The 44,131-nt window shown below is 68.3% G+C and carries 46 protein-coding genes (1 of these 46 cut by a window edge); 21 read left to right on the forward strand and 25 right to left on the reverse strand.

Annotation, left to right across the window (positions count from 1 at the left end):
- From AAEX57_RS00490 to AAEX57_RS00505, 4 genes are all read right to left on the reverse strand, one after another.
- Positions 1 to 105, reverse strand: partial view of a sensor histidine kinase gene (locus AAEX57_RS00490; RefSeq protein ID WP_342090368.1) — the 5' end (the start) only. It extends 1,242 nt beyond the left edge of the window; 105 of the gene's 1,347 nt are visible here — the first part of the coding sequence; the start codon lies at positions 103 to 105; the stop codon falls past the left edge of the window.
- 169 nt (positions 106 to 274) lie between these two features.
- Entirely contained in the window at positions 275 to 961 is a 687-nt protein-coding gene (locus tag AAEX57_RS00495; RefSeq protein ID WP_342090272.1) for a response regulator transcription factor, read from the reverse strand.
- A gap of 55 nt (positions 962 to 1,016) precedes the next feature.
- On the reverse strand, positions 1,017 to 2,222 hold the full coding sequence (locus AAEX57_RS00500; RefSeq protein ID WP_342090273.1) for an MFS transporter: 1,206 nt from the start codon (positions 2,220 to 2,222) through the stop codon (positions 1,017 to 1,019).
- The gene (locus AAEX57_RS00505) at positions 2,219 to 3,781 is read right to left on the reverse strand and encodes a hypothetical protein (RefSeq protein WP_342090274.1); all 1,563 of its coding nucleotides are present in this window, start codon (positions 3,779 to 3,781) and stop codon (positions 2,219 to 2,221) included. The genes AAEX57_RS00500 and AAEX57_RS00505 overlap by 4 nt, the downstream gene beginning before the upstream one ends.
- A 91-nt stretch (positions 3,782 to 3,872) precedes the next feature.
- Here AAEX57_RS00505 and AAEX57_RS00510 point away from each other — a divergent pair, with 91 nt between their 5' ends.
- Entirely contained in the window at positions 3,873 to 4,247 is a 375-nt protein-coding gene (locus AAEX57_RS00510; protein WP_342090275.1) for a hypothetical protein, read from the forward strand.
- A gap of 81 nt (positions 4,248 to 4,328) precedes the next feature.
- Here AAEX57_RS00510 and deoC read toward each other — a convergent pair whose 3' ends face one another.
- The 6 genes from deoC to AAEX57_RS00540 all read right to left on the reverse strand — a co-directional run bounded on the left by deoC (position 4,329) and on the right by AAEX57_RS00540 (position 9,566).
- The gene (deoC, locus tag AAEX57_RS00515) at positions 4,329 to 4,997 is read right to left on the reverse strand and encodes a deoxyribose-phosphate aldolase (protein ID WP_342090276.1); all 669 of its coding nucleotides are present in this window, start codon (positions 4,995 to 4,997) and stop codon (positions 4,329 to 4,331) included.
- 11 nt (positions 4,998 to 5,008) lie between these two features.
- Positions 5,009 to 5,968, reverse strand: a complete 960-nt coding sequence (locus tag AAEX57_RS00520) for a sugar-binding transcriptional regulator (RefSeq protein WP_342090277.1) — start codon at positions 5,966 to 5,968, stop codon at positions 5,009 to 5,011.
- Positions 5,969 to 5,971: 3 nt separating this feature from the next.
- Positions 5,972 to 7,012: a galactitol-1-phosphate 5-dehydrogenase gene (locus AAEX57_RS00525; protein WP_342090278.1), complete on the reverse strand. Its 1,041-nt coding sequence runs from the start codon at positions 7,010 to 7,012 to the stop codon at positions 5,972 to 5,974.
- A 27-nt stretch (positions 7,013 to 7,039) separates the two neighbouring features.
- On the reverse strand, positions 7,040 to 8,590 hold the full coding sequence (locus AAEX57_RS00530; protein WP_342090279.1) for an FGGY-family carbohydrate kinase: 1,551 nt from the start codon (positions 8,588 to 8,590) through the stop codon (positions 7,040 to 7,042).
- Between the two features lie 152 nt (positions 8,591 to 8,742).
- Positions 8,743 to 9,198, reverse strand: coding sequence for a low molecular weight protein-tyrosine-phosphatase (locus AAEX57_RS00535; RefSeq protein ID WP_342090280.1), 456 nt, complete (start codon positions 9,196 to 9,198; stop codon positions 8,743 to 8,745).
- Positions 9,195 to 9,566: a phage holin family protein gene (locus tag AAEX57_RS00540; RefSeq protein WP_342090281.1), complete on the reverse strand. Its 372-nt coding sequence runs from the start codon at positions 9,564 to 9,566 to the stop codon at positions 9,195 to 9,197. Before AAEX57_RS00540 ends, AAEX57_RS00535 begins: the two co-directional genes overlap by 4 nt.
- 427 nt (positions 9,567 to 9,993) lie before the next feature.
- On the opposite strand from AAEX57_RS00540, the gene argF reads away from it, so the two are divergent.
- Positions 9,994 to 11,013, forward strand: a complete 1,020-nt coding sequence (gene argF / locus AAEX57_RS00545) for an ornithine carbamoyltransferase (RefSeq protein WP_446721041.1) — start codon at positions 9,994 to 9,996, stop codon at positions 11,011 to 11,013.
- Positions 11,014 to 11,093: 80 nt separating this feature from the next.
- Here argF and AAEX57_RS00550 read toward each other — a convergent pair whose 3' ends face one another.
- Positions 11,094 to 11,816, reverse strand: coding sequence for an AIM24 family protein (locus tag AAEX57_RS00550; RefSeq protein WP_342097728.1), 723 nt, complete (start codon positions 11,814 to 11,816; stop codon positions 11,094 to 11,096).
- Between the two features lie 358 nt (positions 11,817 to 12,174).
- Between AAEX57_RS00550 and AAEX57_RS00555 the strand changes: the two genes are divergently transcribed.
- From AAEX57_RS00555 to AAEX57_RS00565, 3 genes are all read left to right on the forward strand, one after another.
- The gene (locus AAEX57_RS00555; protein WP_342090283.1) at positions 12,175 to 12,738 is read left to right on the forward strand and encodes a mismatch-specific DNA-glycosylase; all 564 of its coding nucleotides are present in this window, start codon (positions 12,175 to 12,177) and stop codon (positions 12,736 to 12,738) included.
- Between the two features lie 80 nt (positions 12,739 to 12,818).
- Positions 12,819 to 13,346, forward strand: coding sequence for a SigE family RNA polymerase sigma factor (locus AAEX57_RS00560; RefSeq protein ID WP_342090284.1), 528 nt, complete (start codon positions 12,819 to 12,821; stop codon positions 13,344 to 13,346).
- Positions 13,343 to 14,455 carry a hypothetical protein gene (locus tag AAEX57_RS00565; RefSeq protein ID WP_342090285.1) on the forward strand — a complete coding sequence of 371 codons (1,113 nt, stop codon included), beginning with the start codon at positions 13,343 to 13,345 and terminating at the stop codon, positions 14,453 to 14,455. Before AAEX57_RS00560 ends, AAEX57_RS00565 begins: the two co-directional genes overlap by 4 nt.
- Before the next feature lie 17 nt (positions 14,456 to 14,472).
- Here the strand turns inward: AAEX57_RS00565 and AAEX57_RS00570 are convergent, their stop codons facing one another.
- Both AAEX57_RS00570 and AAEX57_RS00575 read right to left on the reverse strand, forming a co-directional pair.
- Positions 14,473 to 15,648, reverse strand: a complete 1,176-nt coding sequence (locus AAEX57_RS00570; protein WP_342090286.1) for a MalY/PatB family protein — start codon at positions 15,646 to 15,648, stop codon at positions 14,473 to 14,475.
- Positions 15,649 to 15,811: 163 nt separating this feature from the next.
- Positions 15,812 to 16,018: a cold-shock protein gene (locus AAEX57_RS00575; protein ID WP_342090287.1), complete on the reverse strand. Its 207-nt coding sequence runs from the start codon at positions 16,016 to 16,018 to the stop codon at positions 15,812 to 15,814.
- A gap of 460 nt (positions 16,019 to 16,478) precedes the next feature.
- On the opposite strand from AAEX57_RS00575, the gene AAEX57_RS00580 reads away from it, so the two are divergent.
- Genes AAEX57_RS00580 through AAEX57_RS00590 form a run of 3 tightly spaced genes read left to right on the forward strand, consistent with a single transcriptional unit; the run spans position 16,479 to position 20,531 of the window.
- Complete coding sequence (locus AAEX57_RS00580; protein WP_342090288.1) at positions 16,479 to 19,835, forward strand: GH92 family glycosyl hydrolase; 3,357 nt, start codon at positions 16,479 to 16,481, stop codon at positions 19,833 to 19,835.
- Positions 19,836 to 19,878: 43 nt separating this feature from the next.
- Entirely contained in the window at positions 19,879 to 20,139 is a 261-nt protein-coding gene (locus tag AAEX57_RS00585) for a type II toxin-antitoxin system VapB family antitoxin (protein WP_342090289.1), read from the forward strand.
- Positions 20,136 to 20,531, forward strand: a complete 396-nt coding sequence (locus tag AAEX57_RS00590; protein WP_342090290.1) for a type II toxin-antitoxin system VapC family toxin — start codon at positions 20,136 to 20,138, stop codon at positions 20,529 to 20,531. Before AAEX57_RS00585 ends, AAEX57_RS00590 begins: the two co-directional genes overlap by 4 nt.
- A 150-nt stretch (positions 20,532 to 20,681) precedes the next feature.
- Here AAEX57_RS00590 and AAEX57_RS00595 read toward each other — a convergent pair whose 3' ends face one another.
- Entirely contained in the window at positions 20,682 to 22,742 is a 2,061-nt protein-coding gene (locus AAEX57_RS00595; RefSeq protein WP_342090291.1) for a bifunctional metallophosphatase/5'-nucleotidase, read from the reverse strand.
- A 272-nt stretch (positions 22,743 to 23,014) separates the two neighbouring features.
- Here AAEX57_RS00595 and AAEX57_RS00605 point away from each other — a divergent pair, with 272 nt between their 5' ends.
- Positions 23,015 to 23,380, forward strand: coding sequence for a DivIVA domain-containing protein (locus AAEX57_RS00605; protein WP_446721042.1), 366 nt, complete (start codon positions 23,015 to 23,017; stop codon positions 23,378 to 23,380).
- A gap of 9 nt (positions 23,381 to 23,389) precedes the next feature.
- On the opposite strand, the gene AAEX57_RS00610 is transcribed toward AAEX57_RS00605, so the two are convergent.
- Positions 23,390 to 23,854: a cyclophilin-like fold protein gene (locus AAEX57_RS00610; RefSeq protein ID WP_342090292.1), complete on the reverse strand. Its 465-nt coding sequence runs from the start codon at positions 23,852 to 23,854 to the stop codon at positions 23,390 to 23,392.
- A gap of 142 nt (positions 23,855 to 23,996) precedes the next feature.
- Here AAEX57_RS00610 and AAEX57_RS00615 point away from each other — a divergent pair, with 142 nt between their 5' ends.
- The 4 genes from AAEX57_RS00615 to AAEX57_RS00630 all read left to right on the forward strand — a co-directional run bounded on the left by AAEX57_RS00615 (position 23,997) and on the right by AAEX57_RS00630 (position 26,541).
- Entirely contained in the window at positions 23,997 to 24,629 is a 633-nt protein-coding gene (locus tag AAEX57_RS00615) for a peptidyl-tRNA hydrolase (RefSeq protein ID WP_342090371.1), read from the forward strand.
- A gap of 220 nt (positions 24,630 to 24,849) precedes the next feature.
- The gene (locus AAEX57_RS00620; RefSeq protein ID WP_342090293.1) at positions 24,850 to 24,972 is read left to right on the forward strand and encodes a hypothetical protein; all 123 of its coding nucleotides are present in this window, start codon (positions 24,850 to 24,852) and stop codon (positions 24,970 to 24,972) included.
- Between the two features lie 240 nt (positions 24,973 to 25,212).
- Complete coding sequence (locus AAEX57_RS00625) at positions 25,213 to 26,268, forward strand: YeeE/YedE family protein (RefSeq protein WP_342090294.1); 1,056 nt, start codon at positions 25,213 to 25,215, stop codon at positions 26,266 to 26,268.
- A 42-nt stretch (positions 26,269 to 26,310) separates the two neighbouring features.
- Entirely contained in the window at positions 26,311 to 26,541 is a 231-nt protein-coding gene (locus AAEX57_RS00630; protein ID WP_342090295.1) for a sulfurtransferase TusA family protein, read from the forward strand.
- Between the two features lie 82 nt (positions 26,542 to 26,623).
- Here the strand turns inward: AAEX57_RS00630 and AAEX57_RS00635 are convergent, their stop codons facing one another.
- The 4 genes from AAEX57_RS00635 to AAEX57_RS00650 form a co-directional block, all read right to left on the reverse strand.
- Complete coding sequence (locus AAEX57_RS00635; protein WP_342090296.1) at positions 26,624 to 27,223, reverse strand: HAD-IA family hydrolase; 600 nt, start codon at positions 27,221 to 27,223, stop codon at positions 26,624 to 26,626.
- A gap of 44 nt (positions 27,224 to 27,267) precedes the next feature.
- The gene (locus AAEX57_RS00640; protein ID WP_342090297.1) at positions 27,268 to 28,545 is read right to left on the reverse strand and encodes a TIGR04053 family radical SAM/SPASM domain-containing protein; all 1,278 of its coding nucleotides are present in this window, start codon (positions 28,543 to 28,545) and stop codon (positions 27,268 to 27,270) included.
- On the reverse strand, positions 28,542 to 30,002 hold the full coding sequence (gene hemG / locus AAEX57_RS00645) for a protoporphyrinogen oxidase (protein ID WP_342090298.1): 1,461 nt from the start codon (positions 30,000 to 30,002) through the stop codon (positions 28,542 to 28,544). Before hemG ends, AAEX57_RS00640 begins: the two co-directional genes overlap by 4 nt.
- A gap of 112 nt (positions 30,003 to 30,114) precedes the next feature.
- Positions 30,115 to 30,777: a response regulator transcription factor gene (locus AAEX57_RS00650; RefSeq protein WP_342090299.1), complete on the reverse strand. Its 663-nt coding sequence runs from the start codon at positions 30,775 to 30,777 to the stop codon at positions 30,115 to 30,117.
- A gap of 174 nt (positions 30,778 to 30,951) precedes the next feature.
- Here AAEX57_RS00650 and alr point away from each other — a divergent pair, with 174 nt between their 5' ends.
- Positions 30,952 to 32,082, forward strand: coding sequence for an alanine racemase (gene alr, locus AAEX57_RS00655; RefSeq protein WP_342090300.1), 1,131 nt, complete (start codon positions 30,952 to 30,954; stop codon positions 32,080 to 32,082).
- Between the two features lie 2 nt (positions 32,083 to 32,084).
- Here alr and AAEX57_RS00660 read toward each other — a convergent pair whose 3' ends face one another.
- On the reverse strand, positions 32,085 to 32,759 hold the full coding sequence (locus tag AAEX57_RS00660) for an EcsC family protein (RefSeq protein WP_342090301.1): 675 nt from the start codon (positions 32,757 to 32,759) through the stop codon (positions 32,085 to 32,087).
- 212 nt (positions 32,760 to 32,971) lie between these two features.
- Between AAEX57_RS00660 and AAEX57_RS00665 the strand changes: the two genes are divergently transcribed.
- Genes AAEX57_RS00665 through AAEX57_RS00675 form a run of 3 tightly spaced genes read left to right on the forward strand, consistent with a single transcriptional unit; the run spans position 32,972 to position 35,893 of the window.
- Positions 32,972 to 34,258, forward strand: a complete 1,287-nt coding sequence (locus tag AAEX57_RS00665) for a citrate synthase (protein ID WP_342090302.1) — start codon at positions 32,972 to 32,974, stop codon at positions 34,256 to 34,258.
- Positions 34,259 to 34,296: 38 nt separating this feature from the next.
- Positions 34,297 to 35,037, forward strand: a complete 741-nt coding sequence (gene aat, locus AAEX57_RS00670) for a leucyl/phenylalanyl-tRNA--protein transferase (protein ID WP_342090303.1) — start codon at positions 34,297 to 34,299, stop codon at positions 35,035 to 35,037.
- Positions 35,030 to 35,893, forward strand: coding sequence for an Fpg/Nei family DNA glycosylase (locus tag AAEX57_RS00675; RefSeq protein ID WP_342090304.1), 864 nt, complete (start codon positions 35,030 to 35,032; stop codon positions 35,891 to 35,893). The genes aat and AAEX57_RS00675 overlap by 8 nt, the downstream gene beginning before the upstream one ends.
- A 1-nt stretch (position 35,894) precedes the next feature.
- Here AAEX57_RS00675 and AAEX57_RS00680 read toward each other — a convergent pair whose 3' ends face one another.
- Positions 35,895 to 36,572, reverse strand: coding sequence for a hypothetical protein (locus AAEX57_RS00680; RefSeq protein ID WP_342090305.1), 678 nt, complete (start codon positions 36,570 to 36,572; stop codon positions 35,895 to 35,897).
- Between the two features lie 155 nt (positions 36,573 to 36,727).
- Here AAEX57_RS00680 and pheA point away from each other — a divergent pair, with 155 nt between their 5' ends.
- Positions 36,728 to 37,648 carry a prephenate dehydratase gene (gene pheA / locus AAEX57_RS00685; RefSeq protein WP_342090306.1) on the forward strand — a complete coding sequence of 307 codons (921 nt, stop codon included), beginning with the start codon at positions 36,728 to 36,730 and terminating at the stop codon, positions 37,646 to 37,648.
- On the forward strand, positions 37,648 to 38,091 hold the full coding sequence (locus AAEX57_RS00690; protein ID WP_342090307.1) for an SRPBCC family protein: 444 nt from the start codon (positions 37,648 to 37,650) through the stop codon (positions 38,089 to 38,091). The genes pheA and AAEX57_RS00690 overlap by 1 nt, the downstream gene beginning before the upstream one ends.
- Before the next feature lie 219 nt (positions 38,092 to 38,310).
- On the opposite strand, the gene AAEX57_RS00695 is transcribed toward AAEX57_RS00690, so the two are convergent.
- Positions 38,311 to 39,306 (reverse strand): CPBP family intramembrane glutamic endopeptidase, encoded by a 996-nt coding sequence (locus AAEX57_RS00695; RefSeq protein ID WP_342090308.1) that lies wholly within the window; start codon positions 39,304 to 39,306, stop codon positions 38,311 to 38,313.
- A gap of 132 nt (positions 39,307 to 39,438) precedes the next feature.
- Here AAEX57_RS00695 and AAEX57_RS00700 point away from each other — a divergent pair, with 132 nt between their 5' ends.
- Entirely contained in the window at positions 39,439 to 40,629 is a 1,191-nt protein-coding gene (locus tag AAEX57_RS00700; protein ID WP_342090309.1) for a sensor histidine kinase, read from the forward strand.
- The gene (locus AAEX57_RS00705; RefSeq protein ID WP_342090310.1) at positions 40,611 to 41,282 is read left to right on the forward strand and encodes a response regulator transcription factor; all 672 of its coding nucleotides are present in this window, start codon (positions 40,611 to 40,613) and stop codon (positions 41,280 to 41,282) included. Before AAEX57_RS00700 ends, AAEX57_RS00705 begins: the two co-directional genes overlap by 19 nt.
- 39 nt (positions 41,283 to 41,321) lie before the next feature.
- Here AAEX57_RS00705 and AAEX57_RS00710 read toward each other — a convergent pair whose 3' ends face one another.
- The 3 genes from AAEX57_RS00710 to AAEX57_RS00720 are packed head-to-tail and all read right to left on the reverse strand — an operon-like array spanning position 41,322 to position 44,052.
- Positions 41,322 to 42,302 (reverse strand): aldo/keto reductase, encoded by a 981-nt coding sequence (locus tag AAEX57_RS00710; protein WP_342090311.1) that lies wholly within the window; start codon positions 42,300 to 42,302, stop codon positions 41,322 to 41,324.
- 44 nt (positions 42,303 to 42,346) lie between these two features.
- Complete coding sequence (locus tag AAEX57_RS00715; protein WP_342090312.1) at positions 42,347 to 43,186, reverse strand: Cof-type HAD-IIB family hydrolase; 840 nt, start codon at positions 43,184 to 43,186, stop codon at positions 42,347 to 42,349.
- Positions 43,183 to 44,052 carry a PRD domain-containing protein gene (locus AAEX57_RS00720; protein WP_342090313.1) on the reverse strand — a complete coding sequence of 290 codons (870 nt, stop codon included), beginning with the start codon at positions 44,050 to 44,052 and terminating at the stop codon, positions 43,183 to 43,185. The genes AAEX57_RS00715 and AAEX57_RS00720 overlap by 4 nt, the downstream gene beginning before the upstream one ends.
- Positions 44,053 to 44,131: the final 79 nt, after the last annotated feature.

A 44,131-nucleotide genomic window follows, 5' to 3' on the forward strand; every position in this document is an offset into this window, starting at 1 on the left:
CTCGATCTGCGCGGCGGAGAAGGAGGCGACGTCGATGAGTTCGTTGTCCAGCTGGTTGTACAGGCTGAACCTGGTCATCCAGTAGGCACCCGTGGACACCAGCATCACCGCGATGCTCACCGCGAGCACGGACAGCCACACCAACCGTCGGCTCAGCGACGCGCGGCGCGTCGTCCCGTTCCCCCAGGGGAGGAGCCGAGCCGCGTGGTCAAGGGGATTCACGATGAGGTGCCTGTCAGGAAGTGATGGGTCGCCGGGAGTTCACCCCGGCGGATCACGGCGGGGTTTCACGCAGCACGTAGCCGATGCCGCGCACCGTGTGGATCAGGCGCGATTCGCCCTCCGTCTCGGTCTTGCGACGCAGGTAGCCGATGTAGACCTCAAGGGAGTTGGCGGTGGTGGGGAAGTCGAAACCCCAGACCTCGTTCAACAGCCAGCCGCGCTCCAGCACCCGTCGGGGATGCTCCATGAAGACCTGCAGCAGGGCGAACTCGGTACGGGTCAGGCTGATCTTGCGCCCGCCACGGGAGACCTCGCGGGTCTGGGTGTCCAGGATCAGGTCGTCGAAGACCAGCGTCTCGCTGCCAGCCTCCCGCTCCGGGCGGGACCGCCGGGTCAGTGCCCGCACCCGGGCGAGCAATTCGTCCAGCGCGAAGGGCTTGACCATGTAGTCGTCGGCGCCGGCATCCAGCCCGTCCACCCGGTCACCGACGGCGTCGCGGGCGGTGAGGATCAGGATCGGCACGTCATTGCCGGTCTGGCGCAGCATCCGGGTGGTCTCCAGGCCATCCAGCCGGGGCATCATCACGTCCATGATCACGGCCTCGGCCTTGATCGCGGAGAGCTTGGCCAGCGCCTCCAGACCGTCGGCGGCGGTACTCACCTCATACCCGCTGTACTGCATGGAACGGGCCAAGGAGTCGCGGACTGCCTGGTCGTCGTCAACCACGAGGATGTGCATGAGGCATAGCTTGCCACCTCCCACCGACAATTCTCGACCGGAGGGTCGCCGGGTCTCAGTAACGCGTTGCTGGGCGACGCGTTCCCAGCGCGACGGCCAGCAACGCAAGGCCCACCAGCGACGCCGTCAGGGCCGTCACCCCCGGCCAGGCCCAGCCGCTCCACGCCCAGCCGGCCGCGGTCCCGGCCAGCGAACTGCCCAGGTAGTAGGCGAACAGGTAGAGCGACGCGGCCTGCCCGGTGCCCAGCCCGTGCTGGACCGCATTGGCGGCCACCCAGCCGCTGGCCACCCCGTGCGCGGCGAAGAAGCCGACGGTGATCAGCGACAGGCCCAGCACCACCAGCCACAACGGCCGGGCGGCGCTGACCGCGATCCCCGCCAGGTGGATCGCCAAGCCACCCAGGGCCACGGTTGCCATCCCATGCTCCTCGGCGGCCCGGCCCGCCCGGGCGGAACTCCAGGAGCCGAAGGCGTAGACCAGGAAGACCATGCCGGCCATTCCCACCGAGAGGTGGTACGGCGCCGACTCCAACCGGAAGCCCATCGCATTGAAGCAGGCGACGAAGGCCCCCATCCCGCAGCCGGAGAGCGTCATCAACGCCAGTTGCACCCGGTTGCGCAGCAGGGCGATGGTCTTGGCGGTCAGCCGCGACGGGTGCAGCGGCTGCGACGTGAAGTTGCGGCTGGGCGGTAGCAGGATCCGCACCGCAAGGGCGCAGGCCAGGGCCATCAGACCGATTCCGCCGATCGCCCACCGCCAGCCGAAGATCTCGGCCAGGGCCCCGCTGACCAGCCGGCCCGACATACCGCCCAGCGCCGTGCCGCCGATGTACAGACCGGTGGCTCTCCCCGCCGCTCCCGCGTCGATCTCCTCCCGGAGGTAGGCGACCGCAACCGCAGGCAGGCCAGCGACACAGGCGCCGAGCAGCGCCCGCAGGGCGAGCAGCAGCGGCCAGCTGGGGCTCAGGGCGGTCGCCAGGGTGACCAGGCTGCAGGCAAAGAGGCTGGTCAGCATCACCTTGGTGCGGCCGATCGCGTCGGAGATCGGGCCGAGGAAGAGCAGCGCAATGCCAAGCGTCACGGTGCTGGCGGAGACGCTCAGCGCCGTCTCGGCCGGGGTGATCCCGAAGACCGTGCCCAGCGTCGGCAGCAGCGGCTGGGTGCAGTAGAGGGTGGCGAAGGTCACCAGCCCGGCCAGGAAGAGCGCGACGGTGGTCCGCCGGTAGCCGCTCTCCCCGGGCCGGTGGCCGGTGCTGGTCACTTCTGGCGTGACGCGTCCTCGTCCACGGCTGCCTCGACGGGCTCGGCCATCGGGGGTGCGTCTGCCTCGGGCACGGTCTCGGCGACGATCGCCTCGGTCCCAACCGCGGTCGTGGAGTCGGCGTTGGTCTCAACCACGGTCCCCGAGCTTGTCGAGGGGTCATCCGCAAGCGCGTCCGTGCCGATCCCTTCCGCGAAGGCCGCATCCGGGGTGCTGGTCTCCACCGGGCCCGACGGCAGCCCGCCGAAGGCCTCCAGCAAGGGCTGCGCGGGTTCGGTCTCGGGGGCCTCGACGGGCTCGGCCATCGTGGTCCCGTCGGCTTCGGGCTGGGGCTCAGCCATGGTCCCCGAGCTTGTCGAGGGGTTCTCCTCAGATTCGGCCTCGATGGCAGCAGCCTCGGCGGCGGCAACCGCGGCCAAGCGCTCGGCCTCGGCCTTCTCCGCGGCCACGCGCTCGGCCTCCTGCTCGGCCGCGCGGCGCTCGGCCTCGGCCTTCTCCGCGGCCACGCGCTCGGCCTCGGCCTTCTCCGCGGCCACGCGCTCGGCCTCGGCCTTCTCCGCGGCCACGCGCTCGGCCTCCGCCTTCTCGTCGGCGATCCGCTGCTTCTCCGCATCGCGTTCGGCCCGGGCCTTCTCCTCGGCCTCGATCCGTTCGGCCTCCACGCGTCGCTGCTCGGCCAGCTCGGCCTGGCGGGCCTCGCGCGCTGCCGCAAGCTGGCGCTCCTTCTCGGCCTGCTCCTCGGCAGCCTTGCGCTCCGCCTCGCGTCGCGCCTCGGCCTCCGCGCGGGCCGCTTCGCGTTCGGCGGCCAGGAATCCCTCATGGCGCTCCAGCTCGGCCTTGCTGGATTCATGGCGCACCACGATCGCGGTGCCCTCCTTGGTCAGCCAGTGGATTCGCTGCTGGCCCTCGACGACGGTGCGTCCGCTGACCGGGTCGATCACCAGGCAGGTGCCCTCGTCGATCGAGACGACGGTGGTCACCTCGCCCTTCTCCAACGCGGCCAGCCCGGAACCCAGCCCGGCGACGTCCCCATGCACGTCGACGGCGGGGCCGATCAACCCCAGCCCCTCGCGCATCTCGAACTCTTCCAGACCCTCGCCCCACACCTCGGGGACGATCTGGCGGCCCCGGAACTTCCAGCCGCCCACGATGGCCCGCTTGCCCACCACCATTGCGCCGGCGGAGAAGCCCAGATAGGGCACCCCGCGACGCACCAGCTTGGCGATCAGATCCCGGTGCGGACGCAGCGCATCCAGGTAGCCGGGGGTCCAGCCGCCGGCCACCACCAGAGCTGCGAGTTCCTCGGGTGCCTCGGGCCAGGCCGTGGTGTTCTGCGACGCATCCGGCTCGTCATCCAGCCAGACCGGCACGATCTCCGCCTCCGGCCAGCGCGCGCTGATCGGATCCGCGTACCCGGCCAGTGCGTCGCCCACCTCCTCCTGGGTACCCAGCAGGGCGATCGCAATCCGGGTGCCACGCTTCTTTGCGGACTCGACGAACTGGTCGTGGACGCTGTCTAGGGTGTCGGCGGGGCCGCCTCCGACGAGGTACATGGTCATGCAGCCAGACTAGTCAGCGCTCTGGCTTGGGGGAACCTGAGCTGACCCCGCTCACTCCTAACCTGTCCTCGACGCCCGCGAAAGGAAGCCCATGCCCCAGCCTGCCGATGCCCTGCACACGTCCCGCGCGAACCTGGTGGTCAAGCCCAGCAACCTCCTGGAGACGGTGTTGGCCTGGCAGCCGCTGCAGCTGCTCACGGGCATCTACGGAACCATCAGCCTGGGCGGTCACCTGTATGTCACGCCCACCGAACTCACCTTCATCCCGCACGCGGTCAACGCGTCGCACACCGAGCTGCACATCCCGCTGGGTGACATCACGGATCTGCGGACGCAGCAGAAGCTGATCGCCGCGTTGCTGATCGTCACCACCGTCACGGGCGAGGAGCTCCGGCTGGTCAGCTGGAAGCGTGACGAGGTCATCTCCGCGGTGCACCAGGCACGCGGCACCACGCCGGCGACCTGATCCTGTTTCCCGGGCAGCCGGTTCTCTCAGCGACTCAGGCCAGGGATTCCAGTTCATCCAGAATCCGAGGTGCTGCCGACTTCAGCCTTGGGTCAGTGAGTCCAAGACGGTGGCGGAGGCAGACAGACCCAGCCGGGTGGCGCCTGCGGCAACCATGGCCAACGCGGTCCGGCCGTCCCGGATGCCACCGGATGCCTTGACACCTAGCCGTGGTGACACCGTCTTGGCCATCAGCTCCACCGCATGCACGCTGGCGCCTCCAGCTGGGTGGAAGCCGGTGCTGGTCTTGACGAAGTCCGCACCCGCGTCCTCTGCCGCTTGGCATACGCGCACGATGGTGTCGTCGTCCAGGGCAGCCGACTCGATGATCACCTTCAGCACCACTGGGGCCGGGACAGCCTCGCGCACGGTACGGATCTCCGCCTCGACCAGATTGAAGTGACCCTCGAGAGCGTGCCGCAAGTTGATCACCATGTCGATCTCGTCGGCTCCCGCTCGCGCGGCCTGTCCCGCCTCGTATGCCTTTGTCTCAGCCGAGTGGGCCCCGGAAGGGAAGCCGCACACCACCGCCAGCTTGAGACCGTTCGGCACAGCGATTGGGAGGTGGCTCGGGGAAAGGCACACGGAGTAGGTGCCCAGCGCCGCAGCCTCATCGATAAGCAGACGGATCTGTTCGAGTGTCGCCTCGGGCTTCAGCAGGGTGTGGTCGATCATCCGGGCGAGTTCGGGGCGAGTGGGGAAGCTGGTCATGTCTGTTCCTTTCATTGGGCTGGCACCGCATCATCGAGCAACGTCGTGGCTGTCCGCTGGTCAGTTACCAGCACGGTGCAGATTTTCTGATTGAGGGTGGCGCGGGCAATGGCGACTTTCTCGGGGCCTGCGCACACCCCGATCGAGATCGGGATTGCACGAATATCGGCAAGGTCGAGGCCGATGGTGCGGGACTGCAGGTCCTCGTCTACTGGTTCGCCGTGGCAGTTGAGGAATCTGGCCAGCACGTCGCCCACGGCCCCGCGTTCCCGGAGTCGATCAATCTGCTGGGCGGTGAGGCATCCTGACTGCACCAGAACGGATTCTCGAGTGGCGGCTCCCAGCGAGAACACGATCGCTTCGGCTGTGCGTGCGAGCTCCAGAACTCCCCTGATGGCCGGTTCGCGACGCAGTGCAGGTGCCAGCGCTAGGGAATCGATGATCGCTGGGGCCGGAAGGAAGACCGGGGTACCGTTCGACTGCCGGGCCAATCGGGTGATGACCGAGGCCGGGTCGCCCCACCCCGGGTGGCTCAGGCCGCCGTTGGCCTGAACCACTGTTGCCCGCTCGGTCCACATTGAGGGAACTTGTTCAGCCAGTGCGGTCATCGTGTAGCCCCAGGACGCCGCGACGATCCGAGGACCGGGTGAGAGGTCGGCCAGCGCATCCGCAGCTGCTCCCGCAACCAGACGCAGGTTGTCCTCGTGCTGGGCAGCCCCGGGCACAACGATGCTGGCCTGCAGTGCGAAGCGTTCCACCATGGCCTCCTCCAAGTCGTGACAGCGGGCCCGGGGGTGAACTATTCGGATCTGCACGACGCCGCGACGCTTGGCCTCGGCGAGCAGTCGCCCCACCTGCCAGCGAGTCAAGTGAAGTCGCAGGGCCACCTCCTGCTGAGTCAGGTCTCGCTCGTGGTAGAGCTCAGCCGCCCGTAGCAGGAGGTGGTCGTACTTGTCATCGCGTCGCGACATTGCTCAGATCGCGCCGTTGGGGAGGAAGAGGACCTTCGACGAGATAACGCTGCGTTCGGCCATCTGCTTGATCAGCACCGGCACCTGGTCCAGGGGCTCCTGATGGGTGATCATGAACTCCCACCGCAGATTCCCGCGGGCCATCTGATCTAGCGACGTGGTCCACTCGGCGCCCGGGAAGGGGGCAGAGAAGGAGTTCCACGAGCCGCAGATGTTGATCTCCAAGCGCATCAGCCGCGCCCAGGAAGCGTCACTTATGGTGATGTCCTTGTTGGGGATTCCGATGAGCACCACGTCGCCATGCCGCGCGGCCATTCCGACCGCTTGGTCCACCACGGTCGGTACCCCGGAGGTCTCGATCACGACATCGAACCCGTTGTCCATCAAGGGTTCCAGTTCTTCTCGGGTGATGGGAGCATGGTCGGCCCCGGCCTGCCGGGCGAGTTCTGCCTTCTCGGGGGCCACGTCGACGGCGACGATCTCGCCGGCGCCCATGATTCGGGCCCACTGCACAGCGAACAGGCCAATCGGGCCGCCACCGCCCAACACCGCCACCCGGTGTCCGGCCCGCAGCTGCGTCCGCCAGATGGCGTGCAGTGCGATGGCTGCGGGGTCCACCATCGCCGCGGCGCGCGGGTCCAGACCGGCGGGAACTTTCAGCAACAGGTGCGCGGGGCCAGCCACATACTCGGCGTAGGCGCCGTGCCGACGCGATCCGTAGTAGTCGTAGTTCTCACACAGGCTGAACTGGCCCTGCGCACACGGCGGGCAGTCGAAGCAGGGCAGCATCGGAGGAACCGTCACCAGGTCCCCAACGGCCAGGTCGGTGACGCCCGAGCCCACCTCCTCGATCCATGCACTGAACTCGTGACCACAGATCAAGGGCAGCTTGTGCGGGCCCTTTTTGAACATCCGGGCCAGGTCGGACCCGCACACGCCGCAGGCAGCGACCTTCATCAGCACCTCGCCCTTGCCGGGAGAGGGCACCTCCATCTGCTCGATGCGGATGTCGTCCACCGCGTGCATCATGGCGACTTTCATCATTCTGGGCATACTCTTCTCTCTGCTCGGTCAGGCTTCTTCGAGGTGGCGGGTCATGTCGCGCATCAGCTCGCGCATTGCGTCGTAGGTCTTCAGATAGGCGTGGTAATTGTGCTGGTAGGCCTCGTGGGCCGCCGCATCTGGCTCAATCACCGCAACTGTGTGGACCATCTCCCGGGCGGCGGCAGGCAGATCGGGGTAGACACCGGCGCCAACGGCGGCCATCATGGCGGAGCCCAGAACCGGGCCTTCCCGGACATCGGTGAAGGTCATCGGCACATTGGTCACGTCGGCGTGCATCTGCATCCACAGCCGGGACTTGGCCGGGCCGCCCGAGACGACGACGCTCTCCGGCGGGTAACCATTGGTGCGCATCACGTCGAAGATGCTCTGGGTGCCGAAGCAGACGCCCTCCATGATCGCTCGGAACATGTGCCCCTCGGTGTGGCCCAGGCTGAGCCCCCAGAACATCCCTCGAGAACGAGCATCGGAGTAGGGGGCGCGATTGCCCTGGAAATGGTCCAGGAGGATCAAGCCATCGGAGCCGATCGGTACTTGGCCAGCCAGTTCGTCGAGCACCTGGTAGGGGTCTCGGCCCTCCGCAGCCGCCCGTGCGCTGGCAATCGGTGCGAGTGTGTTCTTGAACCAGGCGACGACACTGCCGGTGGAGGACTGGCCGCTCTCGACGGTGTATTCACCTTGGATCACCGCGTCGGTGAAGGAACCCCAGATCCCTTGGGCGTGCACCGGTGTCTTCGACTGCCCGATCATCACGTGGCTGGAGCCGGTGATCAGCGCCATCTTCCCGGGCTCGACGACTCCGAGGCCGATCGCGCCGGCGTAAGCGTCAATCGCGCCCTCGGCCACCGGTGTCCCGGGTTTGAGGCCCAGTTCGTGGGCTATCTGGGGGCGCAGGCCGCCAACCACCTCGCCGATCGGCAGCAAGTTCTTGGGGAACTTGTCCAACACTCCCTCGGCGCCTGCCTTCTGGTACAGACCCACTGGCCAGCCCCCGGTGTCACCGTCGTAGAAGTACTTGCCAGCTGCGTGGTTGAGCGACATTGCCCACTCTCCGGTGAGCTTGTTCACCAGCCAGTCCGTACAGTCGCAGATCACCGCGGCCCGGTCAAAGACCTCGGGCTCATTCCTGGCGATCCACATGGTCTTGGGCGCGCCCCATTCAGCGGACACCGGGCCAAAGCCCGAGTACTTCAAAGCCTCGTCGCCGGTAGCGGCCAGAGCGTCCGCCTCGGCTGCGGCACGGACATCCATCCAGAGCAGGGCGGGGCGCAGGTGCCGGTCGTCAGCGTCCATCGCGACCACCGTTGCTGCTGTGGAGTCGACACCGATTCCGACGATGTCTTCGGGAACGACCTTGCCGGCTGTCATGGCCCCGCGCACCGCCTCGATGATGCAGCGCCACCACTCGTCGGGATCCTGCTCGGCGCGGCCAGGGCGGGGGAAAGCCGTTCGCCACTCGGTGGCGAAGACAGCGATTTGCCTACCCGCTGGGTCGAAGATCCCGGCTCGTGCACCGCCGGTGCCCATGTCGATGCCGAGGAGAAGTTGTTGTGCGCTCATGCTTTCCACCTCACGAAATCAGCGTTGATCACGCGACTGTTGTGGCGGCTTTGCCACCCGTCCAGAGTGCGGCGGAGCAGCGGCGGGTCACAACGGCCCAGCTGGTTTTGCTCAAGTGAGCAGCGTGGGCGCGTTGAGGCGCGGCCCGAGGTCTATTTCACTTCAAGCTCGTCCAGGATTCTGGGCACGGCCCGCTCGATCGCGGCCATCGTGGCGTGGAAGCCGTCCATTCCGCCGTACCACGGGTCGGGCAGCCCGTCGCCGGCCGAGGCCTCGGGGTCGTATTCACTGAACAGGTGCAGATTCTCGGCCTCGGGCACCAGGCGTCGCATCCGGTCGACGTGGTACTGCTCGGCGGCCACCACCAGATCCGCCTCCCGGATCTCCCGGGCGGTGATCTGGTGCGCCCGGTGGTTCGACGTGTCATGGCCTGCCGCCTTCAACACCCGCACCGCGCGTGGATCGATCGGGGCGCCGTGTTCCTCGTCGCTGACGCCGGCGGAGGTGATCTCCACCTCCAGCCCACGCTCCGCGGCCTGGGCGCGAGCCACGCGTTCGGCCATCGGTGAGCGGCAGATGTTGCCGTGGCAGACCATGATCACCTTCATCGCTCGTCCCCCTTCAGCACGCCGCCGACCAGTGCACTGACCACGCTGATCACCATGGAGCCGATCAACGCCGGCATCCAGCCGGTGACCCGCCAGGGCTGGCCCAGTTGCGTCGCGGCCCAGCTGGTGAGCATCAGCATGCCCGCGTTCACCACCCACAGGAAGAGGCCCAGGGTGAGGATCACCAGCGGGAAGGAGAGCAACTTCAGGATCGGCTTCACCAAGGTGTTCAGCACGCCGAAGATCACGGCCACCACCACGATCACCAGCGCCCGCTGCGGAAGCGAGCCGCCCTGCATGACGATTCCCGGAACCAGGAAGGTGGCCAGCGCCAGTGCGGCGGCATTGGCAAGCAGTCGAGTAAGCATGCCTTCAGCCTGCCACGCTCAGCCCGGGCTGGTCCGTCGTCGCAGACAGGCCCGCACCAAACGCGTCCACCTGGTCACGAACGGCGCGACGCCGGTTGCCCGCGCCGCGCGAGGCACCCCGCGCCGATCTTGGTTCGTCACGCCCGAAATGCCGGGCGCGACCAACACCGCCGGGCGCGCCGTGCACGATGCGGCGCGACGTGACGCCCGCCCATCCATCCTGTGCCGGTGCTGCGGTCGAGGCCAGGTGCCCGCGTCCGATTGACCCCCATGGGACCGGCTGGGCGGCGGATTCCGAGAATCGACCTCCAGATTCGGGCCAGGGAGTGGGGTGCCCGCTCAGGACCTGAGGTCGGGCCAAAGTCTGGCGGTCGATTCTCGGAATCGGATCGATTGAGGTGCGGGCTGCCTGAGAGAATGGCCCCTCATGGACGCACGCAAGGGAGCACAGATGAGCCTCAAGGGCCGCAACTTCATCAAGGAAGCCGATTTCACGCCCGACGAATGGCTGGAACTACTGGATCTGGCCGCCGAGCTGAAGGCCGCCAAGAAGGCTGGTGCCGAGACCAAGCGCCTGCAGGGCAGGAACATCGCGTTGATCTTCGAGAAGACCTCCACCCGCACCCGCTGCTCCTTCGAGGTGGCGGCCTTTGACCAGGGTGCGCACACCACGTACCTGGACCCCAGCGGTTCCCAAATCGGCCACAAGGAATCCATGGCCGACACCGCCCGCGTGCTGGGCCGGATGTTCGACGGCATCGAGTACCGCGGCTTCGGCACCGAGGGCGTGCAGATCCTGGCCGACCAGGCCGGCGTGCCCGTTTGGAATGGGCTGACCAACGAATGGCACCCCACCCAGATGCTCGCCGACCAGCTCACCATGCGTGAGCACTGCGCCAAGCCGCTCAACCAGATGACCCACGCCTACCTTGGTGACGCCCGCTACAACATGGGCAATTCCTGTCTGGTCTCCGGCGCCATCGTCGGGATGGACATCCGGATCGTCGCCCCCCAGGAATTCCAGCCGGAGGCCTGGGTGGTGGAGATCGCCCAGACGATCGCCAAGACCACCGGCGCCACGATCACCATCACCGACGACGTCACCGCCGGGGTGAAGGGCTGTGATTTCATCTCCACCGACGTCTGGGTCAGCATGGGCGAGCCCAAGGAGGTCTGGCAGGAGCGGATTGCGGCACTCAAGCCCTACCAGGTCAACGCCGAGGTGATGGCAGCCACCGGCAACCCCGACTGCAAGTTCCTGCACTGCCTGCCCGCCTTCCACGACCGCAACACCACCGTGGGGGAGGACATCTTCCAGGCCACCGGAATGGATGCGCTGGAGGTGACCGACGAGGTCTTCGAGGGCCCGGCCTCGGTGGTCTTCGACCAGGCCGAGAACCGGATGCACACCATCAAGGCAGTGATGGTGGCGACGCTGGGTTCCTGATCGGAGCCCGGCCCGGGCACTGCCCACACAGACGGGGCCGGGCGAGGAATCCTCACCCGGCCCTTCGCCCCTCTTGCGGATCAGTTGAACAGGTTGCCGATCGCGCCGCCGACGCCGTCGCCACCGCCGTTGGGGGTGGCGACCACATTCTCGCAAGGCTGCACCACCACGTGGCCCTGGCCGCGGAAGGCCATCTGCAGCATCTCGCCGGTGCCGCCGCGCACCATCGACTTCAGACCGCCGGTGTCCATCTTGATGTCCATCTGCACGCCGCCGGTCCACATCACCACGGCCTGCGCGTCGGCAAAGGTGGGGGCCTGGGAGACGTCCAGCGCCACCGGCTCACCCTTGGTGGTGATCGCCACGAAGCCGGTGCCCTGCAGCACCACATTGAACAGGCCGCCGGTCATCATGGCCCCGCGGGCCTGGATCCGGTGGACGTCCCACTGGATCGACTGGCTGAAGCCCAGGATGTTGCCGCCGTTCACGCTGATGGTGTCGTTCTCCAGGTAGATCACCTGAATCTCGGAGGCCTCGTCGGCCAGGAAGAGCTCGCCGTTGCCGACGCACTCCATCAGCGGGACGCCCTCACCGGTCGCGGCCTGCTTCAGCAGCTTGCCCAGACCGCCCGAGCCCTTGTTGGTGAAGTTGATCTGGCCCTGGTAGGCCACCATCGAGCCGGTGCGCGCCCAGACCGGCCCAAAGCCCATGTTCACCTTGAGCAGCTTCTTGTTCTGCAGGCTGAACTGGTGCTCGGAGTTCTTCTCGGCGTAGTCGTTGAACAGGGGTCCGTACAGGGGCATGGCGTCACCTTCGTCGTCGATTCCTGCCACGAGGGTAGGGGATGCCCGGACCACGCCGAGCCTCATTCACCGGTTCGTTCCCCAGCATTCGCCAGGGCGTCGGCTGGCGTGGCTGTCGCCGGTTTCCGAGAACTGACCTCCAGAATCGCCCTCGATGCGCGCCTCGCCGCCCACGCCCGTTCTCGGGGTGCGATCTGGAGGTGGATTCTCGGAAAGCAGTACTGCCGTCTACTCAAAGGGTGTGCCACAAACTGCATCCTGATCCTGACCCAATGCCATATGTGCACCGGGTGGCAATCTCGATGCGGTTTGTGGCGCAGACCGAGTGGGTAGACCAGACTTCTGGCAGGCTGCCGTCATGGGATTCACCGCTGCCGAGTTGCAGCGCTTCGCCGGGCGGGCGGTGCCCGACCTGCTGCCCGATCCGCTGCGGCTGCTGGTCTGCGGGATCAACCCGTCGCTGTGGACGGCGGCCACCGGGGCCCATTTCGCGCGGCCCGGCAACCGCTTCTATCCGGCGCTGGCAAGGGCGGGGATCATCTCCCACCCCTTCGACGCCGCCGACGGCTACCGACCGGAAGACCTGGCCGAACTGCACCGGCTGGGGATCGGCAACACCAATCTGGTGGCCCGGGCCACCGCGCGGGCCGACGAACTGAGCCGCGACGAACTCCGGGCCGGCGCCACCAGGCTGGCATCCCTGGTGGCCGAACACCACCCGGCAGTGGTCGCGGTGCTGGGCGTCACCGCCTTCCGGCAGGCCTTCGCCCAGCCGAAGGCCCAGCTGGGCGAGCAGCCGCAAGACCTGGCCGGCGCCCGGCTCTTCGTGCTGCCGAACCCGTCGGGCCTGAACGCCCACGAGACGATCGACAGCCTGGCCGCCCAGTACGCCGAGGCCGCTCGGGCGGCAGGTCTGCCGTGATCTCCCGGCCCCGGGCCAGCCGGTTCGAAGGAGAATCGGCCGGGGTGCAACGAAAGGCGGCTCCCGCGCGTGGTGAAGGTGTGACAGTCTTCCCCGTACTCCCGGACACCCGTCCGAGTTTCGACGACTGGCTGGCACTGCGCGGATCGAGCCTGCTCTCCTTCGCCTGGATGGTCACCCGCCACCAGGAGGATGCCAAGGACGCGCTGCAGGATGCCCTTGCCGGGCTCTATCCACGGTGGCACCGCTTCGAGGATGTCGATGCGGCGGAGGCCTACCTCAAGCGCAGCATCGTGAATGCGTCGGTGAGCAACTGGCGCAAGACCGGCAAGCGGTTGGTGCCGGTGGCCGATCCGGGGCTGCTGCAACCGTCGGTGCCGGACTTTGCCGACGCGGTGGACGAGGCCGACCTGGCCTGGCAGCTGTGCGAGCATCTGCCCGTCCAGCAACGCGCCGCGGTGGTGCTGCGTTTCCGGGAGGACTACTCCTTTGCGGACATTGCCCGCACGCTGGAGATTCCGGAGGCCACCGCGCGCTCCCATGTGCACCGCGCGCTCGCGCGGCTGCGTACCCTGCTCAAGGCCCAGGAAGGAGGCGACGAGAGATGAACGACTGGCAGGATGACGACTTCGGTCGGGAGGAAGACCTCTTCCGGCAGGCACTGGCCCGGCATGCCAAGGACCTGGCCGACGAACCCGTCGCCTACGAGGGCCCGCGCGAGCGGCGACGGGTCTCAACCCCGGCCCGCTGGCTGGCCGTCGCGGCGACCGTCAGCTTGATTGGGGGGTCCGGCTATTGGTACCTGACCAGGCAGAATGTCGCGATGCCCGGACCCTCGGCGTCCAGCGCGATCCCGTCGATGCCCACGGCGTCACCCTCGGCGAGCAGGAGCACGGCCAGCAACACACCCTCCCCGAGCACCGGCAAGAGCCCGTCCCAGCGGCCCAGTGTCACGGTTCCCACCCACGTGCCGAGTGCGACACCGTCGACCACGGCATCCGGCCCGACCACGACCGCCCCCAGCCCGGCATCGAGCTCGACACCCACCGCCAGCATGACGCCCAGCGCCAGTGCAGTGCCCTCCCGGGGCACGGCCGCCCCGTCCACCGGCCCCACTGGCCCCACTGGTCCGAAGGCGCCAACCACCACCGCGACCGCCGCCGCGCCGTCGGCCACGCCCAGCGAGACCGAACTGGGCGACTACAACCCCAATGATCCGACGCCCGCCCCGGCGGACCGGATCGGGATCGGCACGCCGGTCACCTTCGCCGGCTGGGGCCCCTATGTGCTGGGCGCCTCCCAGACGGAACTGACCAGGCGCAAGCTGGTCGTCCCCGAGACCGAGCTGTGCGAGGGCTCGGTGGGTGCGATCACCGCGCACAAGACCGTCGGCCTGCATGCCACCGACTTCGGCGGTTCCGGCCTGTACAGCCTGGTGATCTCCAACCCGATGGTGAAGACGGACAAGGGTGCCGGGGCGGGGATGACCATGGCGCAGGTGGCCAAGCTGTACGGCGGCCAGTTTGCCTACGAGCCCAAGGCGTCGGAGTACGGCAAGCCGATCACCATGGCCCGAGCCCGGCAGGGCAACCACGAGATCATCTTCGTCGCGGTGAACTCGCAGCAGGAATACGTCTCCGCGACGCCGAAGTCCATCGTGGACCACCTGGTGGTGCGCAGCTATGCGGACTACCTCCCCTACCAGGACGCCTGCTGAGGGTTGGCGCCAACCCGTCAGCGGGATTCGACGGCGGTCCGGAGCCGCTGCATCCCGTGCTCCAGGATCGCGCTGGTGGTGGCCAGGTTCATCCGGGTGAAGCCGACGCCAGGGGCCCCGAAGGCGGCGCCGGAATTCATCCAGATCTTGCCGCGCTCCTTCAACCACTCGGCCACGTCGCCGTCGATCCCCAGCCCGCGCCAGTCCAACCAGGCGAAGTAGGTGCCGTCGGCGGGGGTGTAGCCCACCTCTGACAGGTTCTCCTCCAGCCAGCCCTTCAGCCGGTGGGAGTTCTGGGAGATCTGGGCGACGGCGCCGTCCAGCCAGTCATCGCAGCTGGTGTAGGCGGCGATGTTGGCCTCGATCCCCAGCGTGGTGGCCCCGTAGATGTGGCCGTGCGGGGCGGTGCGGGCAAAGTGCCGGGCATTCTGCTCCGTGTGCAGGGTGAGGGTGGCGCAGGGCAGCCCGGGCAGGGTGAAGGTCTTGGACGCCGAGGTCACCGTGATGCACCGGCTGGCGGCCAGCTCGCTGGCCTCGCTGAAGGCCAGGTGCGGCACACCGGGCATGGTCAGCGGGGCGTGGATCTCGTCGCTGATCACCCAGGCGTCATGGCGGGCGGCCAGCTCGGCCAGTGCGTGCATCTCGTCGGCGGTGAAGACCTTGCCGACGGGATTGAAGGGCTGGCAGAAGATGATGCTGCGGGCACCGGCGGCGAAGGCGCGCTCGATCCCCGCCAGGTCAAGGGCCCAGCGCTCCGCCACCGTCGCGGCCCGGGGGGCTTCCAGCAGCGGAACCTCCACCAGCTCGCGATCGATCATGCCGGGGATGCTGAGGAAGGGCATGTAGCTGGGCGTGGGCACCACGACGGGTGCCCCGGCTGGCGCAAAGGTCTCGATGGCGAGTTCGACGCCGGCCAGGACGTCACGGATCACCGTGGTCCAGTCCGGGTTGATGGTCATGTTGAGCCGGCGCGACGCGAAGGCGGCGAAGGCCTCCGGCACCCGGCGATCCACCTGGGCGTAGCCAAAGGCCTCATTGGCCACGCAGCGCTGCACCGCCTCCAGGATCGCGGGAGCGGTGGGAAAATCCGCTTCGGCGATCCACATCGGCAGGATGCTGGCGTCGAAGCGGTTCCACTTCTGGCTGCCCCGCGCGCGAAGGGCCTGGGGGGTCAGGGACTCGAAGTCGGTCATGGGTCGATCCTGCCGCACCGCGGCAAACCGACCTGACGCTGACCAGCTGGTAGAACAAACACCGGTGGACGGGAACCATCCACCGTCCGCGGGGCCCTTCCAGCGCCGCACGCAGAACCGCCCGCCCTGCCAAGGCAGGACGGGCGGTTCCGGAAAGGTGGGGTCAGCCGATCACGCGGATGTCGGCGGCCTGGGCGCCCTTGGGGCCCTGGACAACCTCGAACTCAACGCGGTCGTTCTCATTCAGGGTCTTGAAGCCCGAGCCCTGAATGGCGCTGAAGTGCGCGAACACGTCGGCCGAGCCGTCCTCGGGAGCAATGAAGCCGAAGCCCTTTTCGGCGTTGAACCACTTCACGATGCCAGTAGTCATGTCATTCCTGCTTTCTGGTGCTGAACGAACCGACTTTCGGTGCGTTCCTAGCTGTGATGCTTTGTGAACCATCCAGAAAACAGTTTTGGCACGGACTCCCTGCAGGGAGTTCAAGGCCGAAAACCGCTTGTCATGCGAGGTACAGAACTTCAACAACTGACAACCACACTACACGGCGGGAGTGGCACGCCAAATCGGTCTGACCGTGGTTGTTTGCCCAGCTCGGGCAATACCACCCCTACGGGTGGTCTACAGGGGGATTTGAACGTACAAGGCCCGCTGCGGGCAGGTGCGAATCTTCAGGAACGGAGCTCGCTGAGGCGGTGTGACGTCCCTGCCCGCGGGTGGGCCGAGGCGAGGCCGCTCAGGCCAATCTGAGGGTGGCGGTGGTTCTGCAGGGACGTCATCGGAGCCGTGACTACGCTGGCTGCACACCCCGGAAAGCAGTACAGGAGAGCCGATGCCCGAGACCACCGCCACCGCCGGCCCGGCGCTGGGCCCCGTCCTCAGCCCCGCCTCCGGCCCGGACCGCCCGATGGCCTCGATGGCGGGCGTCGGGCTGTGTGAAGGCGCCGTCTGGCACTTCCGGCAACAGCGCGCGGGGGGCGCCACGCGGATCGCCGACGGTTTCCAGGTGCCGCCGGGCAGTTGCTATGAGCTGGCGGTCTTCCCGGATCTGGAGCACGACCCCACCTCCGATGCCTCGCCGGATCCCAACTTCGGCGGCTGCTCGCTGGCCGTCGAGTTCGTCACCGAGGACGGCCTCGTGACCCTGCGTGACCAGCACGAACACCCGATCGACGGCAGTCGCCAGTGCCTGGTTGCCGACAACTGGAACCTGCTGCGACTGAACCTGGAACCGCTGGCCGGCCGGCGGGTGACCGAGGTGCGGTTGGCCTGCCTCGAAGGGCTGGACGGCTCCGGTTGGCTGCAGGTCTTCGGCCCGCGCCCGCTGCCCGTCGAGGAGCCCGACGTGGTGGATCGGGTGCGCACCAGCCGCGGCACGCATTCCGCCTTCTACTATTCCCGCGGCAATGCGCTGCCGTTGACCTGCCTGCCGCAGGGCTTCAACTTCCTGGTGCCGTTGACCGAGAGCCGGGATCGCAACTGGCTCTACGGCTACCACCGCGACGGCGGCCCTCGCCCCCGGCTGCAGGCCCTGGCCTTCAGCCACCAGCCCAGCCCGTGGATCGCCGACCGCTCCGCCTTCCAGATCATGCCGTGGCAGGGCAGCGTCACCGCGTCGCCGAGCCAGCGCGCCCGCGCCTTCAGCCACGACGAGGAGATCGACCGCCCGCACTACTACCGGGTGGATCTGGAGGGTGGCATCCGGGCCGAGATGACCCCCACGTCGCGCGCGGGAGTCTTCAAGTTCAGCTTTGCCGGACCCGGGCGTCGGGGCGTTGTGTTGGACCAGCCCTTCAGCGGCAGCATGACCACCGAGACCCTGCCCGACGGTCGGGTGGCCTTCCGTGCGGCCATCGCCCCGGCCGAGGGCTGGACCGCCGGCCTGCACCGGCCCAGCCCGCCCGCCTATGTCTACGGCGAGACCAGCGTTCCGGCCAGCGTCCACCCCGCCCGGGAACGTCGCAGCCCGCTGGAAGGCCTGAGCATCAAGGGAAAGCGGCTGGACAAGAGCTGGTTCGGCAAGCTCACCATCCCGCTGCCCCGGCCCCAGGCCGCGATCCTGGAGGCCGAGGCCGCGGTCTTCGAGGTGCGCGCCGCGATGAGCTTCATCGGTGTCGAGCAGGCCAAGCGCAACTTGGAGATGGAGGTCGGGGGAGCCAGCTTCGACGAGATCGCGGGCCGCGCCCAGGCCACCTGGCGGGAACTGCTGAACCGGTTGGAGATCGACGGCGGCACCCTGGATCAGCGGATCACCGCTTGGAGCAACCTGGCCTGCCTCTATTCCTGGCCCAATGACCACCACGAGAACATCGGCTCGGCCGAGGAGCCGCGCTGGGCCTATGCGTCGCCCTTCCGCCCCGCCGGCCAGCACAGCCCGGAGCGGACCGGCTGCCAGGTCGTCGACGGCCAGTTGGGCGTGAACAACGGCTACTGGGACACCTTCCGAACCTGCTGGCCGCTGTACTCGCTGCTCACGCCGGACAAGGCCCCCGAACTGCTCTCCGGCATCCTGCAGCAGTACCGCGGCGGGGGCTGGATGGCGCGCTGGTCGGCCCCCGGCTACGTCGACTGCATGCCCGGCACCAGCTCCGACGCGATCTTCGCCGACGCCTCGCTGCAGGGCACCCTGAGCCTGCACGACCAGGACGAGCTGACCGCCTATGACTCGGCCTTGCGCAATGCCACCGGGCCGTCGGACTCGCTGCTGACCGGCCGCAAGGGGATCGGCAAGGGGCGCTTCGTGGGCTGGATTGACACCGACACGGAGGAGGGGCTGGCCTGGACCATGGACAATGCCTCCTGCGACGCCGCGATCTCGCTCTGGTCCGGACGCCTGGCCGCCCGCGCCCGGGCGGAACTGGACGGGGCCCGTTACGGGGCCCCGACAGGCTCGGCCGCCGTGGTTGCGTCGGTGCCCAACGACACCACGATCCCCGAGCAGAACCCCGCCACGGCCCCCGAGCTTGTCGAGGGGCACCCCCTTGCCTCCCGGTTGGCGGAATTCGAGGCCAATGAGGCCTGGTTTGCCAATCGCGGGCTGGCGCACGCCCAGATGTTCGACGAGCGGATCGGCTTCTACCAGGGTCGCAAGCCCGACGGGAGTTTCCGCGTCGAGCCGGAGCATTTCGACCCGACCCACTGGGGCCATGACTACACCGAGACCAATGCCTGGGGCCAGGCCTTCCACGCCCCGCACGACGGCGCGCTGCTGGCGTCGCTGCTGGGCGGGGAGCAGGCGCTGGGCGCCAAGCTGGACGAGATGCTGGCCACCCCGGCGGTCACCCGCCCGTCGATGTGGGGCAGCTACACCTACAACACGCAGGAGATGAACGAGGCGCAGGCCGACGGGATCGGGCAGCTGGCGATCAGCAACCAGCCGGCGCACCACATCCCCTTCATGTACCTCTTTGCCGGACAGCCACACAAGACGCAGTGGCTCACCCGGGAGCTGCTGGACAAGAAGTTCGTCGGCTCGGAGATCGGCCAGGGCTACCCGGGCGACGAGGACAATGGCGAGATGAGCGGCTACTGGCTGTTGTTGGCAATGGGTCTCTACCCGCTCTTCGTCGGCGGGGGAGAGCTGGCGATCACGGCACCGTTGTTTGCCAAGCTGGCCTGGAATCGTGCCGACGGCACCCGATTGGAGATCCGCGCCACCGGGATCGAGCACCGCTACATCCAGAGCCTGCGGGTCAACGGCGAGCTGTGGAATGCGGTCACCATCCCCGCCGAACTGGTCCGCGGCGACGCGCTGCTGGAATTCGTGCTGGGCCCCGAGCCGACCAGCTGGGGCGCCGGCACCCGGCCATGGAGCGCGTCCACGGCCACCGGGCAGCCCCGGCGCTGGCAACCCGACCGCACCCCCGAGGCCCACTATGCCGGGCCTCGCTGCTCGGTGGACGACCGCGGTGAAGCCATCGCGGACTTGGCCGGGGGCGACGTGCTGGAGTTCACCTGGGATGCGGAGTTCACCCCGCTCTATGCCACGCTGACCAGCCCGGATGCTGCGGCTCCGGCGCTACGCGTCGAGACCCGGCGCGATGGTCAGTGGACGGATGTGGGGATTGCCACCCGCGCCACTCGGCATCCCGACCAGACCGCGGCCTATCTGCTGGGTGACAGCCCGGTCGACGGTTTCCGGCTGGTCGCCACGGGGCCCTGCCGCCTCAGCCAGGTGGAGGTCTACTGACGCGTCATCCAGTGGTACCCGACGTAGGTGCTAAGGTACCTTCATGGCGATCAACATCAAGAACGAGCGCGTGATCGAATTGGCCCAGCAGGCGTCCCGCTTGACAGGGAACACCCAGACGGGGGTGATCGAGCAAGCCCTGCGCGAGCTGATCTCTCGCGAACAACGGGCTTCCCCAACCACCCGGATGAATCTTGTCTGGCAGACGCTGGAGATTGTTGATGCTCGGCTTGGGCAGGCGGAGCGTGACGCGATGCAACGCGCCATGGATGAGATGTACGACGAGGAGGGGCTGCCGGCATGATCATCGATACCTCGGCACTCATTGCCGTCCTGCGGGGTGAACCGGAACGGCGTCACTTTCTGGAACTGATGGATCGGGCGGAGCGGTTATGGATTGGCGCTCCCACGCTGGTGGAGCTGGGGATGGTGGTCGACGGCATCCACGATCCTGTCGTCACCAGGGCTCTCGACACGTTGTTGGACCAGCTCGGGGTTGAGGTACTCCCTTTTGACGCGGCTCAGGCGCGAGTTGCCCGGGAGGCCTTCCGGGATTTTGGGAAGGGGTCCGGACACCCTGCCCAGTTGAACTTCGGTGACTGCCTCACCTATGCCGCGGCGAAGGCGTCGGGCGAGCCCCTGCTCTACAAGGGAAATGACTTCCCGCACACTGACCTGCGAACCGTCAACGACTGATGCGGGCACGGGGCGGGGGGGGGGGGGGGGGGGGGGGGGGGGGGGGGGGGGGTGGGGGGGGGGGGGGGGGGGGGGGGGGGGGGGGGGGGGGATGGGTTGTCCCGGGAACCCGTGTGTTTCCTGTTTCCGATTCCGTCAGCGGAGATTGCTTCAGGCGATGGTCACCGGGATGCTGACCGTCGTGTCGGAGCCGGCGGCCTTCAGGGTCAGTACGGCGGCGCCCTTGGCAATCGACGCGGGCACAGTCACCGTGATGGTGGCCTTGCCGTCGGTCACGGACGCGGTGCCCACCGGAACGTCGCCAATGCTGGCGGTCAGCGACGTGTTGGCCACGGCCCCGGTGGAGCGCATGTCCAGGGTGTCCAGCTGGAAGGCACCCTGCGGTGCACCGACGGTGAAGCTGGTCGCCTGACCGGCGGTCAGCGTGGTCGGGGTCGGGCTCACCGAGACGGCACCGCGGGCGAAGCTGGGCGAGACGGTCTTCTGCGCGGTCAGCCACTCCACCCAGGCGGCCAGATCGCTGGCGCCGGTGTCGCGGGTGTTCTGACCCTGCGCCAGCACGCGGAAGTTGTCGCCGCCGGTGATCAGGAAGTTGCCGGAGCCGACGGTGTACAGCTTGGCCGCGTCGATCGGCTTGCCGTTGACCGCGATCGAGGTGATCCGGTCACCGGCGGGGCGGGACTCGTCATAGGTGTAGGTCACGTTCTTGGAGAGCCCGAGTTGCAGGTACGGCCGGCTGGGGGTGCTGCCGTCGGCATTGGTCTGCCACTGCTGCTCCAGCATGGTCTTGACCTGGGCGCCGGTGATCTGGGTGGTCATCAGCGTATTGGCGAAGGGCAGGATGGCCGCGGCGTTGGCATAGCTGATCTCGCCGGCCGGCAGGTCGGCGCGGGTGCCACCGGGGTTCTGCACGCCGATGAAGTCCTGGTCTCCCTTGCTCAGGGTGTCGTAGAACATCTGCGCCACCATGTTGCTCATCGAGCTCTCGACGGCGCGGTTGTCCGGGCTGCCGTCGGCCTTCAGACCGCGCGAGACGGCACCGGTGGAGGTGGCGATCACCCGGGAGCCGATGATCTTGGCCTGGGCCAGGGCGTCGGTGGTGATCTGCTGCACCGCGGCAACCCGCGGGTAGGCCGCCACCAGGGCGGGCACCTCGCTGCTGGGCTTGACCTTCAGGTTCTCGGCCTCCGAGGAGCAGACGGTTCCACGCAGGCCTGGATCCTTCACCGCACCCTTGCCCTTGCCCTTGTTGTTTCCGGGACGCATCGGCTGGGTGTTGTCCAGGGTGAGCTGAACCTGCCCGACAGCCGCACCGTAGCTGCCGGACTCGATCACCGGGCGGGTCTTTTCCGTGCCGGGGACGGGGGCCTGCCAGGCGTAGCTCTGGTGGGTGTGGGCGGTCAGGATCGCGGCGACCTTGGGTGAGGTCTCGTTGACGATGCTGGCGAAGGGCTTGCTGGCCAGCGCGTCGCTCAGCGTCTTGGGCTCGCTGACCGCGGCACCCTCGTGGTAGCTGGCCACCACGACGTCGGCCTCACCATTGGCCGCATCGCCATCGGTCAGCGCCTCGGTCTGGGCATTGACCGCGGCCACCGGATCACCCAGGTCAACGGTCTTGAAGACCTCGGTGCCCACCAGGCTCTTCAAGTCTCCGGTCACGGCACCGACGACGGCAATCTTCAGCCCGTCGCGTTCCACGATGGTGTAGGGCTTCACCGCCGGGGTGGTGGTGCCCTTCTGGTACAGATTGGCGGCCAGGTAGGGGAAGTTCGCGCGGGTCTGGATCCGGCCGGCGAAATCGGCCCAGCCGCGGTCGAACTCGTGGTTGCCGGCCGCGGAGGCATCCAGATCCATCGCATTCAGCACGTCCAGCGTCGGATTGTCGTCCTGCACCGCCGACGGGAAGAGCGAGGCGCCAACATTGTCGCCGGAGCTGATCACCAGCGAGTTCTGCTCGCCGGCCGCCTGCCGGGCGGCCTCGACGGTGCCGAAGAAGGCCACCGTGTCCGGGCTGGAGGTGGCGAGTCGACCGTGGAAGTCATTGAAGGCCAGCAGCGTCAGCTTGCTGGTCTCCTGCTGGCACGCCACCGCCTGGTTGGGCTTCGGCTTGGGGCCGGGCTTGCCAGCGTCGGCGGCACCGGCACCGCCGGCGACGAGGGCGAGCGTGGCAAGTGAGGTGACGGCGGCACGCGCCAGACCGGACTTGATCATGGGTACTCCTTGGTGGGGGATCACGAGGATCACGGGTGGTGCACCGGCCGCGAGCAGGGGCGACCCAAAGACATCGTGAATTGTCCGCGCGGTGCATCCCCGAGCCCGGTTGGGCGCATGCACCAATCAGCTTTGTGCCATCGCCGCGCGACGCGCAAGAGGCTGACGCCATGTTTGCGAAGAGTTCATCGCGCGGGCCACCTACCTGTGGGTACCCGAAAGGCCGCTCGCGTCTGGCCCACATGGTGCGGACCAGCGGTTACCCTCGCATCATGGCTGTCACCTTGGAAGAAGTCGACTCCGTGCGGTTTCGGATGAGCCGTCGCCCCGGCGAGGGCTACGAGCCCAGCGCCGTCGACGACTTCCTCGACCAGGTGCGGCAGCGGATGTCCGACGGCCAGTCGATCGCGGACCTGGTGCACGCCGTCCGCTTCCCGATCGCGCGCAACGGGTACAACGCGCACGACGTCGATGAATTCCTGGATCGGCTGGAGGGGCATCACAATCCGGACGGGCACGGAGCCGCCGAGCCGGCCACGGACACCTCCCCGTCGAGCAGCCTGACGTCGACCACCCCCATGATCGAACCGCTGCCCGAGGAGCCCGGCTTGTTCGGCAAGCTCTTCGGCCGACGCTGAACGGCCCCGTCAGCCCCGGGCTGCGCGCACGGTGAAGTCGGTCTTCTGGGCGGCGAAGGGATCGACGTCGTCCACCAGCCGGCCCAGCGGGAAGAGCCCTTGGAAGGGCGGCGCCTCGCCGTAGAAGACGACGATCACGCCATTGGGCTCGAACCAGGCCAGATCGCCCACCTGGGGCTCATAGCCATCGGGCATCCCGGCGGTGGACAGCGGCTCGCGCAGGGTGGCGATCTTCTCCGCGCCGTTGAAATCGCTGAAGTCCAGATCCTGTGGCAGCTGCTTGAACAGGTCGCTGGCCGCCCGGCTGTCATTCAGCTCGGCCCGGATCTGCCGGTCGGCGCGGGTGAACACGATCTCCATGGTGGGCTCCACTTCTGACGGACGAGCTGGGGTCGTCGGGGCGTGGGCGGTACCGGCCTGGGCCACCCAGACCGCACCGGTGGTCAGCGCCAGGGCCACGCCACGCAGGAACATGGCACCAGTCTGCGTCGCTTCGGGCGCGATGACCAGCCCTGGGCGGCCGACCGTACAGTTGGGTGCCATGGAATCCCTGCCCGCTGATCCCGCCATCGCCTCCCCGATCGACGGGCACCTGGACCACGACATCCCTTGGGCGATGCAGTTTGCCGTCCGCTACGACAAGACCCGCCCGGCCAGCCACATCGACACCTGCGAGGCGGTCGCCAGGGCCGCCGTCGGCCTGATCTCCTCCACCGAGGCCCGGGCGGGTGAGTGGCGGGAGGCGGTGGACTTCTGGCGCGACGGCCGGATCCGCAAGCTGGTGCGCCGGGCCCGGGGTGCCGTGCGCTGGGATGAGGTGCAGGCCGTCCCCGGCGTCACCGTGCAGCAGGGCGGCGACGACGAGGAGGGGGTGGCGGGCGCCCGGGCCTTCGTGCCGGCGCCGGTCCGACCGCTGGATCCGATCCTGAAGAAGCTGCAGGTGGAGGGCACCGAATTACCCGACCTGCACCCCAGCCGCACCGTGGATGCGCTGGTCACGGTGGGGATCAGCCCGAACATCACCATGACCACCGGCAAGGCCGCCGCCCAGTGCGCGCACGCCGCCCAGCTGGCCTGGGAGGCAATGGACGAGCCCACCCGCCAGACCTGGGCAGCCGACGGGCACCGGCTGCGGGTGGAGGTGATTGACGAGGCCCGCTGGGCCACCGACCCCGGCCGGGTGCAGGTGGTGGACGCCGGCTTCACCGAACTGGACGGCCCGACGGAGACCACCCGCGCCTGGTGGTGAGGCAACCGAGCAGGCCCGGCCCAGCGTAGAGGCTGGCAATTCCGACGGTCCCCTGGGCACTTGCGGGTTCCGACGTCCTTGGGCTGAATCCGTCTGGTCCGCCAGAATTGCACCCTCGGCGTCCAGAAATCTCACCAGATGGTGATCATCGGGGAATAGTCCGGCCTCTGGCAGGGTTGTGCCCCACAAGAGAAGGTCTCGACACACGAAGGACATCATCGTGGGCAACCTGCGTCAGCTACGCACCATCCGCACCGCCGTCAGCGGCCTGCCGATGGACGCCTGCCGCATGTGCGCCTGTCACCCGCTGTGTCGCTGCCCCGAGCGCCCCGCCTGTCACTGACACCGCGCTCTGCTGTCTCGGCTCGCTGACCTTCCGCGACGCCTGACGCCCCGCCACTGAAGGCCCCGGCAGTCTCGGGGCGGTTCGGGCACCTGAATCCCCCCTCGACAAGCTCGGGGATCGTGCTCGGGTGCTGCGTCGGGCTCGGAGCATGCTCGCATTGCTGCTCCGGGCTCGGGGATTCTCGCCACCCCTCCAACACGCCACCGCTTTACTTACCCCCAGAAGAAGGACACTCCCATGGTCTACACCGGCCTGCTGCTAGGCATCATCTTTGGTTTCGTGCTGCAACGCGGGCGATTCTGCGTCACCGGAGCCTTCCGTGACGTCTGGATTGCCCACAAGACGCGTTGGCTGGTTGCCTTCCTGATCACCATCGCCGTCCAGGCCGTCGGCGTCACCGCGCTGCAGAGCGCCGGGCTGATCACGCTGAACTTCAGCCACCTGCCCTGGCTTGCGGTGATCGTCGGATCGCTGGTCTTCGGCATCTCGATCGTCGCCGCCGGCGGGTGCGCGACGGGTACCTGGTACCGCGCCGGTGAGGGCCTGGTCGGCTCCTGGATCGCGCTGGTCGGCTATGCCGTCGCCGCCGCGATGATGAAGTACGGCGCCCTCAAGCCCATCAACGATGCGGTGCGCGATGTCACCGTCCCGGTCACCACCATCCACGGCGCGCTGGGCATCTCCGCCTGGGTCCTGGTGGCCCTGCTGGTGGCTGGCGTCGGCTACGCCGCCTGGCGAGACCTGAGCCGCAGCAAGCCGATGGCCGCGCTGCCCGCCCAGAAGACCGGCCTGTCCCACGTGCTCTTCGAGAAGCGCTGGCACCCCTTCGTCACCGCCGTCGTGATCGGCCTGATCGCGATTGCCGCCTACCCGCTGAGCTTCGCTGCCGGCCGCAAGTCCGGCCTGGGCATCACCACCCCGTCGGCCAACCTGACCTCCTACCTGGTCACCGGCAACGGCCAGCGCGTCGACTGGGGCGTGCTGCTGGTGCTGGGCATCCTGGCCGGCTCCTTCATCGCCGCCAAGGCGTCGGGAGAGTTCAAGGTTCGGGTGCCCGACGCGACGGTGGTCAAGCGCTCCGTCCTGGGCGGTCTCGGCATGGGCGTCGGTGCGGCCTGGGCCGGCGGCTGCACCATCGGCAACTCGATGGTGGAAAGCTCCCAGTTCACCGTGCAGGGCTGGCTGGCCTTCCTGTTCACCCTGCTCGGCGTCGGGATCGGCGCCCGGATCTTCCTGCCCACCAAGCGCCCGGCGCCGGCCACCCGGCCGGCCCCCGTCGCCGTCCCCGCCTGACCCAGCAAACTCGCAAGAACCGAATCCACAAGGAGAAATGACATGGCCAAGCACATTCTGGAAACCGCCGGCGAGGTTTGCCCCTTCCCGCTGATCGAGGCCAAGCAGGCGATCGCCACGCTGAGCGTCGGCGACGAACTGGTGATCAATTTCGACTGCACCCAGGCCACCGAGTCCATCCCCGAATGGGCCGCGGAGGCCGGCTACCCGGTCACCGAGTTCACCAAGGCGCCCGACTTCGGCTGGACCATCACGGTGCAGAAGGCCCACTGATCGGCCGAGCCTGACTGGCCGCAAGAGCAGCGAGGGCCGCTTCCCCTTCCGGGGGAGCGGCCCTCGTCCTTGCCGGCGCAGGTCAGTCGTCCAGCACGCCAAGCCCGACCAGCCAGGCGCGGGTGTCGGCGTCGGAGCTCCACAGCCGGGCCCGCCAGCCGCGCTCCCGGGCGGCGGCGACATTCTCCGGCCGGTCGTCGATGAAGTGCAGCTCGGCCGGGTCGGTGCCCAGCGCCTGCTCGACGTGCGCGAAGATCGCCGGATCGGGCTTCAGCAGCCGCAGCGCACCGGAGATGAAGCGCCCGTCGATGAACTCGCGCCAGTCGGATTCGTCGACGGTCTGCTCGAAGACGGCAGCGGCATTGCTCAGCAGCCAGACCGGCTGTGGCTTGTCCGCCAGATCGGCCAGGATCTGTCGCGCGGCCGGGCGCAGCGTGGTCCACAGTCGGGAGTCGAAGCGGGCCAGGTCGTCGGCCACCTCCTCGCTGATGTTGACGCCGGCCCCGTCCGCCACTCGTCCCCAGTAGTCCAGGTTGCTCGCGCCGTGATCCCAGTCCAGTCGCTCGGACCAGTAACGACGCGCTATCTCGTGCGGTGCCACCCCGAGTCGCTTGGCGGCGTCCCGGATCTGCGTCGTCTCCTCCACCAGCACGCCGCCCAGATCGAAGATGATGGTCTGCATGTCGAGAGCCTAGGAGCCCACCGGGGCAGGGGCAATGATTGGTCTCAGCCCATGTGGCGCGGCGTCGCCTCGGTCTGCTCGGCCCAGGCCGGCGGAATGTACATGCAGGTCGGGTCGCTGGCCAGGTAGTCCCCGGTCATCGCATAGGCCGTCGAGCGGGAGCCGCCGCACATCCGGTTGAACTCGCACACCCCGCACTTGCCCTTGAACTCGTGCGGCTTGCGCAACGCCCGGAAGACGGGCGAATCGGTGTAGATCTCGTGGAAGGGGGTCTGCTTCACATTGCCGCAGTGCTTGGGCAGGAAACCATTGGGGTAGACATCGCCCAGATGGTCGATGAAGGCAAAACCGGAGCCGGAATTCACCGCCATCGGCGCACGCGGACGGCGGGGCTTCTCGGCGTGTGCGCCGAGCAGCCGGGTGGTCTCGGCGGTCAGGTAGTCGTACAGCTCGCCGCGGTGGGCCACCTGGTCGGGGATCGGCTCGCCATTGCGGGCCCGCTCGCGCTGGATGGCGATCCGTCGGTACTGGGGCGCCTCGGTGGTCTTGATCGCGATCCGGTCGGAGATGTCGTGCAGCCAGTTGAGCACGTCCTCGCGCTCCTCCGGGTTGAGCGCATTCAGGTCGGCGCCGCGGCCGGTGGGCACCAGCATGAACGTGTACCACATGAAGGCACCCATCCCCAGGACGGTCTGCAGCAGGGCCGGGGCCTCGCGGATGTTGCCCTTGGTGAAGACCGAGTTCACCTGCAGCCGGAAGCCCTCCTGGCGCATCCACTGCGACGCCTCGATCGACGCGTCGAAGGTGCCGGGGAAACCGCGGAAGGCGTCGTGGGTCTCGGCGGTGGCGCCGTCCAGGCTCAGGCTGATCGCCTTGCCACCGGCCTCGCGCATCTCGTGCAGCCGCTCGGGGGTCACCAGTGGGGTGATCGACGGGGAGAGCGAGATGCTGAGCCCCTTCTCGGTCCCGTAGCGGCACAGCTCGGCCAGGTCGTCGCGCTCGAAGGCGTCGCCGCCGGTGAAGACCACCAGCGGGCGGGGTGCCTCGTAGGCGGCCAGGTCATCCAGCAGCGCCTTGCCCTGCTCGGTGGTCAGCTGGTCGGGGTGGGCGCGGTGCTGGGCGTCGGCCCGGCAGTGCTTGCACACCAGCTGGCAGGCTCGGGTGGTCTCCCAGATCACGATGAAGGGCTTGGTGTTCAGGTCGTGCTTGATGGTGCGGACCACCGGCGCATGATGCGGATGACCGGGATGGCCGGGGTGGCCTTGCGCGGAAGCTTCCTCCCCATGGGGATCCTGGGTGAGCTCCGGGGTGGTGGTGGTCACTGTGCATCCTTCTCATTGAAGTTGGTGATGATCTGCTGGGCCGCCTGCTGGCCCGATTTCACGGTGGCGCCGATGCCCAGGCCGTCGACGCTGCAGCCGGCGATGTGCAGGCCGTTGATCCGGGCCAGGGCCTCCCGCGCGGTGGCGACGCGTTGCTTGTGGCCCGGCTGGAGTTGCGGCATGGCGTCGGGCCAGCGGTGCACGACGCTGACCTGCGGGCGGCCGGTCAGCCCGGTCAGCTCGGCCAGTTCGTCGGCCACCCGGCTGGTCATCTGCTGCTCGGTGAGGTCGTCGGCAAGGGTGTTGCCGGTGCGTCCGACCGATGCGCGCAGCAGATGGTGGGTGGCACCCAGCCCGCGCCACTTGCGGCTCAGGTTGGTGGCGGCCTTGAAGGTGCGGGCGCGCATGCTGGGCAGCAGGATGCCGTTGTGCTCCCGCAGGATCCGATTCTCGGCGACCTGTGACGGGTCATAGCCCAGCACGACGGTGGCGACGGAGGCGGTCGGGACGGCGTCGTAGAGTGCCGCGGCCTCGGGGCAGTGCGGCCGCAGCAACTCCGCGGAGATCTTGCCCGGGGTGGTCAGCAAGACCTCGTCGGCCTCCAGCCGCTCGCCGGAGCCCAGGATGAGCACCCAGCGGTCGTCCAGCCGGTCCAGACCCGTCACGGGGCTGTTGGTGCGCAGCTCGGCACCGCCCTGGGCGGCCAGCGCCTGGGGGAAGGCCTGCAGACCGGTGGGCCAGCTGGCGAACATCGGCATCGGCGATCCGCTGGGGGCCGGGTGGGCGGGGGTGTCCTTGGGGGCCAGGGCGGGAACAACCCGCCCCACCACCCGGGCGACCGGCCGAGGAAGCTGCAGGTTCTTCAGCAGCAGGGAGACACCGTTGGCGGCATCGGGGGCCAGCTGCGGCGCGGTGGCCTGCAGGGAGAGCCGGTGCACGTCGCCGCCGTGCAGGTTGCCCAGCAGCGGGTCGACGAAGGTGGCGGTCACCTCCTTGCCGAAGCGGCGGGCGGTGAAGTCACCGACGCTGACATCCTCGGTGATGCGGCGGCGCGCCATCACGGGCTCCAGCCCGGCGCGCAGGATGCCCAGCGGGGTGAGGATTCCGGACTTCAGTACCGGCAACACCTTGGTGGGGCCGGTCGGCCCGACGCCGGCGGGCAACGGCCGTAGCCCCTTGCGGGTGGCCATCACGGAACCTCCGGGGGCGGCGCCGACCACGTCGGCAGCCAGCCCGAGTTCTCGCACCAGGGCGGCGACATGCGGGGCACCGAGATGGACGGCTTCCGCTCCGACGTCCACCCGGGCGCCGTCGATCTCCAGGGTGCGCACCTGACCACCGACGTGATCCGAGGCCTCTAGGCAGACCACCTTGAAGCGACCGTCCTTGGCCAGTTCCCGGGCCGCCACCAGGCCGGTCATCCCAGCCCCGACCACCACTACACGACGCGCTGCCATGTGCCACCTCCCTGTGGCGGCGACTCTACCCGGCCCACTCCGTGAATAATCGGGCGGGGTGCCCTTCTTGCGGCGGGGCTCCCTCGACCGCCGGGCCGTGCAAAACCAGTGGTCAGACGATGATCGAGCGTGACCGATCCGGCAGCATGCCGTGTTCGATCCCCCAAGCGACGGCCTGCGAGCGGCGTTTCACCTTGATCTTGCGGTAGGCGGAGCGGATGTAGGACTTGACCGAGTTGGGGCTGAGATAGGTGTGTTCGGCAATCTCCGCATTGCTCATGCCCTGGGCGATCAGGGTCAGCATCTCCGATTCGCGCATGGTCAGCCCCACCATTCGGCCGGGCCAGTCCGCCTTGCTCCCGGATTGCTGGCCGGTGTGGGAGGAGACCCGCACGCAAGGCGTGATCAGCCGTTCACCACCGGCGATCCGCTGCAGGCTGGTGACCAGTTCGTCGGCGGTCATGGTCTTGGAGAGCAGACCGTCCACGCCGGCCGCCTCCGCCGCATCCACCATCGCCTGGGTGTGGTTCCAGGTGAACAGCACCACCTTGTCCACCTTGCCGTCGTTCAGCGGCTGGTGCACCGACGCGAGCGCGCGATCGCCCTGCCCGTAGGTGTCGTAGAGCGCAATGTCCACGGGGCTGATCACATCGGTGTTCGCGTCCATCTCGACGACGTCGATCTTGTCTGCATAGGGAGCCAGCATCTCCCGGATCCCGGCCAGCACGATCTCATAGTCGTTGACCAGGGCGATGCGCAATGGGGATGTCTTCACCCGGGCGATTATTGCACCCAGCAATGCCACGAATTCAACTGATGAGGGGGTGGTTGGGGGTGATGAGCCCAACTGAAGCTGAGAAATCACCCTTTTGGGTGTAGTGAATTTTACCGGAATGTGGCGACTTTGGACCCTCAGCAGAGCCTTGGCGGGCGGTGGGATGATGTCGCAGTGTTCTATGCCACCCATGTTTGCGTCGATCTGGCGGCCATCCGCCACAACCTGCTCGCTGTCCGGGAGCGGGTTGGCGATCGGCAGGTGTTGCTTGCGGTGAAGGGGAATGCCTACGGCCACGGTGCCGTGGAGGTGTCCCGGATGGTGCAGGGCACCGGCTGCGCCGACTGGTTGGCGGTGGCCACCGTGCCCGAGGCGCTGGAACTGCGGGAGGCCGGCATCACGCTGCCCATCCTCAAACTGTCACACTGCTTCGCCTGGGAGCTGGAGCCGGCGCTGCGGGCAGACATCACCCTGACCGTGGTGGATCGCCACACCGTCGAGGAGGCACAGCGGGCCGCTGCCGAGCTGGGGATCATCGCGCGGGTGCATCTCAAGGTGGACACCGGGATGCGCCGGATCGGCAGCGAGCCGGAGCAGGCCATGGAGCTGGTGCGCCGGATCGACGCCAGCCCGAATCTGGAGCTGCAGGGGCTGTTCACGCATCCGCCCGTCAGCGACGTCACCGAGGGCATCGACTACACCGTGGCCGAACTGACCGGCTTCCGAGAACTGGTCGGCCGGATCGAGGCCGAGCGGGGGCCCATCCAGCTGGTGCACGGCGCCCCCTCGGGCGTGATCCTGGGCCACGATCTGACCGGGATGACCATGGTGCGGGCCGGGATCATGGCCTACGGCTACTACCCCGACGCGAGCACGCCGCGGACGGTGGAGCTGCGCCGCCCACTGACCTGGCTCAGCCGGGTCACCTTCATCAAGAAGGTGCCGGCGGGCGAGACGGTGGGCTATGGCCGCACCTGGGCGCCCGAGCGGGACAGTTGGATCGCGACGGTCTGCATCGGCTACGCCGACGGTTGGAGCCGCAGCAACAGCAATGCCGGCCGGATGCTGGTGGGCGGGCGGAGCTACCCCGTCGTGGGACGGGTCTGCATGGATCAGGCGATGATCGACCTGGGGCCGGACGAGCCCACCGTCCGGGTTGGCGACGACGTGGTGGTGCTCGGCAGGCAGGGCGAGGCAGAGATCACGGCCGACGACCTGGCGGCCGTGATGGGCACCATCAGCTACGAGGTGACCTGCCTGATCACCATCCGGGTGCCGCGGATCTACTTCGACGACGAGAGCTGAGCTCAGCGTCGACGGTTGATGAACTGGCTCTTGGCGAAGGCGCCGGTGGACCACGTGGCCCAGCCGTCGGTGGCGGCACCCACGCCGCCGCCCACCAGCGGGATCTTCTTGCCGGCCAGCAGGGAGACCCGCTTGCCACCCACCTGGCCCATCATGTTGGCCAGCACCTTCTCGCTGATCGTGTTGTCCAGCTGGGGATCGTGCACCGGGGCGGTCGCGATGGCCAGCGCCGAGCTGGGCAGCTCCTGCTGCTCGATCGCCTCGCGGGCATTGCCCTCGCCCAGCAGGCACATCAGGATCGCGGAGCGCACCCGCGGATCCTCGATGTCATAGCCGCGCAGGTGCGCGACGGCCGCCACCATTCGGCACTGGACGATCGCGACGCCGGAGACATTGGCGGGAATGGAGACGGCCAGCGTCGCCAGCCCACCCAGATTGGTCAGGAAGCCCTGTGCCCCGGCCATCGCGACGTGCTGCTTCACGATCGCGTCGATGGCCAGCTCAGCGGAGCCGGTCTTCTGCAGGGCGTGGGCGGCGGTGGTCTTGGCGCCGGGTACCTTCCCGACCCCGTCAATGGCCAGGTCGAGGGCGCGACGCAGCACCGTCGTGGCCGCCCCGGGTGCGATGTTGGGTGCCTGGGCAAGGATGGTCTTGCCAATCTCCCGAGCGGTGGCCATGGTTCCTCCAAGTTTCTGGGTTGTTCGTCTCAACGGTAGTTGCTGCCGCCGCAGCTCCGTAGTGCGGCGGCCCCTGAGGCGCCCCTCATTCGCCGTCGGCGCAACCGAGACCCCGTTCGGCGGGCCGGCTCCCGTGCGGTCAGAATATGAACGGATCGTCTCATTGAGCGATCCGAGGCGCACGATGGAGGCACATCTACCCGGAGGCCCGCATGCCCAGCCAGACCGCACAGCTCATCATCGACGGCAAGACCTATGACCTGCCGGTGATCACCGGATCGATGGGGGAGCAGGCCATCGACATCACCCGGCTGCGCGCCGAGACCGGGCTGATCACCCTGGACGACGGCTACGCCAACACCGGCGCCTGCCAGTCCGCGATCAGCTACATCGACGGTGACCAGGGAATCCTGCGCTACCGGGGCGTGCCGATCGAGGAACTGGCGCAGCACAAGTCCTCCTTCGTCGAAACCGCGTGGCTGGTGATCTTCGGCAAGCTGCCCACCCAGGCCGAACGGGACCACTTCACCGAGCTGCTCACCAAGTACAGCGCGCTCCACCCAGACATGAGCAAGCACTTTGACGCCTTCCCGGAGAGCGGTCACCCGATGGCCATCATGAACTCCATGATCAATGCGATGAGCACCCACACTCGCCCGCGGATCACCGACGACGACAGCTTCCTGAGCGCCGCAGCCCACCTGATGAGCAAGGTGCGCACCATTGCCGCGGCCTCATACAAGTCCTACAAGGGCGAGCCGCTGATCTACCCGCGCCACGACCTGAAGTATGTGGAGAACCTGCTGCACATGATGTTCTCCCTGCCCTACAAGAACTATGAACCGTCGCCGGAGGTGCAGCGGGCGCTCAATCTGTTCTTCGTGCTGCACGCGGATCACGAGCAGAACTGCTCCACGTCGACGGTGCGGATGGTGGCCAGCTCGCAGGCCAACCTGTACACCGCCTGCTCCGCCGGGGTGGCGGCACTGTGGGGCCCGCGGCACGGTGGCGCCAACATGGCCACGGTTCAGATGCTGCAGAAGATCAAGGACTCCGGGATGAGCACCGACGAGTTCGTCGCCCAGGTGAAGGACAAGTCGTCGGGCATCCGGCTGATGGGCTTCGGGCACCGGGTCTACCGCAACTTCGACCCGCGCTCGCGGATCCTCAAGAGCGCCGTGCACGAGCTGTTGGAGGCGCAGGGTACGCACGATCCATTGCTGGACATCGCCCTGGAGCTGGAGGACGTCGCCCTCAACGATCCGTACTTCGTGGAGCGCAAGCTCTACCCCAATGTGGATTTCTACTCCGGCATCATGCTGCGCGCCATCGGCATTCCGCTGAACATGTACACCGTGATGTTCGCGATCGGCCGGATGCCCGGTTGGATCGCCAACTGGAAGGAGGTCAACGAGGACCCGTCGGGGCGCATCTACCGCCCGCGCCAGGTCTACGTCGGCCCAGATCAGGTGAAGTGGGTGCCGCGCCACCAGCGCTGAACAAGAAATTGTCGGTACCGAGTGACACACTCTGAGGCGTGCTTGCCCACGTCTTCGGCCCCTGGACCCAATGGCCGGAGCAGGACCTGATTGCCTTCTCCGAGGACTTCAACGAGGAATTGGCGCTGGCGGCCTACTGCTCCGGGATCTTCCCCATGCCCCTGCACGAGACGGGCTTCGAGGGGGAGATGGGTTGGTGGTCGCCGATGCAGCGCGGCGTGCTGCCGTTGGATCGGCTCCGGGTCACGCGCAGCCTGCGCAAGTCTGCGCGGCGCTACACGACGACGGTGGATGCCGCCTTCCGCCAGGTGCTGGACGGCTGTTCCGATCCGGAGCGGCCCGACGGTTGGATCGACGAGGAGATCCAAGAGGTCTACCTGCGGCTGCACGCGCAGGGCGTCACGCATTCGGTGGAGACCTGGGATGACCAGGGCCGGCTGGTGGGTGGGCTCTACGGGGTGTGCCTGGGCGGGCTGTTCGCCGGGGAATCGATGTTCCACCACCCGGAGCTGGGGCGCGATGCCTCCAAGGTGGCGCTGCTGCGGCTGGTGTCGGAACTGCGTCGCGACGGTGCCCCCCGGCTGCTGGACGTGCAGTGGCGCACCGACCACCTGGCGAGCCTGGGCGTGATCGAGGTGGAGCGGGTGGCCTACCTGAGCCTGCTGGACGGGGCGCTGGAGTTGCCGCCGGTGGACTGGGAGGCGTTGAGCGCCGAATCACCCGTTGGCAGTGCCAAGCTGCTGCGACGGCTGGCCGAGAGCGAGGACGAGCATGCCTGAACTGCCCGAGGTGGAGGCGCTGCGTACCTTCCTGGACGAACGGCTCACCGGCCGCAGCATGGCCCGGGTCAACCTGGCCGCCTTCAGCGCCCTCAAGACCTTCGAGTACCCGCTGGACTCCCTGCTGGGCCTGCAGATCGAGCGGGTGCACCGGCACGGCAAGTTCCTGGACGTCGAGGCCCAGGGGATGCACCTGTGCTTCCACCTGGCCCGGGCCGGCTGGGTGAGATGGCACGACGCCGCGCCGACGGGGGTGCCGAAACCAGGCAAGGGGCCGCTCAGCCTGCGGGTGGTGCTGGATGACGACGCCGGTTTCGACCTGACCGAGGCCGGCACCCAGCGCAAGCTCGCCCTCCATGTCGTTGACGACCCGCAGCGGGTGCCATTGATCGCCACGCTGGGGCCGGATCCGCTGGCCGACGACTTCACCCCCGAGGTCTTCGACCAGATCCTGACCAACGCCGGCAAGGCCCAGCTCAAGGGCGTCCTGCGGGACCAGCGCACCATCGCGGGGATCGGCAATGCCTATTCCGACGAGATCCTGCACGCCGCCCGGCTGAGCCCCTTCAAGGGCGCCAGCACCCTCACCGAGGAGGAGCGCCTGGGGCTCTACCGGACGCTGCGTGAGACGCTCGCCACCGCCGTCGCACACGCCACCGGGCTGGCCGCCAAGGAGTTGAAGGACAACAAGCGCAGCCACCTGCGCGTGCACGGCCGCACCGGAGACGCCTGTGCGGTGTGCGGCACGACGATCGCCGAGGTCAGCTTTGCCGACTCATCGCTGCAGTACTGCCCGGGCTGCCAGACCGGCGGCAAGGTGCTGGCAGACCGGCGGATGAGTCGACTGCTGAAGTAGGTCAGAAGGCCAGGTACTTGAAGAAGGGCAGGATCGGGGTCATCAGGCCGGTGCTCATCCAGAACATACCGAAGTTCATCGCAAAGTCGCTGAGCGCCTCGATCCGTCGGGACGGCTCCTTCAGCGCCAGCGCGACGGCCCGGATCGACGCGTACAGCAGGTAGGCCATCAGCGGGATGCCGATCAGGGCCATCCACCACAGGGCGCTGTGGCCGCCCCACATCAGCTGGTGGTTCATGCCACCGCCCATGCCGCCATGTGAACCGCCAGACATGCCGCCATGTGAGCCGCCGGACATCCCACCCATGGCCTTCATGTTCTGCATCTTCACCATCATCGCGGCCAGGTGCCAGGCCATCGCGGCGAACATCAGGGTGCAGCCGGTGGGGTGTGCCCGGTGGCCGGGCCGGGCCATCACCGCCAGGTAGCCGAACCAGATCACGCCCAGCACCATCAGGAAGATCGAGACCGGCACGGGGACCACGGTGCGGAAGGGCACCCAGATGTTCTTGGGCACCATCAGCAGCATGATCACGCTCATCAACCAGTGCAGTCCGTGCGAGATCCGGCCGCGGGCACTGGTGGCCTTCACCAGCTGGTAGGTCTCGTAGGCAGTGGTGAAGGCGAAGAAGATCAGCAGGCCGATGAACTTCACCGGGACGGCGCTCAGCGTGAACATGAAGGCTCTTTCTCATGGTGGGAAGCGGTTTCGTCCACCAGTCGTCTCCCGACGCCGAAGAGTTCCCGACTGTTGGAGATTTTTTCCTCGCCGCACGGTTCGGTTGGCGGCGGGACGGAGGGCAGGCTCGCTCGGAGTTGCCTAGAATCCCTCCCATGCTCGGATACTTCGGCCCGGCCGGCACCTTCACCCACCAGGCGCTGCTCAGCGTCAGCAGCGAGGAGGCGCATCCCTACCCGACGGTGGCGGCGGCGTTGGACGCGGTGCGCGCGGGCGAGGTGACGGCGGCGCTGGTGCCGATCGAGAACTCCGTCGAGGGTGGGGTCTCCGCGACGCTGGACAACCTGGCCGCTGGCGACCGGCTGATGATCATCCGGGAGGTCCTGCTGCCGGTGCAGTTCGGGCTGTACGTGCGGCCCGGCACTGGACTGGCCGACGTCCGGCAGATCCTGACCCATCCGCACGCCTACAACCAGACCCGCGACTGGGTGGCCAGCAATTGCCCGCAGGCGCAGGTCACTGAGGGCGGCTCCACGGCCGCGGCCGCCGCCGAGGTGGCCGATCCGCAATCCCGGCACGACGCCGCGATCTGCGCCGCCGTCGCCGGTGAGATGTACGGCCTGGTGGCCGCCGCCACCGCCATTGCCGACAACGAGGCCGCGGTCACTCGCTTCGTGTTGGTGGCCAAGCAGGGCCCGCCCACCGAACGCACCGGCGCGGACAGGACCACGCTGGTCGCCTACATGCGGGAGAACCACCCGGGTGCACTGCAGGAGATCCTGGACCAGTTCAGCGTCCGTGGCGTGAACCTGAGCCGGATCGAGTCCCGCCCCACCAAGACCACGCTGGGCAACTACTGCTTCTCGATCGACGCGGAGGGGCACCTCTTGGATTCCCGGATGGCCGACGCGCTGGTGGGCCTGCACCGGATCTGCAAGAAGGTGGTCTTCCTGGGCTCCTATGCCCGGGCCGATCGGGTGAAGCCGCGGGTACCTGCCGGCTCCACCGACGCCGACTATGCCGAGGCGATGACGTGGCTGGAAACGCTGCGCAATACCGGACGGGATGATGCCTGATGCCCATGCAGTACACCTGTGAGGTGGAGATTGCCGCGCCCCGCGCCCGGGTGCTGGCGCTGATGACCGATCCCGAGCGGGCCGCCGAATGGCAGCCCGGCCTGGAACGACACGTCACCCTGCAGGGTGAGCGCGGCTCCGCCGGCTCGGTCAACGAACTGCACTTCGCCAACACCCCGGGCGATGGCGTGATGATCGAGAAGATCGAGCGGATCACCGACGACGCCCTGGACGTGGTCTACCTGCTCGGCCCGGTGCGCAATGTGGCCCACCACGGCTTCACCGAGCTGCCCGACGGCGGAACCAGGTGGAGCGCCGAGCACATCTTCCACCTGCCGCCCGGCATGCTCGAAGGGCTGGGGGAACAGGGCCAGGCCGCCTTCCGGCAGAACACCCAGCGCTCGATGGAGACCTTCCAGGCTTGGTGCGAGGCCAACGCCTGATCGATGGGCGCTGCCTCCCACAGGCCTTGGGCTCGGCCTCGAAATTCGTCCCCCTCGCTCAATCGGCGGGGGGGCTGGTGAGGCACACGTCGATGGTCTTGCCACCGCGCACCAGGTGTGTCACCTGCACACTGCGCTCTGTGTCGTGGCGGAAGGGCACCAGCGTCGCACCCGACCCCGCCGTCGTGCACCGTCACCAGGTTGCCCGCCCGGGTTGGCTCAGCAGGCGTCGGGTGTGCTCGTCGGGTAGCCGGAAGTGATGGGAGACGTGCAGGGGTTCACCGTAGTGGGCGCCGCGACGGCCGGGCGCACCGCGTCGAAGCGAGCCGACCAACGGGTGCGCCACAGCCACTCCAGCACGCCGATGGTCACCGCGGTCATCGTCAGGTCCAGCATGCCGGCGCTCGCGGTGACCGGGGCATTGGGGTCGGTCAGGCCGAGCAGTTCATAGCCGAAGGCGAACAGGTTGTTGATGGCATGCCACGCGATCGCGACCTCCAGCCCGCCGGTGCGCCAGACCAGGTAGGTGGCGCCCAGGGCGAAGGCGCCGGTGCCGGCCAGTCCCCAGGCGTTGTAGTCATGGCCGGCGACGAACAGCGGCACGCTCAGCAACACGCCCCACAAGGGGGAGCGCAGCCAGCGGCCGATCACCTGCGGCAACAGACCTCGGAAGAGGTATTCCTCTCCCGCCGCCTGTACCGGCACCAGCAGCAGTACCACGAGTGCCAGCCAGCCGGCATTGGCCAGCGGCCGGACGGGGGTGGGCTCCAGCAGCAGCGAGCCGGCGCCGAAGAGGGCCAGCAGCACGATCGTCGGGGTGAGCGCCCGGGCGAAGAGGGCCCAGCGGAAGCGGCCCGTCACCGAGTCCAACCCACCCCGGCGGCCCGTCATCCGCACCGCCCAGCGGCAGGCCGGCACCAGGATTGCCAGCATGGCCAGCATGATCACCAGGGCGGCCGGTTGGTCCGGGGCCAACTGCTCGTTGGCCATGGCCTGGTTGATCGCCTGTTCCCACTGGGGGTTGGAGACGCCGACCAGGATGATGACGAGCATCATCGCCACGAAGAGCCCGACATAGGCCAGCACCGCCAGCAGCAGGGTCGCGATCGGGCGCCCCCAGCCGGGGGTGGTGCGCGCCAGCCGGTGGTAGCGCAGCGGCTCCGTACCCGGGATGGTCACTGCGGTGGGGGTCATTGGAGTGGTGCGGTTGCTCATGGCTTCATTCTTCTTGCGCCACAGCCCGGGCACTGCCCGCCGCGGGGCGACAATCGTCGCGTCGATGGGTGGTTGCCGGGATCAACCTTTGGCCGACAGGGCAGTGGCCGACGGGCCCCTAGATTGGGGCCCATGTCCACCCTTGCTCCGGTGCCCACCCGGGCCCGCCGTCGTTGGCCGCATCACCTGGCCACCGCCGCCCTGGTGGTGCTGTTCTGGGCGGTGGGGGGCATCGCCTTCTTCGCGTTGGCCAATTCGTTCTACCCGAACCTGGAGGGCATTCCGCCCCGGGACAATGCGCTGTTGGTGGCCGACGTCGTGCTGGGGCAGGTCAGCTGTCTGCTGCTGGTGCTGGTCCGCAGCCCGCGTCGTGGCCGTGCGGGCTGGGCCGCTCTGGCGGTGATGGCGGGGAGCGCCGTCTCATCCTGGGCCTTCGCTGTGGTGGTCTACACCCTCGTGCACGTCGCCTCCTGGCGGGACAGGCGTTGGCTGGTGGCGCTGAATGCGGTGGCGCTGGTGGCGGGCCTGGCCTCCCTGTGGGTGATGCCCGGCTCCACCTTCGGCCCGTGGGAGGTGGTGGGGGTGGTGGTGATGCTCGCGCTGCTGAACCTGTGGGGCCTCTACCGCGGGCAGAAGATCGCCCTGGTGGACTCCTACCGGGAACAGGCCGAGACCCTGCGCCGCGAACAGGCGGCGGTGCTGGCCCGGACCCGGGCCGAGGAGCGCACGGTGATCGCCCGGGAGATGCACGACACCCTCTCCCACCGGCTGGCGGTGATCAGCCTGCACGCCGGCGGGCTGTCGATCCGGCCCGACCTGCCGCCGGAGAAGGTCGCCGAGGCCGCGGTACTGATCCAGACCACCGCCCAGGCCGCCAGCCGGGAACTGCGCGACCTGCTCACTGTGCTGCGCAATGATCCCGCGGACCGCACCAGCCCCTTCACCCTGGCGGATCTGGATACCGTCCTGGCGGAGGCTCGCCGGGTCGGCGTCGACGCCGGGCTGCGGCTCGAACCGAGCCTGCGCAGTCGACTGGAATCCTTGCCCCAGCAGCGATCTGCTGCCCTGATGCAGGCCGTGCGGGAGGGCTTGGCCAATGCGCTGAAGCATGCGCCCGGGCTGCCCGTCCGGGTGGATCTGGCCGAGGAACACGACGGGGTGCGGGTGCTGGTGACCAATCCATTGGCGGCCGAGCCGTCACGGCTGGCGGGCGGTCATGGCCTGGTCGGTCTGGACGAGCGGCTGCGGCTGGCCGACGGGCGGCTGCGGCATGGAGTCGCCAAGGGGCACTACCGACTGGAAGCATGGGTGCCATGGAAGTGACCCGGGTGCTGCTGGCCGACGACGAGGCGCTGGTGCGTGCCGGGCTGCGGATGATCCTGGACGGCGCCAACGCCATCAGCATCGTCGGTGAGGCCGGCGACGGGCTGGCGGCGGTGCAGGCCGTCCAGACCCTGAAGCCCGACGTGGTGCTGCTGGACATCCGGATGCCGGGGATGGACGGGATCGAGGCGGCCCGGCGGATCACGTCGCAACCCGACGCCCCGGTCGTGGTGATGCTGACCGCCTTCGACACCGAGGACTTCGTCGCCGACGCCCTGGCCGCGGGCGCGCAGGGCTTCCTCCTGAAGAGCGCCCCACCGCAGGAGATCATCGACGCGGTGCCCGCGGCGCTGCGCGGCGAGATGCCCTTCACCCCGGAGGTGCTGCGACGGGTGGCCGGGCTCGCCGCGCGCACCAGCCAACCCCGGCACGAGGCGGCGGCGCTGGCCGAGCTGAGCGAACGCGAGCTGGAGGTGGCGCTGGGCGTCGCCGACGGGCTGGCCAATGCCGAGATCGCCGCAAGCCTCAACCTGTCGCTGGCGACGGTGAAGACCTACCTCAACCGGATCTTCGACAAGACCGGCGCCGATTCCCGGGTGCAGCTGGCCCTGCTGGTGGAGCGCGCCCGGCTCACCGGCAACCTGCCCGGCTGAGGCCGCGGCACGGCCACGGTCGGCGCAGAGCAGCCGGGCTCAGCTGGCGCCGACCACCTGGTGCGGCACGTAGTGCTCCTCCAGCGCCGCGCACTCGTCGGCGGTGAGTTCCAGCTCCAGCGCGGGCAGGGCAGAGGTGATGTGCTCCGGCTTGGTGCCACCGATCAGCGGGGCGGCGACCGGATCACGGGAGAGCAGCCAAGCCAGCGCCACCTGCGCCCGGGGCACGCTGCGCTGCTCGGCCACCAGGCCAACCGCGTCGACGATCTTGCGATCCGTGTCCTGGGTGGAGTCGTACTTCTGCTTGGCGATCACGTCGCTCTCCGCCCGCTGGGAACTGCTGTTCCAGTCTCGTGCCAGACGCCCGGCGGCCAGCGGGGAGTAGGGCGTGACACCGATCCCCTTCGCCCGGCACAGCGGCAGCATCTCCCGCTCCTCCTCGCGGTAGAGCAGGTTGTAGTGGTTCTGCATGCTGATGAAGCGGCTCCAGCCATGCTTCTCGCTGACGTGCAGGGCCTCCAGGAATTGCCAGGCGAACATGGCCGACGCGCCGATGTAGCGGGCCTTGCCCGAGCGCACCACGTCGTTCAGCGCCTCCATGGTCTCCTCGATCGGGGTGTCGTAGTCCCAGCGATGGATGATGTAGAGATCGACATAGTCGGTGCCCAGCCGGGTCAGGCTGGCGTCGATGGCGCTCATGATGTGCTTGCGGGACAGGCCGTGCCCATTGGGCCCCTCGTGCATGGTGCCGTGCACCTTGGTGGCCAGCACGATCTCGTCGCGGTTGGCCATCTGCTTGAGGTGCTTGCCCAGGATCTCCTCGCTGCCGCCCAGCGAGTAGACGTCGGCGGTGTCGAAGAAGTTGATCCCGGCATCCAGGGCGGTGCGCATCACCTCGCGTGAGGCGTCCTCGTCGATCACCCAGTCGTGGATCCAGCGGCCGGGCTGGCCGAAGCCCATCGTGCCCAGGCAGATCCGGGAAACCTCCAGGCCGGTGTGGCCGAGCTTCGTGTACTGCATTGTGTTCTCCTTCCGGTCGGTTCGACAGGCTCAGGGATTCGATGTCAGATCAGGTTGAGGGCGGCGAAGGCCCTTGCCAGACCATCCTCGTCGACGTGGCTGGTGGTCATGGTCGCCTCGGCCTTGACGCTGTCCGGGGCATTGCCCATCGCGACGCTGGTTCCGCAGGCCGCGAAGAGCGGCAGGTCGCTGCGGGCGTCGCCGAAGGCGATCAGGTTGGCCCGGTCGGCTCCCAGGTGGGCGGCCAGCCGGGCGGCGGCGGCGCCCTTGTCGATGCCGATCTGCCCGATCTCGCCGAATTCCGGCACCAGGCCGTTCATCGACCAGGTGTCGATCTTGGCGCGCCCCTGGAAGCGTCGGGCCAGAGCCTCAAGATCAACACCCCCGACGGGCAGCGCGAAGCTGATCTTGTTGACGTCATCCAGCCGCTCGGGGCGCCGATCGGTGGCGACGGGCATCAGGGCGTGGGCGGCGGCGACACCCGCGGGGGAGTCGTCGCCCATCAGGCGGGCCATCTCCGGCATCAGTCGCTCATTCATCCACAGGCCACTGGTGGCCTCCAGGTAGTAGCCCAGACCCAACGAATCCATCCACTCGACGGCCTCGCGGACCACGTCGGCATCGAGGGTCTGGACGAAGATCGGCTCCCCGGCCAGCTCGATGTAGGAGCCATTGCCGCCGATCAGCCCGTCGAAACCCAGCTCCCACAGGTGCGGATAGATCTCGGGACGGCTGCGGCCGGTGCACAGGAAGAGCCGGTGGCCATTGGCCCGGGCGCGACGGACGGCGTCGGCGGCGCTGTCCGGCAGCACGGTCCGGGTGTTCACCAAGGTGCCGTCGACGTCCAACAGGACGGTGCGGAAAGGGGTGGTCTCTGGGCTCATGGCTGGTCTCCTTGGGGCTGGGCCTGCAGCCGCTCGCCGGCGGTCAACCGGGCCACGTGCATCGCCAGATAGGTGGTTTCACTACGGGTTACGGGGTTTCCCAGGCGAAGTTCCAGGACTTCGGCGATGTGCCGGGCGCAGCGGGCGGCATCCGGATAGGCCTGCTCCATCGTGGCCGCCAGCGGATCCAGGTCGTCGGTCAGCTGGGTCTGCTGGCTGGCGCGGACGAAGAAGTAGCGCAGGTGGGTGATGAAGCGGGCCGCATTGGCCGATTCCCGGTTGATCGGGTGGCCGGTGGCGGAGTCGATGATGTCGAAGACCTGGCCGAAGACGCCGGTCATCTGGTAGGTCTTCGAGAGGTCCCCGGTGTTGAACGACGCGTTGACCAGGTGCAGGGCGATCGGCATTGCCTCGTCCGGGTCCAGCGGGTGCTCCACCTCGGCATTCACCGTGGTCAGGATGCGTTCGGCCAAGGCCACCTCGCGTGGGTAGAGGTGTACCACCTCGGCCCGCAGCGGGTAGTCGACGACGATGTTGGCCTGGGTGCGTTTGATCGCGAAGCTCAGGTGGTCGGCCAGACCGACGACGGTGCTGGAGGGCAGCGGCCCCTCCAGCTCGTCGCGGAGGTCTTCCAGAGCGCCTGCCGCCAGGTCGACGTGCTCCGGCGGGATGGAGGCCAACAGCTGGCCGAAGTTGGCCGCATTGCGACCTTCGTCGGGCACGAAGGTGCGCACCACCTTGCTCGCGTCCACCGGCTGACCCGCCTTGGCCTGGAAGCCGAGACCGCGTCCGGTCAGCACCACCTCCTGGCCCGCGTCATTGCGGGCCAGCACCACATTGTTGTTGAAGACGCGCAGCAGCTCCATCGAGATTCCTAGTCAGACGGGGTGCGTGGTGTTTTTCCCCCCCCTTTGTGTTTACGCCCCCAGGCCCCCCCCCCCCCCC

This window comes from Luteococcus sp. H91, from assembly GCF_038433135.1.
Taxonomy (GTDB): Bacteria; Actinomycetota; Actinomycetes; order Propionibacteriales; family Propionibacteriaceae; genus Luteococcus.

Coding starts and splice junctions, on each gene's coding strand:
- argF (WP_446721041.1), top strand. CDS start 9,994: ATGGACGCACGCAAGGGAGCACAGATGAGCCTCAAGGGCCGCAACTTC.
- AAEX57_RS00680 (WP_342090305.1), bottom strand. CDS start 36,572: ATGTTCACGCTGAGCGCCGTCCCGGTGAAGTTCATCGGCCTGCTGATC.
- AAEX57_RS00495 (WP_342090272.1), bottom strand. CDS start 961: ATGCACATCCTCGTGGTTGACGACGACCAGGCAGTCCGCGACTCCTTG.
- AAEX57_RS00625 (WP_342090294.1), top strand. CDS start 25,213: ATGGTCTACACCGGCCTGCTGCTAGGCATCATCTTTGGTTTCGTGCTG.
- AAEX57_RS00695 (WP_342090308.1), bottom strand. CDS start 39,306: ATGAGCAACCGCACCACTCCAATGACCCCCACCGCAGTGACCATCCCG.
- AAEX57_RS00710 (WP_342090311.1), bottom strand. CDS start 42,302: ATGCAGTACACGAAGCTCGGCCACACCGGCCTGGAGGTTTCCCGGATC.
- AAEX57_RS00660 (WP_342090301.1), bottom strand. CDS start 32,759: ATGGCCACCGCTCGGGAGATTGGCAAGACCATCCTTGCCCAGGCACCC.
- AAEX57_RS00525 (WP_342090278.1), bottom strand. CDS start 7,012: ATGATGAAAGTCGCCATGATGCACGCGGTGGACGACATCCGCATCGAG.
- AAEX57_RS00610 (WP_342090292.1), bottom strand. CDS start 23,854: ATGTTCCTGCGTGGCGTGGCCCTGGCGCTGACCACCGGTGCGGTCTGG.
- hemG (WP_342090298.1), bottom strand. CDS start 30,002: ATGGCAGCGCGTCGTGTAGTGGTGGTCGGGGCTGGGATGACCGGCCTG.
- AAEX57_RS00605 (WP_446721042.1), top strand. CDS start 23,015: ATGGCTGTCACCTTGGAAGAAGTCGACTCCGTGCGGTTTCGGATGAGC.
- AAEX57_RS00675 (WP_342090304.1), top strand. CDS start 35,030: ATGCCTGAACTGCCCGAGGTGGAGGCGCTGCGTACCTTCCTGGACGAA.
- deoC (WP_342090276.1), bottom strand. CDS start 4,997: ATGACCAGCTTCCCCACTCGCCCCGAACTCGCCCGGATGATCGACCAC.
- AAEX57_RS00555 (WP_342090283.1), top strand. CDS start 12,175: ATGGGATTCACCGCTGCCGAGTTGCAGCGCTTCGCCGGGCGGGCGGTG.
- AAEX57_RS00630 (WP_342090295.1), top strand. CDS start 26,311: ATGGCCAAGCACATTCTGGAAACCGCCGGCGAGGTTTGCCCCTTCCCG.
- AAEX57_RS00690 (WP_342090307.1), top strand. CDS start 37,648: ATGCCCATGCAGTACACCTGTGAGGTGGAGATTGCCGCGCCCCGCGCC.
- AAEX57_RS00580 (WP_342090288.1), top strand. CDS start 16,479: ATGCCCGAGACCACCGCCACCGCCGGCCCGGCGCTGGGCCCCGTCCTC.
- AAEX57_RS00550 (WP_342097728.1), bottom strand. CDS start 11,816: ATGCCCCTGTACGGACCCCTGTTCAACGACTACGCCGAGAAGAACTCC.
- AAEX57_RS00665 (WP_342090302.1), top strand. CDS start 32,972: ATGCCCAGCCAGACCGCACAGCTCATCATCGACGGCAAGACCTATGAC.
- pheA (WP_342090306.1), top strand. CDS start 36,728: ATGCTCGGATACTTCGGCCCGGCCGGCACCTTCACCCACCAGGCGCTG.
- AAEX57_RS00585 (WP_342090289.1), top strand. CDS start 19,879: ATGGCGATCAACATCAAGAACGAGCGCGTGATCGAATTGGCCCAGCAG.
- AAEX57_RS00520 (WP_342090277.1), bottom strand. CDS start 5,968: ATGTCGCGACGCGATGACAAGTACGACCACCTCCTGCTACGGGCGGCT.
- AAEX57_RS00715 (WP_342090312.1), bottom strand. CDS start 43,186: ATGAGCCCAGAGACCACCCCTTTCCGCACCGTCCTGTTGGACGTCGAC.
- AAEX57_RS00705 (WP_342090310.1), top strand. CDS start 40,611: ATGGGTGCCATGGAAGTGACCCGGGTGCTGCTGGCCGACGACGAGGCG.
- AAEX57_RS00510 (WP_342090275.1), top strand. CDS start 3,873: ATGCCCCAGCCTGCCGATGCCCTGCACACGTCCCGCGCGAACCTGGTG.
- AAEX57_RS00535 (WP_342090280.1), bottom strand. CDS start 9,198: ATGAAGGTGATCATGGTCTGCCACGGCAACATCTGCCGCTCACCGATG.
- AAEX57_RS00505 (WP_342090274.1), bottom strand. CDS start 3,781: ATGACCATGTACCTCGTCGGAGGCGGCCCCGCCGACACCCTAGACAGC.
- AAEX57_RS00590 (WP_342090290.1), top strand. CDS start 20,136: ATGATCATCGATACCTCGGCACTCATTGCCGTCCTGCGGGGTGAACCG.
- AAEX57_RS00700 (WP_342090309.1), top strand. CDS start 39,439: ATGTCCACCCTTGCTCCGGTGCCCACCCGGGCCCGCCGTCGTTGGCCG.
- AAEX57_RS00540 (WP_342090281.1), bottom strand. CDS start 9,566: ATGCTTACTCGACTGCTTGCCAATGCCGCCGCACTGGCGCTGGCCACC.
- AAEX57_RS00575 (WP_342090287.1), bottom strand. CDS start 16,018: ATGACTACTGGCATCGTGAAGTGGTTCAACGCCGAAAAGGGCTTCGGC.
- AAEX57_RS00570 (WP_342090286.1), bottom strand. CDS start 15,648: ATGACCGACTTCGAGTCCCTGACCCCCCAGGCCCTTCGCGCGCGGGGC.
- AAEX57_RS00635 (WP_342090296.1), bottom strand. CDS start 27,223: ATGCAGACCATCATCTTCGATCTGGGCGGCGTGCTGGTGGAGGAGACG.
- AAEX57_RS00565 (WP_342090285.1), top strand. CDS start 13,343: ATGAACGACTGGCAGGATGACGACTTCGGTCGGGAGGAAGACCTCTTC.
- AAEX57_RS00720 (WP_342090313.1), bottom strand. CDS start 44,052: ATGGAGCTGCTGCGCGTCTTCAACAACAATGTGGTGCTGGCCCGCAAT.
- AAEX57_RS00595 (WP_342090291.1), bottom strand. CDS start 22,742: ATGATCAAGTCCGGTCTGGCGCGTGCCGCCGTCACCTCACTTGCCACG.
- AAEX57_RS00530 (WP_342090279.1), bottom strand. CDS start 8,590: ATGAGCGCACAACAACTTCTCCTCGGCATCGACATGGGCACCGGCGGT.
- AAEX57_RS00615 (WP_342090371.1), top strand. CDS start 23,997: ATGCAGTTTGCCGTCCGCTACGACAAGACCCGCCCGGCCAGCCACATC.